This is a genomic window from Alphaproteobacteria bacterium (assembly GCA_033762625.1).
In the GTDB taxonomy this organism is placed as follows: domain Bacteria; phylum Pseudomonadota; class Alphaproteobacteria; order UBA9219; family RGZA01; genus RGZA01.
Genome location: JANRLI010000007.1, coordinates 1 through 56,344 on the forward strand (window position 1 = coordinate 1; position 56,344 = coordinate 56,344).

Consider the following 56,344-nt stretch of genomic DNA (forward strand, 5'->3'; position numbering starts at 1 on the left):
TTTATTGATGGGTGGCTTGCCACGCTGCACAACCCATGTGGCCAGAAACAGAATGATGCTGCCTGCAATGCCAATTGCGCCCCAGCTTCCGCCCGTAAATGTGCCAAGCGTAACCGCCAGGATGAACATCAATAAGGCAAAGGCGCCAATCATATTCGTTGTGCTCATGCGGCGCTGGTTTTTGATTGTTTGAATTTATTGAGTAGGTGCTGGTAATGGGCAAGCCAGCGCTGGGTCACGGCTTCCTTGGTGAAGTTTGCCACATATTCCGCATAGCCATTGGCGACCGTTTTTTCTTGCAAGGCTTTATCATCCAGCATGCGGCGGATGGCAGCGCCCAGCGAAGGCGCATCATTAATCGGCACCATCAGGCCGTTATGTTCATTTACAATATGTGCGGCGGGGCCTGCGCTTTCACACGCAACAAACGGAACCTTTGCGCTCCAAGCTTCCAGAATAACGGTACCAAATGGTTCGTAATTCGATGGCATGGCGCATATATCTGCCGCCTTTAGCAACGCGCCGCGATCGGTGCGCCAGCCCAAAAACCGTACGCGGTTTTCAATGCCAAGTTTTGCTGCCAAGGCTTCCAGTTCCTTTTGCATCGGGCCATCGCCTGCAAGCCACAGATAGCAGTCTGCAAAATCCTTTGTCGCATGCATAAGTGTATCTAGACCCTTTTTAGGGTGAAGACGCGATAGGGTAAGAATAACTTTTGCATCTGCGGGTGTATTTAATGTGGCGCGGTCAAGCGCAGGCGCATCAATAATTGAAGGGAAGGTGGGGATATAGGTTGCATCTTGTGCTGCAACGCCTTCACGGATGGTATGGGCAATAATATCCTTGGTCACGCCGACATAATCGGTGCAATGCGCGTAATGCTTGATGACTTCGTAATTGCCAAACCAGCCAATCAGCGGGCCAGTTTTTGCGGCGGAGGCTGGAACCAGACTTGCCGCGCGGCGCATCCAGCAATGGATGATGTCCGGCTTTTCACGGGCAATCACCTGTTTCATTTTGTGGCGTTGCCACGGGCGAAAAGGGTTATGGAGAACTTCCGGTGCCATGCGAATGCCGGCGGCTTTCAATTCATTATAGCGCGGCGCGGTTTCGCGCATGACTACGCATTGATTAATTCCCTTTTCATGTAAGGCGAGCATCACGTCGGTTGAATAAACCTCCGCCCCGCCATTGCCGTTACCCGCCATGATGTGAAGAATGCGCATGAATAATCCTGCTCGCTAACTGGCGGCAGATTGGCATGGCGCGACCCGAAATCTCTAATCCTTTTTTTGGAGAATTATTTTGGTCTTGTTTTGACTAAAACGGCTGGATCATGGTAGGAACATAACATGAACAACGCGCCATTGCAAGATAACCAAGTTGGCTGGCTTTTGCTGGATTTAAACTCGTTTTTTGCATCCTGCGAACAGCAGGAGCAACCGCATCTGCGCGGTAAGCCGATTATCATCGTGCCGATGATGAGCGATGGCACCTGCGCGATTGCCGCAAGTTATGAAGCCAAAAAATTCGGCATCAAAACCGGCACCAAAGTATATGACGCCAAACAACGCTGCCCCGATTTAATTCTGGTGCAGGCGCGGCACAAAATTTATACGCAGTACCATCATAAAATTATCGCGGCGGTCGAGTGCTGTATTCCGGTTGAAAAAGTTTTGTCGGTGGATGAAATGGCGTGCCGTTTGGAACCGCAAGAACGCCATGTGGAAGTCGCTAAGGATCTCGCCCATAAAATCAAACGCGTGATAAGCGAACAGGTGGGGGAATGCCTGACCTGTTCTATCGGCCTTGCGCCCAACATGTTTTTGGCAAAGGTTGCCAGCGATATGCAAAAGCCCAATGGCCTGACGGTCATCACCAAAAACGATTTGCCGCATGCCCTTTACAAACTGAAATTGATTGAAATATGCGGCATTGGGAGGCAGATGGAAAAACGCCCTAACCATGCGGGCATCTGGACGGTGCCGGATTTAATGGCAACCCCGCGCGGGCAAATGCGCCTGATATGGGGCGGGGCGCATGGCGTGTTGTTCCATGAATTGCTGCACGGCGCGGATTTGCAATTGCCATCATCCGGCCTTACCAAAAGCATGAGCCATCAACATGTGCTGGAACCCAAATTGCGTACCATGGCAGGGGCGATGGATTTTTCGCATCATTTATTGGCAAAAGCGGCAGAGCGCCTGCGCAAAGGTGAATATTATTGCAGCCGTTTAGTGTTGCATGTTTCATTTAAAAATAACGAGCAGAATTCCGAAATCAATCAGTGGGGCAATTGGGCAGGGTGGGGCAATGAAACATCGTTCCCTGAAACGCAGGAAACGAATTACCTGATGCACCGCCTGCGGGAGTTGTGGCAAGACGCAATGCGCCCGCCCTATATCCAAATGAAACCGCTGAAAGTTGGCGTGGTGCTGTGCGGATTAGTGCCAAAGGAAGCGCACCAGCCGGATTTATTTGCACCGCCCGAAAAGGTATTTGAACGGCCATTGCCCAGGCCAACCGCGCCGCTTAATCATCTGGTGGATGAAATCAACGCACGTTATGGCCGCCATACCATTAGCTTTGGCATGCGCGGCAGTGAAGCCAAAAAGTTTACCGGCCATGCCGCATTCCAGCGCGTGCCGGACGAGTGGGAGTATTGAGTTACCCGGCGACTAGCCCGTCTTGTGCAAGTTTGCGCATAATCTCCGGCAGTGCGGTGGTATCGCCTTCGGGGATATAGGATTTTACGGCTTCGATAATCTGCGGAATGTCGTGATAGCCATCCATGTTACAAAGGGCTACGCGCTCCATCATATTCAGCGGGCGAACGTCCATGCGCTGCGTCATCGCCCATTCCTGCTGTGACGCCTGATACCGCGCGAGCGGAAATGCAATCGGGCGCGGCGAAATGCTGGCGCAATGCTGCATGGGCTCCTGCAACAAGGTAAAGCCACCCGCGAATACCAGCATCAGAATTTTTTCCATGAACGCCTGTTGACCAGCACTGGGCAGCGCATCAATAAACGGCGCCAGCGGCATGGATTGCCCGGCTTGTTTATCCAATTGTTCAATCAACCGCGCCACATCACCATCGCTGCCATTCATATCCAGCTTTCCCGCTACGCGGTAGGCTTTGGCGCCGTCTGCTGCGGTTTCAACCGTGAAATGCGACAGCACATGCATGGCGCGCAGGATGCTTGGCGGAACATCGGCGCGCAGCGGCGCGTCTTTGCGGCAGAGCAGCGCGCTGCGAAAGCGGCGGCTGGTGATGAAATCGATATATTGTTCTTGGCGAACGCGGTCAGTTGTTGCGGACAGCAACGGCAGTAGTTCAGGCGGCGGGTTAACCTTGCCCTGCGTCGTCAAATCCGTATCCGCGATATAAGAAAGCCCATGCGCGTTTGCCATTTTCACGAAGTCTTGCAGATAGAACGCATGATTATTTTCTTCCAAATGATCGTGCAGCAAATACGCATCCGGCTTGTTCTTGATGGTGTCTTGCTCGCTTTGCAAAAAGGCTGAATAGGCAGAACCGCGCGGCGCGGTAATGGCGGTGACGGTGCGCAGCATATCGCGCGCGCTAACTGCTTTGGCTTGCGGTGATGGGGCGTTCTCGCTGTGAAACAGCATCATATCGCGCACCATGCGCACCATGTGCCAGCCCGGCAATGCATTAAAGCTGATATAGGCAACGCCGTGGGGCGACAGCCGGTTGCCGCACATTTCCATTAGCTTTGCTTGAATTGGCGGCGCCACCCACGACAACATGCCATGCGCAATGATGTAATCGAACTGGCCCCACGATGCCGGAATATCGGAAAGCGAAATCGCCTCCAGCTTGACGTTGGGCAGCGCAAGCGTCGCCGCATGGCGCTTTGCCGTTTCAATCTGGCGGGCGGACATATCAATGCCCACGCATTCGGCATGTGGGAACAGCGCCGCGATGCCGATGATGTTCACGCCTTCGGCGCAGCCAATTTCAAGAATACGTGCTTTGGTAGGTGAAGCGGGCTTCAACCCATAAAGAGCAGCCAGACCCTGTAACAATAACGGATTGGTTTCAGGGTATGGATAGCTGGCATACGGCATTGCATCGTATGCGTCGCCTGTATTGTTGTTGTTTTGTAAGGGGTTTAGTGCCAAGTATTAATCTCTCAAGAAGCCCAATTCATAGACCATGGGAACTAGTTTTTCAGTCAATACTCTATAAGCCAATTCAAAGTTTGCAAATGATGTTTCCTTGCCGTCACCGCTATCATTACGTTTTTTTAAGGCATTGCGAATTTGATACCACCCCACATCAGGACGATTGAGCTTGAGTTCATCGCGCACATTATGGGTATCGGTTTCAGCAAAATACGCACGCCATAAATCACGCCCTGTTGCTAATACAGCTTTTGCTTCGGGCGAAAGCTTTTTATCAGATAAGTAGCGCACCATAAAATCGGACTCAAATCGACTAGGCGCGTTCACTTCAGTTTCGGTATAAGGGATAAAGTGGTTTACGATTGACCATGTTTTTCCATTCCATTCCAAGCCATCAGCGCTAGCAGTTCTATTGCATCTATTGAATAGCATCCATATCAGGCAATCGTTCTTAAATTCATCGGAAAGGGGTGCGGTTGGCTGCAAAAACTGGTCACGGTCGTTTTGCCAAGTTGGGACAACTAAACGGCGAACAGAAAAAATGATCGTAGCCTGCCAAAGATTTTCAGCATTTACATAAAAACCATCACCTTGTCCATAAGGTGATGAGAATAGAACTGTCTGTTGCTCTGCATGTTGTAAATCATTTTTTCCACAGTACATATAGGCAATCGCACCATCAGACCAAGTGCTTACTCTTGGCTTTGAAGTCGCAGCTGTTATTCCATTTTTAAGCGGGATCGCAAATATCCCGTTTGTTTTAGGTCGAGCCAACCAGACATTTAAATAGGATTTGTTAGGCAAATTAAAAAATGCCTTTTCACCAATTGGATTTGCCTGTTTATCCAAGACTTCCACAGAAATATCAGTAATAGGGCTTCTTATAGTGGCAGCTTGACTTGTTTTCCAAATCAAAAATCCAATAGGAAATTTTCCTGATAATCCTTCAAATGCCTTGTTATGCACTATGAACCCGCCTAAATATTTTGCGTTCCAAGCATGTCTAAATTTTTCAAAGTTTGGAGCATTTACATATTTTAATGTACTAAACATAGCCAAGGTCGCATTAGGAATTTCTTGAGCTATGCGGGCAACAAACTGTGTAAACAGTTCATTGCTAGCCTTGCCATATTTTTCCATTGCGGTTGCTGCGAATTTTGTTTTAGCAACCCCACTTTTATTTTCTGTATCTAATTCCGCAGATGTATTACCCCTAGTTCCAACCTCCGCATAAGGCGGGTTAATTAGAACCAGAATTTTTTTGCCTTCTGCGATAGCCTTGCGCAGACCATCAGGAATTTTGTTGGTCAGGCTGTAATCAATCTGTCCGAAATCATCAATATCATCATTCAGATAATCATATTGAAACCGTGTTGCAGCAACGCACGTTTTTGTTGCCTTCATTACATTCACATCTGCTTCATCCAGCGTGCTCATGTAAATATTGCGTGGATTAGAATGTTTAACTTCCAGATTGCCGACGCCGCAACACATATCCCAAACAATATATTGGCTCTGCCAGTTTTTTCCCAAAGTTTCCGTCAATTTATCATACGCTTTATCGACCACATGCAGTGGGGTGTAATACGCGCCTTTGAATGCCCGTTCGTCTAAAGGAATTAAACTATCTCGCCGTTCAAGTAGGTAATTGCGATATTCTTCAGCGGGCGGGCGGTGATAAATTGCCCAGAAGCGACGATAGCCTTCTTTGCTGCCCAGCTCGTAATTTTTTCCGTTCAGTTCAAAAACGGGCTGATTATTCGCATGCAGCAGACGTGCGGGAAGATTGTCATGTGTGGAAACATTTCCATCACTCATAATATCTGCAAAGAATAAAAGATTATAATTTTCTTCTTCTACTCCTTTTATTTCGCGCCCGATCATTCCTACCCATTTATCAAACACCTGCTTTAGATTGTCGGGTGTGATTTGTGTGCGAATAATATCGCCTTTTTGGATGGCGGCCTTTACGGTTGAAACGAATTCCTCGCCATGTTCGGCAATTTTGAAGGATACAAAATAGGTTCCGATAAAAGCTGAAACCTGCTCTAGTGCTTCCTTTGGATATTGGCTGGCTGATCTTCCCCACTTGATTGTTTTTTTATCTAGAAACGGCAGCACGTTAGCCGTTTTCATAATTGCAGCTTTTTCTGTATCAATCACAGCAAGAAATGGCGGTACTTCTTCGCCTTTATTCCGAGCGACCTGAACATAGTGCAGTAATTGCGTAAACATTGCGTAGGTGGAGGTGGGCTTGTCTTTCGCTTCAAACCATATTTCTTTGGTTTGAATATCAATCAGGTTTTTACTGACGTTCTTTAGCCCAAGAGCCTTGATGTAAATATCCTTCACATCTTCTTCGGTTTTGGCTTCTTTGAGTATTTGATAAAGGGTCATAATCTTCCAGTAAAGGTGATGCTTTTAAAGCTGTTCAGGATATATTATGACAATTTAGATGCTTGCGGGATTGTAAAAACATGCTAAGGCATGTTTTTATCCTCGGCAAGCCTCGGACTTGCTTCGCTGCGCATAAAACAGCTTCGCTGTTTTTACGAACCCGCGGGTTCGAATTCACGTGTATGAGCGCTAAAACTAAAAAAGAGCCCAGCGGGCTCTTTTTTAGTTTAATGGCGACCCCTACGGGATTCGAACCCGTGTTACTACCGTGAAAGGGTAATGTCCTAGGCCTCTAGACGAAGGGGTCGTGATGAGGCTTTGCTTTAAAGAGTGCATTGAATAATCGCTTCGGCTGCATAAATCAAGCGCTTTAGCGATGTCGCCTCAAGTCTTTTAAAACAGGCCTAAACCCCAATAATCGGGCGGGGTTTGGCGCTGTAAAAACCCGCCCCAAATCACCCCAATTGCCTTAAACGATTAATAAACCTTCTATCGGCAAAGCTGGAGGCATGAGTGATGCCGATTTTCAGGAACAGCAAGACCATTACGCCAAGGTCTTCACCCAAGTGGGGGATTTGGTAACGCCGCCGCGTTATTACGTGATGGGCGACAGCCACAGTCTGTTTTTTGCGGGCGCGGAGCAGGTGCTGGATACCCATACTGTCTTTGGCCCCATTCATCAGGGGGTGCGCGTTATTCACATGGGCTCTGGCCTTGCGACTTCGCTGGCCAAGGCTGGCGGGCGGAATTTATCGCGCGAGAAAATTGCCAAGGCGTTGCCCGAAGTTACGGCGAATGGCAATCCGCCCATCGTATTGGTGTTTGGTGAAATGGATTGCCGTTTCCATATTCGCCAACGTGCGCAAGCCGCGAATAACGACACGGTTGATGGCTGGGCTATGTCGGCGCAGGTGACGGCACTGCGTTACATTTCATTTGTGATGGAATTAAAACTGAACGGGTTTAAACCGTTCGTGTATGCGCCCGTTGCCAGCACGCCGCGCCCTGCGGATGCGCATCGCTACCTTACCATCGGCACGACGATGGAGCGCAACTGGCTAACCATTCAGTTCACCGGCATGCTGCGTGAATTATGCCGTGCGCGTGGGATTGAGGTTATTTCACTTATCGACAAACTGGTGGATGAAAAGCTGAATACCGTGCCGGATTTTTCCAGCGATGATGTGCATTTAAGCCAGCGTTATTGGCCATTGTGGGAATCGCGCACTAAAGGCCTTCTATAAACCCTGTTTTCGTAAGCGCAAACAGCGGTTATGCTGGCTGGCATGTCCTTTGTTCCCAATCCTACGCAAAACACAACCACAGCGCCTAATCTTGTTGAGGCGCGCCGGCTGACCAAACGCTTTGGCGGGTTGCTGGCGGTTGATAATGTAAGTTTTGTAATTAAACCGAAAGCCATCACCGCCATTATTGGCCCCAACGGTGCGGGTAAGACAACCGTGTTCAATTGCCTGACCGGATTTTATCGCCCCACATCCGGCACGCTTACGGCATATACGGGCGTTGGCGGTGCTGCGTTTGACCTTGCGAAATTGCCAACCCACCAAATTGGTGTAAAGGCAGGCTTGGCGCGCACATTCCAGAACATCCGGTTGTTCAAGCGCCTGTCGGTTCTGGAAAACGCATTGGCAGGCCAGCATGGTGCGCTGATGAAGGCATCAGGCTTTAGCGTGGCGGGTTTGTTGAATTTGCCATCCTACCGCGCGGCTGAACGTATGGCGGTTGAAAAAGCACGTTTTTGGCTTGAAAAGCTGGGCCTGATTGATTTAGCCGATGCGGAGGCAGGCAGTTTGCCCTATGGCGCGCAGCGGCGGTTGGAAATTGCGCGCGCATTATGTATGGACCCAAAATTATTATGCCTTGATGAACCAGCGGCGGGGTTGAACCCGCAGGAATCCGGTGCGCTGGCTGAATTTTTAAAAAGCCTGCGCGATACGTTTGATGTATCGGTGCTGCTGATTGAACATGATATGAGCGTGGTCATGGGCATTTCCGACCATGTGATTGTACTGGATCATGGCGCAAAGATTGCCCAAGGAACAGCAGCGCAGGTGCGTGAAAACCCCGAAGTCATCAAAGCGTATTTAGGGGTGGATGATGAGGCCCAATAACATGTTGTGCTTTAAAGATGTATCATCATCATATGGCCCGGTTGATGTGCTGCATCATGTCAGTTTGGATGTGCAGCAGGGCGAAATTGTCACGCTGATTGGCGCAAATGGTGCAGGTAAAACCACATTGTTGATGACACTGTGCGGTAATCCGCGCGCAAAAACCGGCACCATTACGTTTAATGGCCGCGATATTACCTATTTGCCAACCGATGAGATTATGCGCGGGCGCATCGCGCATGTGCCAGAAGGCCGCCATATCTTTCCGCGCATGACGGTTTTGGAAAATCTGCAACTGGGCGGCTATTTTGAAAGCGCCGCACATAACGCGCAGGATCTGGAAAAAGTTTTTACCTTATTCCCGCGTTTACAAGAACGCATGAAACAAATTGCTGGAACATTATCCGGCGGGGAACAGCAAATGCTGGCACTGGGCCGCGCCATGATGTCGCGCCCCGCGCTGCTGTTATTGGATGAGCCATCACTGGGTTTAGCGCCGCTGATTGTAAAGGATATTTTTGCCAGCCTTAAACGCCTGAATGAAACCGAAAAACTGACCATCTTTTTGGTGGAACAAAATGCCAATGCCGCGCTGAAATTGGCGCATAAAGGCCATGTTTTGGTGGGAGGGTGTATTACGCTTTCCGGCACGGGCCAAGAATTACTCAACCATCCCGCAGTGAGAGCTGCGTATCTCGAAGGTCATCACGAAAGGAAGTCTGCATGAAGAAGTTTTTACTCGCGCTGGGTTTGGTATGTGTTGCGTCTGCCGCGCATGCAGATATTTCAATTGGTTTAATCGCGCCACTTACGGGGCAATATGCCGTGTTCGGCGAACAAATTAAAAAGGGTGCGGAGCAAGCGGTGAAGAATATCAATGCCGCTGGCGGCGTACTGGGCCAGCAATTGAAACTGGAAACCGCGGATGATGCGTGCGACCCCAAACAAGCCGTCGCCGCCGCCAACCAGATGGCAAGCAAGGGCGTTAAATATGTTGTCGGCCATTATTGTTCGGGTTCGGCCATTCCATCATCCAAAGTGTTGATGGAGGAAAAGGTGCTGCTCATTTCGCCGGGTGCAACCAACCCCAAATATACCGATGAAGGTAGTGACACGGTGTTCCGTGTATGCGGGCGCGATGACAAGCAGGGCGGGGTAATCGCGAATGAAATCGTTACAAAATATAAAGGCAAGAATGTTGCGTTGCTCAATGATAAATCAGCCTATGGGCGTGGCTTGGCCGATGAAGTGAAGCGCGAATTGAACAAGGCGGGGATTACCGAAGCCAAATTTGAATCCTTCGCCGCAGGGGAAAAGGATTATTCGGCAATTGTCGCCAGTCTGAAGCAAGCGAATATCGATGTGGTGTTCATCGGCGGTTATCACACCGAAAGCGGGTTGATTACACGCCAATTGCGCGAAGCAGGTTCCAAGGCGCAGGTCATTGGCGGCGATGCATTGGTGACCAATGAATTCTGGTCCATCACCGGCAATGCTGGCGAAGGCGTGTTGATGACCTTTGGCCCAGACCCACGCAAGAATGCCGATGCGAAAACCGTGGTGGCAGAATTCCATAAGCAAAACTATGAGCCGGAAGGTTACACGCTCTATTCCTATGCATCGGTTCAGATATTTGCCGATGCCATTAAAAACGCAGGCGCGAATGATGTAACCAAAGTGACCAAAGCCATGCATGGCGATAAATTCAAAACCGTATTGGGTGAATTAGGCTTTGATGCCAAGGGCGATGTGCTGGCACCCGCCTATGTGTTGTATATCTGGAAAGATGGGAAGTATGCGGAGCGGTAATCACTCGGCAGTTTACTGGCTGGCCTTCATATCCGCCAATTCGTCATTGTATTCCTGCGCGTAATCGCAGTTCTTCATGTGATCGAACCACGGGCCGCCGCGTGTGTAATGCACGATGGAGGGCGGGGTGGCTTCTTTCTTGTTATGGCCTTCCAGCCAGTTCCAGCGCGTGGGCAGGCTGCCAATCTCCTCATCCTTCAGCCAGCAAAAACGGTGCAGATCACGCCCCGGCACGGTGTTGATGAGTTCCACGGTCAACGCGTTGTTCGATGGATGGTCAGTATTGAACATCATCAGCGATGACCAGTTCTTGCGCGCATAGCGTACCTGCATCTGCGCATCCATCTTCACGGTTTCGGTCGGTTCATGCACGTGTTGCACGCACATCACGGCGTATTTGGGGTCCGCTAATTTCAACAAATTGGCAATATCATCGAGCCACAAAAAATCGCAGTCACAAAAGATCGCCCACTGCGTTGCCGGAAAATGCGATTTGCTGAGAATGGGCGTGAGAAAGCGGGAGATAGCGAATTCGGTGCTCATCGGCGCATCGGAGATCAGATCGAACATTTGCCCGTTGCGTTTAGAATAAAGCCGCGTGTAGCGTTTTTGCGCGCGCATTTCTGGCAACTTAATCGGCGCGATGTCCACAGGGATGCTGGCCCGCTTTTTTACCGAATGAACACATACATTATATGCTTCGTCTTCGCGGGGATCATATCCGACAAATAAAGAAACAGGCATGGCGCACCAAAAGGGCAAGAGGGACTGGTAAATTATTACAGTCCATTTATATTAGTATTGAGTTAACACCCGCCGCAACCCTTCGTGCCCAGTTGAACATTATGTCGCCTATTATCCTTCCCTATAAGGGTGTTATGCCCACCATTGATCCCACAGCCTATATTGCGCCTGGCGCCGTTGTGGTGGGCGATGTGCATATTGGTGCACATAGTTCCGTGTGGTTTGGCTGCGTTCTGCGCGGTGATGTGAATGTTATCCGCGTGGGTGCGCGCACCAATATTCAGGATGGGACGATTGTGCATGTGACCTATGGCGGTCAAGGCACGCATATTGGTGATGATGTGACGATTGGCCACATGGCCCTTTTGCATGATTGCACGCTGGACGATCACTCCTTCATTGGTATGAAAGCCGCGATTATCGATAAGGCGCGGGTAGAGAGTTTCGCGATGGTGGGGGCAGGCGCGTTGGTAACCCAGAATAAGGTCGTGCCATCCAAACAATTATGGGTTGGTTCGCCTGCCAAATACGCGCGTGATTTAAAGGACGAAGAAATCGCTGAAATCAAGCATCGCGCGGAGCACTACGTGAATATCGCCGCGAATTACATGGCGCATATTGCGTGTGTCAGTTAGCCTTTACACGCACATAACTGCCGGGTGCATCTTCAATCGCATTTTTGGCTGGATGGCGTGCCGGAACTTGTTCACCCGCATAATGGGTAAGCCATGATACCCATTCCGGCCACCATGAGCCGTCATGTTTTACCGTTGCGCCCATCCAGGTGTCCGGGCTTTTGGGAAGGCGCGGATTGGTCCAATAATTATATTTATTTCCCGTCGCCGGATTAACTACGCCTGCAATATGGCCTGAAGCCGAAAGTGTGAAGCGTACAGGGCCTTTCATCAGCAATGAACCCGCATAGGTTGATTTCCACGGCGAGATATGATCATCGCGCGTGGAAAGGAAAAAAGCTGGCGTGTCGATAAGGGTAAGGTCAATTACGGTGTTTTTCAGCTTCATCTGACCTTTGGCCAGTTTGTTTTGCTGATACATCTCGCGCAGATAAAAACTGTGCATGGCAGCGGGCATGCGGGTGGAATCCGAATTCCAATATAACAAATCAAACGGGAAGGGTTCTTTGCCCATCAAATAATTATTTACAACAAACGACCATATAAGGTCATTGGCGCGCAGCATATTGAAGGTTGTGGCCATGGCATTGGCATCAAGATAGCCTTGCGCGCTCATGCGTTCTTCCATGGCCTGCAATTGTTCATCATCAATAAATACCGATAACTCTCCGGCTTCCGCAAAATCGAGCATGGTGACCAGATAGGTTGCACAGGCAACCGTTGGCAGTTTCGCTTTTTCATCCGGATGTTTGGCAAGATAGGCCAGCATGCAAGCAAGCAATGTGCCACCAAGGCAGTAGCCGACAATATTGATATTGGCTTCCCCCGTTATGCGTGCGATTTCTGTCATCGCCGCCATGGGACCTTCGGTCATATAGTCTTCGAACGATTTATTCGATAGGGATTCATCCGGGTTTACCCAAGAAATAATAAATACGGTGTGGCCTTGTTCCAGTAAATATTTGACGTAGGATTTCTTTTCTCCCAGATCAAGGATGTAATACTTGTTAATCCAGGGCGGGATAATGAGCAGTGGTGTAGCAAACACATTTTCCGTGAGCGGTGAGTACTGGATAAGCTGCATCAAATCGTTTTGATAAATAACCTTCCCCTTGGTGGTGGCAAGATTGCGCCCGACTTCAAAGGCTTTTTCATCCGTCATGGCGATTTTCAATTCGCCGTTGCCGCGTTCCAGATCATTGAGAAGATTTTCAAGCCCCTTGATAAGATTTTCGCCACCGGTTTCAACGGTGCGTTGCAAAACATCAGGATTGGTCATTAAAAAATTGCTGGGCGAAATCGCATCAACAAACTGGCGCGTGTAAAAATCGACCTTGCGCGCGGTTTTATCATCGAGGCCCTTGGTTTCACGTACTGTATTTTGCAGCCAACGTGCCGAAAGCAGATAGGATTGCTTGATGTAATCAAACACCGTTCCTTCGTTCCAACCCGGGCTTTGGAAGCGGCGGTCGTTTTGCGCAGGAGAAATAACAGGCTGCACATGTTGCTCGCCCATGAACCGCATAGCGGTTGCGTTCCATAATTTCAGATAATCTTGCCAAAGATTGATGCTCGCTGTTATCAGCTTGTCGGGGTTTTGCATCATCGCCTGCGTCAAATCGAGGAAGGCGGCAGAGATATTTGCAATCTCCATCTGGCTCGCATGGGTCTTGTTTTCCTGCTGGCGTTCCAAGAACTCACGCATCAATTTCTGGCTTTGCTCGCCAATGCGCACCATGGCTTTGGCCAGTTCCACGGGGTCTGGGACCTTAACTTCTTCCTTGTTTTCGGATGAGGGTGGCTTGGTTTTCTTGGTGCTCATGACATATTAATAAATAGACTTGCAACGCGGGCCCAGCGTAGGCATTTTACAAAGGGCACTTTATAGGTCTTCTTTAGGAAAAACAACGAGATGCGACTTTTCTTTCAACTATTTTGTGGGGGCATGCTTTTATGCCTCGCCGCATGTGCGGATACGGAATGGCCGCAATGGATCAGCGGTGAGCCGACCAAGGAACAGCTAGATGCCTATAAAGGCCCAATTCCGATGCCAGATAACAAAACGGAAGGGAAGTCTTGGCCCAATTTGGCCGATGTGCCTGCGCGCCCGAAAGTGATTTTAGCTGAAACACAAAAGGACGCTCTCGTTGCCGAAATGAACGAAGAAAATGCTGCGGGCTTAGCGGAAATTGAGGCATATAATGCCGCCAACCCTCCGCAGGTAAAACAAAGTGTAAAATCAGCACCCAAAGTATCGGTAAAAAAAGCAGTAAAAAAGAAAAAGCCAAAAGTAAAAAAGCCAAAAGTTAAAAAGAAAGCAGCCCATCATGAGTAAATCACCACTACGCCTTGGAATTGCGGGTCTTGGACATGTAGGCAGCGAAGTTGCGCGTATTATTGAAACGCAAGGCGCGCATCTTGCCCGTCGGGGTGGCCGCGATATTGTGGTGACGGCAGTGTCTGCGCGCGATAAAAACAAACAGCGCAGCTGCAAGTTAACGGGCGTTGCATGGGTGAATAACCCCGTTGAACTTGCTGCGCATAAAGATGTGGATGTGGTGGTGGAATTAATCGGCGGCAGCGAAGGCGTCGCGCGTGAACTTGCCACGGCTGCCCTTAAAGCAAGCAAGCCCTTCATTACCGCCAATAAAGCATTGCTGGCGCATCATGGTGTTGAATTGGCCAGTCTTTCCGAAAAGCATAATGTGCCGTTGTATTGCGAAGCAGCGGTGGCGGGCGGTATTCCGGTAATTAAAACCCTGCGTGAATCCTTGGCGGGTAATGCGGTTAAAGAAATTTATGGAATTCTGAACGGCACGTGCAATTACATCCTTACCACCATGCGTGAAACGGGCAGGGCATTTGCCGATGTTCTAGCGGATGCGCAGAAATTAGGTTACGCCGAAGCCGACCCGACGTTTGATATTGATGGAATGGATGCCGCGCATAAACTAGCCATTCTTTCATCATTGGCATTCAGCTCGCCCGTTGATTTATCAGCGCTGTCGGTGAGCGGTATTCGTAATATCAGCTTGGCCGATATTCATTTTGCCGAGGAACTGGGGTTCCGCATTAAATTGTTGGGCGTTTCGCGCCTGACCGAAAAGGGGCTGATGCAGCGCGTATCGCCATATATGGTGCCGCTCACCGAACAACTTGCGCATGTGGAAGGCGCGCTCAACGCTGTCTTTATCGAAGGTAGCGCAGTTGGCCCATTGACGCTGATTGGCCGCGGGGCAGGTGCGGCGGCAACAGCATCCTCCGTGTTGGGTGACGTTATTGATGCAGCCAATGGCGGCGCACCGCCAGCCTTTGGCGTTTCGGTTGCCAATATGAAGGCGATTAAATCATTGCCGGATGCTGACAGTGTCGGCGCATTCTATGTGCGTTTGATGGTGGCAGATGAACCGGGTGTGCTGGCCGATATGGCGGCGATTCTGCGCGATGCACGCATCTCCATCCAGTCGCTTTTGCAAAAGGGCCGTAATGAAGCAGGCCCTGTTGCGGTAGTGTTCATCACCCATGACAGCAATGAAAAAGCAATGGCCGAAGCGTTGAACAAGCTTGGTAAAATGCCGTCTGTGCTGGAAGCGCCATGCGTTATTCGCATCTTGCCTCATTAAAGGAAGCTAATCAGCAAATTTTGTTGGCCGGTTTTGCTGGATTTCGAACTAATGATTTGGGATTACGCAATGGCACACCGTACTTTTCATGTGCATCCATTTGCATGGCGATTAAATCTTTCATTTGTTCAGGTCCGGTCGTAAAGGTGAGGCCGCCCGCATAAAATTTATTGTCATTTGCCGGTACGCCGCCGTTGACCAGCGGTTCTGAATAGAGTGCATAAAAATCTTGGGCAAAAAGAGATACGGTAGTTGCCTTGTCTTCGTCGCTTTGGCCTGCACCCCATTTTACGATAAGCCTTAAATCCTGACGTTGATAAACACCATCTTGGTCTGGAATAAGCAACGGTGATCGCCAATCATTCAATGCCAGCGCGTTAGCTGGTACAGCGCCAGGAACTTTATTCGCACGTTCAACAAACACGCCCGAAGCTGCATCATGACCGTGTTCCTGTGCTAACGCATTGATGGCTTTCAAGGCTTGGCCATTAAGTTGCGTCAGTATATTTTTATTGCGGAATTCTTCGTCAATCCCTGCATAGGTAATATTCGCGCTGTTGCTATTTTCGTGATAAATGCCAAATGCGAAACCGATAACCTTGCCAGCTTCGTTGCGGGCAATTGTAACAGTTGCGTTGTGCTGTCCTGTACGCGATTGCACCCCTTTTATTAAGCGTTCCCACGCATCTTTTGTTTCTATTGAGGCATAAATCGTCTCGCCAGTGGCTGGGTTTATCGTTGGATCATCAAAAATGGCAGGAGCGTGTTTAAGAAATGATGCGTAAGCATCATTTAGGATTTTGGCGTCGAAATTACGTCGATCAGTAGTTTCATACGTGATTGTTGACATGAGCCTATTCTATCACACACGTTTGAAAGTATTGGCTTGCTCTAAAGGCGCCGTATTCTGCCATGACTCGGCTTTTTTAAGCATTTGCCAGCAGAACAATAAAACCAATAGGAAACGCACCTTTATTATTTTGCAGTTTCATTTTTTTCTAAAAGCCTTAAAAGAGTTAACCATATTTCAAAGCAAAGGCAGCCATGCAAACACTTCGTAAATCGGATAGCCCAATGACCATCGAAACATCCCCCAAAGTTATGGACCGCAACCTCGCCATTGAACTGGTGCGTGTGACGGAAGCGGCTGCGCTTTCGGCATCGCTGCTGGTTGGGCATGGTGATGAAAAGAAGGCCGATCAGGCGGCAGTGGATGCGATGCGCAAGGCGCTGAACGTATTACCGATTGATGGAACCGTTGTAATTGGTGAAGGCGAACGCGATGAAGCGCCGATGCTTTATATTGGTGAGAAAGTAGGTAAGGGCGGTGCGCAGCTTGATATCGCGCTTGACCCGTTGGAAGGCACAACGATCACTGCAACCGGTGGCCCCAACGCGCTCGCCGTTATTGCCATGGCCGAAAGCGGTGGGTTCCTGAACGCGCCAGACGTCTATATGGACAAGATTGCGATTGGCCCGAATTATCCCGAAGGCATTATTGATTTGGATAATTCCGTCCAGCAAAACATTAAAAACATTGCACAGGCACGCAAGGCTGAACCATCGGAATTGCTGGTGTGTATTCTTGACCGTCCGCGGCATCAGGAACTGATTGCAAAAGTCCGTGAAACAGGTGCGCGCATCATGTTGATTGGTGATGGCGATGTTAGCGCCGTGATTGCAACCACCTCGCCTGAAACGGGCGTTGATGTGTATATGGGTACAGGCGGAGCGCCGGAAGGCGTGCTGGCTGCTGCTGCGCTGCGCTCCATTGGCGGGCAGATGCAAGGCCGTTTGCTGTTCCGCAATGATGAAGAAAAAGCCCGCGCTGCACGTTGGGGCGTGAAGGATTTGAACCGCAAATATAACCTGATGGATTTGGCAAAGGGCGATGTGATGTTTGCTGCAACCGGCGTCACCACTGGCCCTATGTTACGCGGCGTTCGCCGTTTCCCCGGCGGCGCATATACGCATTCAGTGGTCATGCGTTCCAAAACCGGAACCGTGCGCTACATGGAAGCGCATCATAATTTCAGAACCAAACCGTGGTCGTAAGCAAATCGCTCACTAACCGTGAATGGATAGTGCAGCCAAGCGATGACCGTTTGGCGCTGACCATACAGCAGCGCCATGCTGTGCCGGATATTGTGGCGCGTGTGATGACCATTCGCGGCGTTTCACTTGATGATGCGGCTGATTTTCTAAATCCCACGCTTCGTGCCTTGCTGCCAGATCCATTCCATTTAAAGGATATGGATAAGGCTGTATCGCGCATGATTGCTGCAATAACCAATAAGGAAAAAATTTGCGTCTTTGGGGATTACGATGTGGATGGCGCAACATCATCCGCACTGCTCATCCGTTTTTGTCGCGCAATTGGCGTTGAACTTTCCTATTATATTCCTGACCGCATGACGGAAGGGTATGGCCCCAATACGGCTGCTTTGCAAAAGCTTGCCAGTGATGGCGTAAAGTTGGTGATTACGGTTGATTGCGGGCAAACCGCGCATGAACCATTGGCGGCTGCGAAAGAAGCAGGTGTTGATGTGATTGTGCTCGACCATCATGCGGGTGAACCCAAATTGCCGCCAGCCATTGCCGTTGTGAATCCCAACCGGATTGATGAAACATCATCGCACCGCCACATCGCGGCGGTAGGCGTGACGTTTTTATTTCTTGTGGGATTAAATAATAAATTGCGCGAACAGGGCATGGCGACTGCCGCAAACTTGATGGATGAGCTGGATATTGTTGCGCTGGGCACTGTGTGTGATGTGGTTTCGCTAACGGGTATCAACCGGGCTTTTGTGCGCCAAGGCCTACGCGTCATGGGGCGCAGCAATAATATCGGTATCAAGGCATTGCTGAATGTTGCACGTAACAAAGGCATGGCAGATACCTATACGGCGGGGTTTGTACTTGGCCCACGTGTTAATGCCGGTGGGCGCGTTGGCAAATCCGATTTGGGGACGCGTTTGCTGAGTACGACCGATGAAAATGAAGCGCACCAACTTGCTGTGCAGCTTGAACAATTGAACGAAGAACGCCGCGCGATAGAAGCGGATACGCTTGAGCAAGCATTAAACATGATACCTACCACCAAAACCCATGCAGCGTTTGTGGATGGTGATGGCTGGCATCCCGGTGTAATCGGCCTTGTCGCATCGCGGGTGAAGGACCGTTTTAATTTACCCGCCTTCGCTACCGCTTTTGATGGTGATGTGGGGAAAGGCAGTTGCCGTTCGATTAAAGGTATTGATATTGGAGCGTTGATTATCGCCGCGCGGCAGGAAGGGCTGTTGGTCAATGGCGGCGGCCATGCGATGGCGGCCGGCTATACCATTGCCAAAACTGCATATCCTGCATTCAAACAATTCATCGAAACGCGCCTTGCAAAAGTTTTGGCCGAAACGCCACTGGAACCGACCTTGATGCTTGATGGATTGTTATCACTTGGCGGTGTGACGGTAGAATTGGCAGAAAAATTACAGCAGCTTGCGCCATTTGGCGCAGGAAATCCTGAGCCGCGCTTTGCGATGATGGATGTAAAATTACTCCGCGCTGATTTGGTGGGTGCAAACCATTTGCGCCTTGTGTTCAGCAGTGAAATGGGCGGCACATTAAGTGCAATTGCTTTCCGAGCGATGGATCATGAAATGGGCAAAGCCCTGATTGATTTAAAAAAGGGTAGCCGTGTCAATGTGGCGGGGACTATCCGCCTGAACACCTATGCCATGCGAACCGATGTGCAGTTGGTCGTGGAAGACGTATCAATAGTCTAGATTTATTGTCAAAAAAGGCCAATAAAACAGCCGCTTACGCTTCGTAAACGATTTTATGTTAGAATCGCACTATGGACAAACATACGCAAATCACGCTGCGCGAAGCGAAACAGAAAATGACCAAAAACGGCACTTTCGCCGCGAAGGTTCCGTTTATTGTTTGGCTTATGGAAAATCCCCAATCCCCTTTTTGCCTGCCAGGTTCCATCAGTCTTGCTCAGCATGATTATGTGCATTGCATGTTAAAAGCGAATATGCGTTTGCCCGGCGAAGCCTTTGTTATTGGGTTTACCATGGGCTGTGACAGCCGCATGAACGCATTTCATTTGTGGCTATTTAAAATAATCAGCTGCAATTTTTATCCGCGCCAATATCGTTTCCGTGGACGCCGCCATTGGCTGGTGTTCAAACGTGGCTATGATTTGGCCAAGAAAACTCAAGTGCGTGATCTGGATAAATTCGATTTCGAAAGCTGGCTGGATAAACCCATTGAACAGCTGCGCATGTTTTTCTTTGGATCGCGCAGTATTCCGGCGTAATGCCCCTTAAACGTCCAATTCCTTGGCAAAATGCGCGTTTTCCTGAATAAACTTGAAACGGCTTTCGGGTTTTTTGCCCATTAATGCTTCCACCAGATCCTCGGTGATCTTGACATCATCGCGTTGATCAGGGTCGTGGGCATTGGGTAATACCACGCGTAATAATGTGCGTTTCTTCGGGTCCATGGTGGTATCGCGCAATTGCGCAGGCTGCATTTCACCAAGACCTTTAAAACGGCTAACCTCAACCTTTGCATTCTTGCCGAATTCTTTTGCCAGCAATTCATCCTTATGCGCGTCATTGCGCGCATAGAACATCTTCGTGCCGTGCATCAGGCGGTAAAGTGGTGGTTGTGCCAGAAATAAATGGCCGCCCGCAATCAATTGCGGTATTTCGCGGTAAAAGAAGGTCATCAACAATGCAGCAATATGCGCGCCGTCCACGTCAGCGTCGGTCATGATAATGATGCGTTCATAGCGCATTTTATCGGATGCGAATTCCTTACCCATCGGGCAACCCATCGCCAAAATCAAATCACTGAGTTCCTGATTGGCGCGCATTTTTTCGGATGTCGCACTGGCGACGTTCAAGATTTTGCCGCGTAAAGGCAAAATCGCCTGTGTTTCACGGTTGCGCGCTTGCTTGGCTGAGCCGCCGGCGCTATCGCCTTCCACGAGGAATAATTCGGTTCCTTCAGGTTCGGTTCTGCTGCAATCTGCAAGTTTACCGGGCAAGCGCAACTTGCGTGTTGGGGTTTTGCGTGATTGTTCCTTGGCGAGCGCACGTTTCAAACGCTCATCCGATTTATAAATCATCGCATCAATCAGCTTCGCGCTTTCCGCCGGATTTGCGGTAAGCCAGTGATCGAAATGGTCTTTCACAACCTGATCAACCCAGCGTGCGGCTTCAGCCGTTGCCAGCTTTTCCTTGGTCTGGCCTTGGAATTGCGGGTCTGGGATGAAGGCAGAAAGCAGCATAACTGCGCCATCGAGCAAATCATCGCTGGTGACTTGGGAGATTTTTTTCTTGCCAGTTAAATCGCCATAAGCGCGAAGGCCGCGCAGCAATGCGCTGCGCAAACCGCTTTCATGCGTACCGCCTTGCGGTGTTGGAATGGTATTGCAATAGGAATGCGAAAAACCATCTTCGCCATCATCGGGCCAAGCTACGGCCCATTCGACCTTACCGCCTTTGACAGGTAAATCGGCCATGCCACCAAACGCGTTTTGCGTAACGGTGCTGCGGCCTTCAATCGATGTTTTTAAATAATCTTCCAACCCGCCGGGGAAGTGGAATATGGCGGTTGCTGGAATATCCTTTTGGCCTTCCAGCAGGCTTTCATCACAGCTCCAGCGGATTTCAACGCCGCGGAACAGATAGGCTTTTGAGCGTGCAAGACGGTAGAGCAGGGCAGGTTTAAACTTTGCCTTTGCGCCGAAGATTTCCAAATCGGGGCGGAAACGTACGGTGGTCCCGCGTTTATTGGGCGCTGCGCCAACTTTTTCGAGTTTGGATTTTGGATTGCCGCGGCTGTATTTCTGGCGCCAAAGCACTTTGTCACGCGCAACTTCCACTTCCAGATGTTCGGAGAGTGCGTTTACAACTGAAATGCCCACACCGTGCAACCCGCCGGAGGTTTGATAGGCTTTTTGGGTGAACTTTCCGCCCGAATGCAGCATCGTCAAAATAACTTCCAAGGCTGATTTGGTCGGGTATTTGGGGTGCTTATCAATTGGAATACCGCGGCCGTTATCGCTAATGCTTAAGGTGCCATCGGCGGCCAAATCCATTTCGATGCGGTTGGCAAAGCCGGCCACGGCTTCGTCCATCGCGTTATCCAGTACTTCGGCCACGAGATGGTGCAGGGCTTTCTCATCCGTGCCGCCAATATACATGCCGGGGCGGCGGCGTACGGGTTCAAGCCCTTCTAAAACCTCAATATCATCTGCCGTATATTGTGCAGCCTTTGCCGCGTTCCCGAATAAATCAGCCATGAAATAACCCAGATTTCCCCAAATAATGAAACTATAATAAGCGTGTATCGCCCGCCAGTATTAGGCTAAAGATATAGCATTGAAACAACTTATTTACGTAATGTGATGAAGCTGAGCTCTGAGTCTGTCAAACTGAAATTTTTAGCCTTATTATTCATGTGCTGCCTTATCGGGCAGGCGCACGCTGAAGCGCTGCCAAATGTTAAAAACCTGAAGCTTAGCTATAGCGTTTATTTGGGCGGGATTCATGCCATGGATGGGGTGGTGGGCTTTACCAAAGCGGCAGGTACTTACAAAATCAACCTGACGACTGGAACGCAAGGGTTCTTGCGCCATTTAGCGCCATGGGATGCGGAGATTTCATCCAAGGGACGTTTTGTAAAGGCGGCGGTGCTGCGTCCCAGTGGTAGCAATGTTATGACGAAGTGGAATAACAAGCCGTATAATGTGGGCTTTGCATATAACCGGAATAAGATAAAGGCATTGTTCAATCCCCCTGAAGGCGATGGCAATAACGAACATGTGCCGGAAGAAATGAAGCTTGGCGCATTGGACCCGTTAAGCGGGGTGCTGCAAGTGATTTCAAATACGACCTATAACGGTGAATGCAATCAAAATGTGCCGATTTACGATGGGCACCGCCGGTTTGATCTAACCTTAAGCAATAGCGGCGAAGAGGATTTGGACGGCGAAGATTATTCGGTGTTCACCGGCACAGCGCAGCGCTGCATTGTTGATTTCAAAATGCTGGCTGGTTCGCGCAAAGACCGCGAAGGTAGCCATTTCTGGCAAGACGGAACAGATAACAACAATAACGGCAAAGTAAATGGCCGTTTCGGTAATTCAAGCCGCCCGCCTGTCTATATCTTCCTTGGCAAGGTGCGCGATGATTTGCCGGAAATTCCAGTACGCGCTGAAACCAGCACGGTGTTTGGCGGTATTGTCGTGCACCTTACCAAGGTTGAAGGCGGCGGCGGAAAAACGCTGACCATCCCCGATTAATTGATAATCGCAGGCTGGCCTATGCGTGCGACCGCGCTTAAGGCAACTTTCATGGCATAGGATGGAATGTATTGCGGGGGCATTCCGTTAACAAGATTGCTTGTTACACGGTAGATTTCATAGGTGCCCACCTTGTCAAAGCGCTCACCAATCGGTTCAGCCCAGAACCGCGCAGCAGCATAGCCCTTTTCATGCCAGTAAACTTCCAGCCGCTTTGCCAAAGCCATGGCACCTTTTTGCGTAAGGTATTCGCCAAGATTGGTTTTTTGTTCGCGCTCCCCGGTATCTAGGGGGCTATCATTTTGGTCCAATGAAATAAGGATATTCTTGACTTTCTGACCACATTTCTTAATACGAATTGCCATATACTATCTCCTTATTATTGTTACATTTTAAATAAGTATCCCACTTGGTTCCTTGGGTAAGTGAGACAGCGAAGGGCTGGCATCCAAACACAATCGGACCAAAATTATTGATATCTGTGTACTAGGGGCGCGGGGGCGAGTGCAACAAGATAATTTGTTTCAATTAACAAAAAATTAGTAAAAATTTGTTGAATAATACAAATCTGCTTGTATAGTCAAATTCAGGTTCTGCTGGGTTTTCAGTTTAATTCCACAAAATGGTAATACATCATGCCGCATAGGAAATCAGGGTTGGGTCAGCGCGTTCGCCAGCTACGCGAGGAGCGCGGGTGGAGCCAGAATGATCTGGCGGCGCAATTACCCGGTGTCAAACAGCAATCGGTTGATCAGTTGGAAAACGGCAAAGTGGCACGGCCACGTTTTTTACCGGAACTGGCCACCGTGCTGCGTACATCGGTGCAATGGCTGTTGACCGGCGATGGCCAGCCAACGGTTAAAAGGGGGCATGCCGGTGATACGACAATTGATGCAGAATTACTGCGCGATGTAATGATTGCTGTTGAAAAGGTGTTGGCACACAATTCAACCAAGATAGATGAAAAACACCGCGCGGAAATGATTGCAGTCCTTTATGACATGATGCGCAACGAAGAAAAAGCGACGGCTGAAAAGATGCAACAGGCCGCCAGCAACATTATCAGCTATAGTAAATTCCTCAAGCGCGGTGGACACTAGAACATAAGATTATCGTATTGCCGTTAGTGCTTTTGTTGCTGGGCAATAAATTTAAGTGCTTGGGTCAGTTGTCGCCCTTTTAAATCCTGTAATTGTTCAATATTGAAATGAGTGAGCAATCGCTGCGTGATTTGCTGTTCTGTTTCATGAGTTTCATGGATGCTAAGCAATATCACATTACGAATAGCTGTGTACTCGTTGATATCAATCGGTCGATTGAATTCGCGCAACCCATAACCCCAAATGATGATGCTTGAAATCAAGCTGATAAAAATGGTCAGGTTGGCGATGCGCTTTTTACGTTCACATTGTTTGATGCATGGTAAAAGACTTTTTACCATATCGGCGATGCGTTCCTGTCGCGCTTCCATAAAAGCCCCTAGTTATGTGCATATGCTAGCAGAATCATCTGTGGTGCATGAATTTCTGAATGCGATGGTAGTAGGGTATGATAAACAAAATTTTAATATGTGATGTCGTGATTAATGTGCATTAGCCAAAGTAAATATGGCCAGCATGCAAGTTGTAAAATGCAATATGAGATAAACATTTTTTATTTTTTATTCGCGGTTTTATTTTTATAAAGTGCGGTGCAGCATTCAAATTAGTTGTAACGCCAGTCTGCAATCATGCACATGGATGGCATAAGCAGCCGGTTTTAAATCTGCCGGCCAATCGTGATTATAGCCATAGGTCAGGATGATGGATGGAATGCCGGCGTCGCGCGCGGATAGGGCGTCATTCGGGCTATCGCCAATCATCACGGCATCGTCATTTGCAATTTTGAATTCATGCAGCACATGTAAAATTGGCATCGGATGTGGCTTGCGTTCACGCAACGTATCGCCGCCAATAACGATATGAAAATAGTCCGCCAGCTTCAGTTGCGCCAGAATGCGCCGTGCGGCGGCTTCGTGTTTGTTGGTCACCACGGCCAGCTTTGTGCCGTTTTCAAATTCGGTTTGCAGAAACTCCAGCATGCCAGGATAAATACACTCAGGTTTGGCGATAATCCCTTCGTAAATCTTCAAGAATCGCTGCATCAACGCAGGCACACGGTCAGGGGTGAGTGGTTCGACCCCATTGTCTGTCGTGAGTCGCCATGCTTTCTCCAGCATGACCTTTAAGCCATCCCCCGTGCAGGATTTCATTTCATCCAGCTTGATTTGGCGGCGGTTTTCTTCAGCTAGCAGGATATTCATTGTCGCGCATAAATCGGGCGCACTGTCGATAATGGTTCCATCAAGGTCAAAAAGAATGGCTTTAAAGCGGTGGGGCATGTGATAAAACAGTTCTCCTAACCATAAACTTGCCACAGACCATCTGCATATAAAACCCTTATGTCAAAAGCTGCTTCACTTGCCTGTATTATTCTCGCCGCTGGTCAAGGTACGCGTATGCGTTCCACAAAAGCCAAGGTACTGCATGAAGTTGCGGGCTTCCCGATGATTACGCATGTGCGCCGCGCGTGCGAAGCATTAATTCCATATAAGATTGTCGGCGTGATTGGTCCTGATGCGCCCGAAGTTGGCGAAGCAATTGCGCCGCATGCTTCCGTTATTCAAAAAGAGCGCAAAGGCACAGCGCATGCCGTGCTTGCTGCCAAAGATGAATTGCGTGGCTTCCAAGGCCGCGTCTTGGTGGTCTATGGCGATACGCCGTTGCTGCGCCCTGAAACTTTAAGCGCATTGGTTGGGCAGGCTGCGCCCGTTAGCGTCTTGACCTTTGAACCCGAAGATGCCGCGCAATATGGCCGCGTTTTTTTAAGCAGTGAAGGGTTGGTTGAACAGATTGTGGAATATGCTGATGCCAGCGCCGCGCAGCGCGCTAACAAACTGTGTAATGCAGGGGTGATGGCGTTTGATAGCAATGTGCTGTGGGAAATTCTTTCCGAAATCAAACCGCAAAACGCCAAAGGCGAATTTTATCTGACCGATGCAGTGGCGATTGCGCGGGCAAAGGGGTTGGCATGCGGTTACGTAAAAGGCGAAGCTGAAGAAGTGCTTGGTATTAATAGCCGTGTTGAACTTGCCAGCGCTGAGCAGATTATGCAAAAGCGTCTGCGCAACGCACTGATGGTACAGGGCGTGACGCTTATCAATCCTGATACCGTTCATCTATGCGCCGATACGCGCATCGCTGCGGATGTGACCATTCATCCCTATGTTGTATTCGGCGCATCTGTTGTGGTCGATGAAGGTGTTGACATTCTTTCCTTTAGTCATCTGGAAGGTGTGCGCGTTAAAAAGGGCGCGCGCATCGGGCCTTATGCGCGTTTGCGCCCCGGCACAGTGATAGGGGAAACCGCGCATATCGGCAATTTTGTTGAAATCAAGAAAGCCAATATCGAAACGGGCGCGAAAATTAATCACCTGACCTATGTGGGTGATGCGCGGGTGGGCGCGCGCACCAATATTGGCGCGGGTACAATTACTTGTAATTATGACGGGTTTCACAAACATCACACCGATATTGGCGCTGATGTATTTGTGGGCTCCGATACAGCACTTGTCGCGCCAATCAAAATCGGTGACCGCGCAACCATTGCCGCAGGCAGCACGATTACTGAAAATGTACCCGAAGATTCACTTGCGATTGCCCGCACCAAGCAAACCGTCAAGGACGGCTGGGCCAAACGCTTCCGCGATAAAAAAGGCGGCAAATAACTAAGTGCGTGTCGGTTCTGGTCGTGCGGCCGGGGCAAGACGCGCAGCAGGTACTTTGCACATAATGGTGTGCCCTGAGAAACGTGCAGTCATTTCATCTGCATAAGCGGCAAGGGCAGGGTCGCTCGCAAGGCCGTTATACAAAATCGCTGCGCCTTCACGGGCGAGTTTTTCACGCCATGCGTGCTGCGCTATATTTTCGAATGGCATCACCCGCAGTACTGTTAGGTAACTGTCTGCGCGGTTGTAGCCAGACCATAATGCCTTGGCAAAAGACGGATTTGGAACTTCCGGTGTTTCACGCAGGGCAGAGGAAGCGTGCACAACGCCGCCAACACACATAATTCGCGATACGCCTGCCCACTGCGCTTCGGCAAGCAGTAAGGGCCCAGGGCTATGAATAGCGGTATAAAGTACTGCTTCCTTTTGTGGCGCGTCGTCACGGTTGCCAAGCATCCACGGGGTTGGCAGCTTTTGATTGTTTTGCCTATCACAGGCAGTACGAATGGCGGTTACTTCGGCGCTGGCAAATAAATCATGATTACGGTGGTCGCGGCCTTCAATCTGCACATTGGCGCCATGCAGGAATGCAATGGGACGGCTATCGGCCTGCGCAATCATCAACCGTCTTTTAATGTCTTCGGGCAAATCGGTTATATGTCTGTGCTCAACCTTTACCATACACGCTTGGCTGGACGTTTGCAGGCGGCGAATGTTGTCCAGCACATATGGCGCATCATTAAACCCTGCGATTTGTGCAGTGTCTTCAAAAGTTGCGCCATAGGTCACAACGAACTTTCCTTTTTCCAGAAGACCCTTGCTGACCAAATCACGGGCAACGATTTCCTGCTTGGCATGGCATGCAGGGCAGCTTTGACCGCTGGATGTGCACAGCACCGCTACGTTGGTTTTTCCCTGTTTCTTGAATTCGCCCAGCGTATAGCGAAGGGCGCGCTGGTTATCGGGGGATAATGCTTCGGCTTCGGCATGCTGGCTTGCGATACCGGTTTTTAACACCGCGTTTGCAGCTAATGTTCCAACCTGAACGCGTTCACCGGTATCTAAATCGATGACGTGCAGCGATGCGCCAAACGGGCCGCCGCGGCTTGCTTCTACATTCGCTTTCGCAAACTGGTCGGTAGCATGAAGCTGCTCGAGTAAAAAATCAGGGTCAAGCTGGCTGGTAATATCGCTGATACGATGCATATCGTTTCTCAAAATAAATTAGGGTAAATATCCCCGCAGTTTAGTTTGAGATTCCATCCACCGCAACGGGTGGATCAGTCAGCTATACTTTCGTTCTCGCGTTAACAATAATTAAACCGGTATCCTGAAAATCGGAATAATCGTGCTGCTTCGCGGCGCATAACTGTAAGGTGCGTTATAAGGCGCTGAATAACCCGCCATGCGTGGTGGCTCGCGGTAATATTGCTGCTGCGCCTGATATTCGCGTGATTTCATATATTCATTTGCGAATGAAGCGCGAAGGAAATCTTCATTTGCCCGTACATCGATTGCGAATGGGCTTTCAACACGTTGTCCTGAGGCATCTACCGCTGGCGCGAAGCTATCGTTGAAATGACGCAGGTCACTGCCAAGTGCTTGCGGGTTCATGCGACCCATGCGCACGGCTTCTAATGCTTCCTGCGTAAACACACCGGTAGGATCCATCTGTCTTCCACCGTCCTGCATCAGTGCATAGGTGATTTGCTTGAATAATCTGCGTTCATCCGGCGATGTTGGCAGGGTGATGTTGGTGCGCAAGGTTACGCGGTCTTCTTCACGGCCTTCCATGGCTGCATTCATAAAGCTTCTGAATTGTGCAGGGGTGAAAGGGTCGGGCATTGCGCCATTATTATATGGCGCGCCATTTGGACCATATGCAGGACTATACGATTGAGGACGACGCATTCCAAGCAAACCACCAATCGCAGTGCCTGCCAAAAAGCCAGGCAAAAAGCCTCTATTGTTTGGTTGCGAATGATGATGGCGCGATTGAGGATAACCGGTCCGGTAATGTTGGTGTGCATAGGGTGGGCGGTGTTGCGTATGCACTGGTTGATAGCCTGTGCGATACACAGGCGCAGAGCTTGGCGATGCATAAACGTGTTGATGTTGTCTTGGCGCTGCGCTTGGCGTTGCATAAACGTGTTGATGTGGTCTTGGCGCTGCGCTTGGCGTTGCGCGATGGACAATCGGGGTGGCTCTGATTACCGGGGGCGCACTTGGCGTGCTTCTTACAATAACAGGGGCCGCGCTGGGCGAGGCCTTTATAACCGCAGGACCAGCACTTGGGGTTGCATATCTGTGAACCACTGGCATTGGTCTGGCGGTTGGTGTTGGCATTCATAAACTCCCGTCTAGCTGTTGGAGAATCTCTGCTCTCTTGAAACTAATGTAACATTCGTTTTTACGGACATTACTTTCGTCATTAGTTAATTGGTTAATTGATGCGTTTCCTAAAGAAAAAGCATGAAATGTTTTGTCAGGGATTGTTGTTCTTTGATTTGGGAGCTTTGCGTTTATACCTTAACTCCTTCGTCTAACTCCTTACGCGCCTTTAAGAAAACTCATGTGTGGAATTGTTGGTGTTATTGCAAACCGTCCTGTGGCCAGTCTTGTTCTGGAAGGGCTAAAGCGTCTTGAATATCGCGGCTATGACAGCGCAGGCATTGCGACCTTATCGGGCGCAACAATCGAACGCCGCCGCGCGCAGGGAAAAATCAGCAATCTTGATGCCAAGCTACAGCAGGAACCCTTGCCCGGAAATATCGGCATTGGCCATACGCGCTGGGCAACGCACGGTAAGCCAAACGAAACCAATGCACATCCGCATGCGACTAAACGCGTAGCGGTGGTGCATAACGGTATTATCGAAAATTACAAGGAACTGCGCGCCGAACTGGAAAGCAAAGGCTGCACGTTTCAAAGCGATACAGATACCGAAACTATCGCGCATCTTTTAACATTATATATTGAAGAAGGTATGACGCCCGCAGATGCAACCGCCAAAGCACTTAAACGGCTGGAAGGCGCATTTGCATTGGCATTGTTGTTTTCAGGCGATGAGCATTTATTGATTGGTGCACGCCGTGGCAGCCCGCTGGCAATTGGTTATGGTGATGGGGAAATGTATTTGGGTTCTGACGCGCTTGCGCTTGCGCCGCTTACCAACCGCATTACCTATCTGGAAGAAGGCGATTGGGCCGAGATTAAGCGCGATAGCGTTGTGGTGCATGATGCGAGTGATGCGGTGGTAAAACGCCCTATCCAGCAAACATCACTTTCCGGTGCGATGATTGGTAAGGCGGGCTATCGCCATTTCATGCTGAAAGAAATTTTTGAACAGGCGGGTGTGATAGGCGATACGCTGAATTCATTGGTTGACCCTGCAACGGGCGAATTGCAATTGCCTGATTTGCCATTTGATTGGAAAGATTTAAGCCGCATCACCCTTATTGGTTGCGGCACGGCGCATTATGCGGGCGTGGTTGCCAAATACTGGTTTGAACAAGTCGCTAAGCTGTCGGTTGAAACCGACATTGCATCCGAATTCCGTTACCGCGAAGGGCCGATGCCAAAGGGCGGCGTGATGATTGTAGTGTCGCAAAGCGGTGAAACAGCAGATACGCTTGCGGCTATTCATTATGCCAAATCACAAGGCCAGAAGATTTTAGCAATTGTGAATGTGCTTGGTTCATCCATGACGCGGCTTGCCGATGTGGTTGTTCCAACGCTGGCGGGCCCGGAAATTGGGGTTGCATCAACTAAAGCGTTTACAACGCAGCTTGTTGTATTGGCTATTCTGGCATTGGATTGCGCGATGAAACGCGGCGCCCTTACCAAAGATGAAATGGCAAAACATATAAAAGCGCTGCGTGAAGTACCAAGTGATATTAACGCGGTGGTGCAGCAGCACGAACAAATCCGTGAGCTGTCGCAGTCATTGGCCGAAGCGCGGGATTGCATTTATCTTGGGCGTGGCCTGAATTATCCCATCGCACTCGAAGGCGCATTAAAGCTTAAAGAAATTTCATATATTCACGCCGAAGCTTATGCAGCCGGTGAATTAAAGCATGGCCCCATTGCATTGATTGATGAAGATATGCCGGTGGTGGTGCTTGCGCCGCGCGATGCATTGTTCGAAAAGACCGCATCGAATATTCAGGAAGTCATGGCACGGGGCGGGAAGGTGATTGTGTTCTCACACGAAGAAGGCGTGAAATCAATTAATCCAAAGCCGTTCTGGAGCATGGCCTTGCCCGATGTCGATAGTTTTGTATCGCCATTACTCTATGCCGTACCGATGCAATTACTGGCGTATTATACTGCCATGGCAAAGGGAACGGATATTGACCAACCGCGTAATTTAGCGAAAAGCGTGACCGTTGAATAAGCGCTAGCTCGCGCGTTCTTCAAATTGCGGCGCGTTATCGCAGATGTCATACCATTCGGCTTTCGAACCGACATAAATATGCATAGAAACTTTGGCGCTAATGGGCGTATCGAGCGATCCAATTCTGATGCGCACCATATCCGGTATTGCTTTGCGTTTGCTGAATAGTGCCGAGCCGCACTGCGTACAAAAATACCGGTCTGCGCCGCCTTCATATTCAAAGGCTTTCAATTTATCTTCACCCTTCACAATCTTGAATTGGTTAAGCGGCAAGGGTGCTACTGCATTAAATGCCGCGCCGTTTGATTTGCGGCAACGCTTGCAATGACAGTAATAAAATTGTTCGATATCGCCGCTCAGTTCATAGGCGACAGCGCCGCACAGGCAACTTCCCTTATGCATAATCAGTTCTCCTACAAAAGATTAATTCCAAATTGTTTGAGGATGATGCTGAACAGGCCAAAGCAAATCATGGTCAGCACAACGCATAACCCAAGGGTGGGCCAAAATCCGAAGCGTTCAAGCAGCAACGGGAACGCCAAAAACATGGGAAGGGTGGGGATCACATACCAAAACGTATAATAGGCGTGGTTGGCGATTTTTTCCTGCGGCTGCTTTTCGATATATAACCAGATCAAGGTCAGTATGGTGATGAGTGGCAAGGCGGCAATAAACCCGCCAAGCTTATCGCTGCGTTTAGCGGCTTCCGAGATGAGTACCACAACGCCAGCCGTTAAAAAATATTTTGTAACTATCCAGAACATGTGCCCTCAAATTGTTGACATATATAAGCATATAATAGGATTTTTCCTCTTATCTTTTCGATTTTGGTACCCTATATTCTAGAGATGACCCAAAATTCGAAATGGACCCCAGATAGCTGGAAATCAAAGCCCGACCCGCAACGCACGGTATATCCAAGTGAAACAGCGCTGGATAGCACGGTTGAACGCTTGCGTAATTATCCCCCGCTGGTCTTTGCAGGTGAAGCGCGCCGTTTAAAGGCAAGCCTTGCCAAGGTTGCGGCAGGTGAAGCGTTTTTATTGCAAGGCGGCGATTGCGCCGAAAGCTTTGCTGAGTTCCATCCCAATAATATCCGCGATACCTTCCGCGTGATGTTACAGATGGCGGTCATTCTAACATTTGGTGGCGTTACGCCGGTGGTGAAGGTTGGCCGCATGGCCGGCCAGTTTGCCAAGCCGCGTTCTGAAGCCACTGAAAAGCAGGGCGATGTGTCCTTGCCAAGCTATAAGGGCGATATCATCAATAATATCGATTTCGATGCCAAAGGCCGTGCGCCGGACCCCGAACGTATGGTTCAGGCCTACAACCAATCAGCCGCCACGCTGAACCTGCTGCGTGCATTTGCGCAAGGGGGATATGCCGACCTGCACAAGGTTCACCAATGGACACTTAATTTTGTCGATAAAAGTCCGGTGGGTGAGCGTTACCGCGATTTGGCAAGCCGCCTTGATGAAGCGCTGGCATTCATGGGCGCATGTGGCCTGACATCTGAATCTGTGCCGCAGTTACGCGAAACAGAATTTTTTACATCGCATGAAGCATTGCTGTTGCCATATGAGCAAGCATTGACGCGCGTCGATAGTACCAGCGGCGATTGGTATGATGTTTCCGCGCATATGCTGTGGATTGGTGACCGCACACGTGCACCGGATGGCGCGCATGTGGAGTTTCTGCGCGGCGTTAAAAATCCGCTTGGCCTCAAATGCGGTCCATCCATGCAGATTGATGATCTGCTAAAACTCATTGATATCCTCAACCCCACCAATGAAGCAGGCCGCCTCACGCTGATTGTGCGCATGGGTTCGGACAAGGTTTCTGAAAAGCTTCCTGCATTATTGCGCGCAGTGAAGAAGGAAGGCCGCACGGTGGTGTGGGCCAGTGACCCCATGCATGGCAATACGGTCAAAACCGCGTCAGGTATCAAGACACGCCCGTTTGACCGCATTATGTCAGAAGCAAAAAGCTTCTTTACCGTCTGCCAAGCCGAAGGCGTACACCCCGGCGGCGTACATTTGGAATTAACGGGCCGTGATGTGACCGAATGTCTTGGCGGTTCGGTTGCCATTAGCGAAAGCAATCTGGGCGACCGGTACGATACCCATTGTGACCCGCGTTTGAATGCCAGCCAGGGAATTGAGTTGGCATTCCTTTTTGCCGAATTCCTGAAGGCGCAGCGCAACAACGCCAAAATCAAAAACGTAACCGAACGGTCAGCATGAAACAGACTATGAAAAATTTGGCTGCAAAGGCATTTGCAGAAAGCGCTGCCAACTTTTTAAAGCTTCAGGATTTGGCTGGATTGATTGCCGATGTGGGAATGGATTGCTCGGATGTATTGAAAAAGGGCGGCCATCTGTTTTTTTGTGGTAATGGCGGTTCTGCTGCTGATGCACAACACATTGCTGCTGAACTCGTTGGGCGTTTTTTAAAGGAACGCAAACCTCTGGCAGCCACTGCCTTATCCTGCAACACATCGACCTTAACGGCAGTCGGCAATGACTATGGGTATGATGTTATCTTCTCCCGCCAAATTGAAGGGCTTGCAAAAAAAGGTGACGTGTTGTTTGCCATTTCAACCAGCGGCAACAGCAAAAACGTGGTGTTGGCGGTGATGTCCGCCAAATCCATGGGTGTAAAAACGATTGGTCTTACTGGCAGCAAAGGCGGCAAGCTGGCTGAGCTATGCGATGTATGCATCAAAGTGCCATCCGACCACACGCCGCGCATTCAGGAAATGCACATTGCCGTTGGGCATATGGTATGTGAAATCATTGACGAAGTGTATCTTGCCGAATGAAGTCACAGCCTGCCATCTTTTTTGATAGAGACGGCGTAATTAATACCGATATCGGCTACGCCTATTTGCCCGAGCATATTAAGTGGGTGGATGGCGCCATGGATGCAATCAAGCTTGCCAATCAACGCGGCTATCTGGTGTTTGTGGCAACCAACCAATCCGGTGTTGCGCGTGGCATGTACACGGAAAGTGATGTTCATCACCTTCATGCATGGATGCAAAAAGAATGCCTTGAACATGGTGCGGTTATTCATAGTTTTGCGTTTTGCCCGCATCATGCAACCGAAGGGCAGGGCGCATACAGGCAAGCGTGCAGTTGCCGCAAGCCAAGCCCCGGTATGCTGCTTAGCCTTGCCAAGGCGAATGAAATTGATATGTCGCGCAGCATGATGATCGGTGATAAAGACAGCGATATGCAGGCGGCCAAGGCAGCAGGTATCGCCGGTCACCTCTATAAAGGTGGTAACCTCAAGCAATTCCTAGCGCCGCTTATTACATAATTTTCCGGCATTCCTAAAATTTGAAATAAATTCATTTTGAACTCTGCGCATCGTTAAGTGCCGTTTAAGCACGATGCGGTATGGTTAAGTATCAAAATTTTATTTTAGAGATTTACTCGTTATTTTTTTGGGGAAGCATTATGAAAAAGATTATAGCACTTGCAGTGGTGGCTTTGCTGGTTTCAGGTACTAGCGCAATGGCACAACCACAAGCAAAAGAAATTGCATATGTCACCAGCTGCGCTAAAGGCGTGCATGTGTATGATAAAGTAACCGACAGTGTGACCTGCGGCAAACCAGCCATGTCAGGCACCGGATATGTGATTGAAATGGCAACCGATGCTAAAGGTAATGCGCAATGCCCGAAGGGTTATAATTATATCGGTCATGTGCAAGGCAGCCAGATGGGTTCAGGCTTGCAACATTATGCCTGCGTAAAAGGGTAATATAATCTCTACTGCGGCGTTAGCTTTTTGGCGCTTTCTGCGCTTCCGGTGCTCACGTACTTAGATGTACGCTGCGCGCCGGTTCTCGAAACCATCCAAAAATCCTTAGCCGCAGCGAGATTCTAAATAGAAATCGGGTTACTAAAAACCGCCGGGCGGCTTGAAGTTCATGACTTGCCCGGCTTTTTCGCTCTTCGTGACATTCATAAACTGCTGATTAGCGGCCGATTGCATAAATTGGCCGAATTGCGTTGGTGCGCGGTTACTGGATGATTTTTCAGCCATCATCAGATTGAACAGAATGCCCGGCAAGCCGCCATCTGCTACTTTGCCGCTCCGAATACCTTCATCTTGACGTGCCTTTGGCCCCCAGAACAGCTCCAGAATACGGCTATCGCCGCTGCCGCGCTTTTTCTTCTTCACGGGATTGCCAAATTCATCAAGCTCTGCGGTCGCTTCATCCCAGCTTAACTCATCCCATGCAATGCCAAGGAAATTCTGGATGGTGGACGACATAAACGGAAAGTTGTGCAGGATATCGCGGAACATTTCCGCGCAGATATAAATCGCATCTTCTTCCAGCTTCTTGATGTTGGTTTTTTCTTCATCGGTCTTATGACCCTTGCGGATAGCTTCCACTGGAACCATGCAGGTGTCTTTGAGTTTTTTGGCGAGTTCGCCAATTTGTCCGGCGCGATCATACTCGCCATTTTCGCGGTAGATTTCTTCGATCGTGCGAAAGCGCTTTACAAGACATTCCGACCAATACCACCAGTCGTTAAATGGTGCGCGTTCATTATACTTTTCTGGCATACGGTAAACCTAAGGTTAGCTGATGCCGGTTAGCGTTTCTTTTTTGCGCGGCTTATAGGAGCTGTCGGCGCGTTCCAATGGCTGTGGTCCGCCGCCGGTTCCCGTTGCACTGCTGCCTGCAGCAGCCTTGCCGAGACCTTTTTGCAAGTATTCATCGCCGCCGACATTTGCTTCATCAAGCAAATTGGCAAGCACCCATGGCAGGGTACCGTATTCATCCGAAACGCCCGCGGCAATGCCTTCATTCGTGGTCCGGTGCGGGCCCTTGAAAATATCCATCGCGGCGCGGCCCGAGCAATTGCCATAGCATGAGGAATTGAGCAAACGCTGCATATCTTGGGAAATGGCGGGCAGTACGTTCAGCGTATCGCGGAAGATTTTTTGTAACACGGTCAATGACAGTAGATACAGTTTTTCGACGCCGCCTTTTACATCGTAATTGCGCTGCGCAAGTTCCTGCGCATGCGATACGGGATCAATAAACAACTCAAGGCGTTCCAGAAGGGCGGTGGCTTTGCCAGCATCCTCTCCGTTTTCCTTATATACATCGGCGCAACGCTTCAGCTGGCGTTCAAGGGCCTTGGCCCAGATCTGCCATACTTCATAGGTTGATTTTTGGTGCATACCTTCCATGGCTGCCCTTAAGCGTTAACATTTAAACCAAGCTTTATTTTAGCATTTTGAACTGCGCGCACGCAATAGATGATCAGCTAGAACGCAGGCAACCATTGCTTCCCCGATAGGGACAGCGCGGATGCCCACGCAGGGATCATGGCGTCCTTTTGTAAGTATTTCAGTATTTTTGCCAGCTTGGTTAATGGTGTTTCGCGGCGTTAATATTGAGCTAGTAGGTTTGACCGCAAAACGCAGCACAATGTCCTGTCCGGACGAAATGCCACCCAATATCCCGCCTGCATGGTTGGATGCGAAACTAATTTTGCCTTTTTGGCTCCGCATATCATCGCTGTTTTCTTCACCTGTTAATGCGGCTGCGGCAAAGCCATCGCCGATTTCAACGGCCTTAACCGCGTTGATGGACATGATGGCGCGTGCCAGATCGCTATCCAGTTTGTCGTAAATGGGTTCGCCCAACCCAACAGGAACACCGCTTGCTACAACTTCGATAATCGCGCCGACGGAGGATCCTTTTTTCCGGACGTTATCCAGATAATCTTCCCACTTCGCTGCTGCTTTTTTATCGGGGCAGAAGAACGGGTTTTTATCAACCTGTTTCCAATCCCAATTCTCGCGATCAATTTTATGCGGCCCAATTTGCACCAATGCACCACGCACTGAAATTTTCTTGCCAAGAATTTTACGCGCAATTGCGCCAGCTGCGACGCGGCACGCGGTTTCGCGCGCTGATTGCCTGCCACCGCCACGATAATCACGAATACCGTATTTCATTTGATATGTATAATCGGCATGGCCTGGGCGGTATTTTTCCTTGATGTCGCCATAATCTTTTGAGCGCTGATCAACATTCTCAATCATCAGGCTGATGGGGGTGCCTGTGGTTTTTCCTTCAAATACACCGGACAAAATTTTCACCGCATCGGGTTCTTGGCGCTGTGTGGTGTAGCGCGATTGTCCCGGGCGGCGTTTATCAAGGAAGCCTTGAATATCGGCTTCGCTTAACGGGATAAGGGATGGGCAGCCATCAATTACAACGCCAATTGCCGGGCCGTGGCTTTCGCCCCATGTCGTAAAACGGAATAAAGTGCCAAAACTATTTCCTGCGGTCATTCTTAATGCCCCATTACTGGCGCGGGAGCAGGAAGCGGTGCAGGCGCCGTTGGTGTTGATGAAGGAGTGGATGTGGTCGTTGATGATGGGGTTGAGGGAGCAGCCATTGCAGCTGCACCAGATGCTGATGGTGCCTTTGTGGTTTTCTTTACCGCTTTCTTTTTTGGTTTCTTGTTAGTTGCGGGTTTTTTTGCTGTTGATTTCTTTGGTTTCGATTTATGCGTTTCGGTCACGACGGTATGCTGGGTTGTAATTGTCAGCTCTTCGGTTTGCGCAACAGGGAATGAAAAACCGCAATGCTTTGCATCGGTCAAGCATACGCATGGACGATCTGCGGTTGGTGCTGCATCTGGGTCAACGCAGGCATTGCTTGCTTCCTGCAAGGCTAGGCATTTGATGGTATCGGTATCATTCGCAGTGCAGCCCACAATGCAATCACGGTCAGTTAAGCATGTTTCACCGGTTACTTTGCCAAGACGTGACACAGGCCACACAGTTGGGTAGGCTTTAATCGCAGGAACACCAAAGCCTTGCTGATTGGCGAACGCATCACCCGCAATGAACAGCGTGAACAAAAGTAGCGTGATGAGTTTAACCAATAAATGCCGCATTTATTTTTTCCTAACTAATGATTGGATGGAAATGCATAACCGCAATGTTTTGAGTCTTGCAAGCATTCGCAAGCAAGGCCGCCCGGCGGTGGGCTCTCTGCATCGCTGCAATTACTGCTACCTTCACCGGTGCTCAGGCACGTAACGGCAAGCTTATCACCCTTGTTTGTGCAGGCCTGCCAGCAATCCTCATTTGTTTTGCAATCGCCGCCTGTAACATTGCCAAGACGTGAACCTGTTTTTGGTGTGGGGTAGGGAACAGGCGCAGCCTTGCCATAGCCATAAGCCAACGCAGAGCCACTAAGCACACATGTAACCAGTACCAACGCGATTAGTTTTAACATGGTTCACCTCTATCTTCCTAGATACTCGGGCTCGATATAGCCGCAATGATGGACATCCGGCAAGCAACCGCATGTCAACCCGTAATTAGGAACGTGGCTATCGTCAACCACGCGCTTTCCTGCCTGTTTACGCGTGAGGCATAGCATCGTGAACTTTTTTTGGTCCTTTGATGTATAGCCGTTAACGCATTCTTTGTTCTGGTTGCATTTTCCGCCAGTAACTTTTCCAACAGAAGAAAGCGGACGCATCACGTATTTGTATTGTTGCGCGTTTGCAAGCTGAGCACTGCCAAGGAACAGACAAACACACATCAAGACAAATACGAATTTAGCCATTCGCCGCCTTTATCGCGTTCATGTTATTCAGCATTTCGCCAAGCGCTACGGTCTCGTCCACCGCCACCATGCCGACGGCGTGATAGCCGGCATCCACATGCACAACTTCGCCTGTGACGCCCGTGCCCATGTCCGATAACAAGAACAAGCCCATATTGCCCACTTCAACCTGCGTTACATTTTTCTTTAATGGCGCGTTGATTTCGTTCCAGCGCAGGATGTGGCGGAAATCGCCGATACCGCTTGCGGCAAGGGTTTTAATCGGGCCAGCAGAAATTGCATTCACGCGAATGCCTTGGCCGCCCAAATCAACCGCAAGATAGCGGACGCTTGCTTCCAGTGCGGCTTTGGCAACGCCCATCACATTATAATGCGGCATCACACGTTCCGCGCCGAGATAGGAAAGGGTTAGCATAGACCCTCCGTTTTTCATCAGCGGCGCTGCTTTCTTGCACACATTGGTGAAGGAGAAGCATGAAATATCCATGGTGTTGAGGAAGTTTGCGCGCGTTGTATCGACATATTTGCCGTCCAATTCGTTTTTGTCGGAGAAGGCAACGCAGTGAACCACAAAATCAAGCCCGCCCCATTTTTGTTCAATCGTTTTGAACAAACGGTCCATGCTTTCATCATCCTGCACATCCGCCTTTTCAATAATCTTTGCACCAAGCTGTTCAGCCAGCGGCACAACGCGCTTTGCCAACGCATCAATTTGATAGTTCAGGGCAAGTTCCGCGCCTTGGGCCGCAGCAACTTGGGCGATACCGTATGCAATTGATCGGTCATTGGCTACACCCAGAATAAGGCCGCGCTTACCCTTCATCAGCGTACCTTTTACGGGTTCATTAACGTCGTTCATTGAAAAACCTCAAGGGGATAAAAAGATTCGAAAGAATGAACCGCAAAAGCTAGAGCAAATGCGGTCTTTTGGCAAATTGCATCTTCTAAAGCTTAATTAATACCTGCTTTTTTGCGCGGGTCATAGGGGTGGTTGTGTGACCATTTTTCCATAAACTTGACCAATTGTTCATCATGAACGTCGGGCAGCATGACGCGCATTTTTACATATTGATCGCCGCGCACACCTTGCGGGTCAGAAATGCCTTTGCCGCGAAGGCGCAAATTGGTTCCAGTGTTGGCGCCTTTTGGAATTTTGATTTCCGCACTGCCTTCCAAAGTGGGAACAGAAACGGTTGCCCCCAAAATGGCTTCGTAAATGGTGATTGGAATTTCGCACAACACATCCATTCCCTTGCGTGAGAAAAACGGATGGGCATCAACCTGAATTTCGATAATCGCATCACCCGCACGGCCTTCTTGAAAGCCCGCATAACCTTGTTGTTTCAAACGCAACTTTGTGCCGCTTTCGGTGGCTGCGGGCACGTTGATTTCGATGGTTTTGCCTGTGCCCAGTGTGATGCGTTTTTTGGTGCCTAGCGCTGCTTCGGTAAAACTTACACGTAAGGTTTCAGTAAGGTCGGAGCCTTTTGCCTTTTCGCGTGCATTAGCGAATGGGTCAGCGCCTGCGCCCCAATTTCCATGGAAGCGGGTGGATTTGGCCTTCATTCCGCCAAACAGATCGGCAAAAATATCTTCCGATGAAAAATCACCCATCGGATCGTTAAACGGGTTTTGCGCGCGCGCATTGCGTGCGGCGTTATAATTTTGCTGCGCGGTGCGGGCATTGCCCATGGCATCGGTTTCGCCGCGGTCATATTTGGCGCGTTTGGCTGTGTCTCCCAGAATATCGTAAGCGCCGTTTACTTCCTTGAATTTGGCTTCAACATCTTTTTTGCCGGGATTTAAATCCGGATGGTATTTTTTAGCGAGCGCACGATAGGCGTTTTTAATCTCGTCATCGCTTGCGCTGCGACTAACTCCAAGAATTTCATAGGGATCACGCATTAATCAAGAACCACCAAAAGAAAAAGACCGTCGCCATTATACTAAACAAACGGCAACGGTCTTTCAATGATTGCTACAGCGTCAGATTATTGCTGAATCTGCCATGAACCATCGGGTTGGCGGCAAGCGGTGCCATAAGCATTTTGCTGTCTGCCCCCGATATTGACGGTTTGGTTGAATTCACGGCAATAGCTGCCATCGCTGGCTTGGCCATCACGAACAGGTGTGAAGCTACCGGAATTGCCGTTTTGCGGGTTGTTCCACGTAATGGTTTTGCCAACCGGAGCATCGTAGGCACGGTATTGGGCTTTTTGAAGCGCGGCTCTGTCGGCGTTATCAAGGGATGAACCGATTTCATTGCCAAGCCATGCGCCAGCAACTGCGCCAAGCGCCGTCATGACCACATTGCCGGTTCCTTTGCCGAATTGGTTGCCCAGCAATGCACCACCACCAGCACCAAGCAATGTGCCGCCAGTTTGTTTGCTGCCCCAGTTGTCTGTTTGGCATGCGCCCAGTGAAAGCGATGCAAGCAATAATAATGCAATGGAGGTAGTGGAGAGGGTGCGTTTCATTTCGTGACCTTTTTTAAAAGTTTAATGGGCAGGGTTGTGTCAATTTGCGCATCATGTTCTAAGTTATTAAGTATATAGTCAATAAGGCGAGACTTTGACGAAAACAAGTAGAAGGTATGATATGGAACACGATAATCCGGCGCGCCCACCCATTTCTGGCGATAACCCCTTTGATTTATTTGCGCTTTGGTTTGCCGAAGCAGAAAAAAACGAAATAAACGACCCTAATGCAATGGCTCTTGCCACGCTTGGGGATGAAGGCTTCCCGAGCTTACGAATCGTACTGCTTAAAGGCTATGACGCAAACGGATTTTGTTTTTTTACCAACACCTTATCGCGCAAAGGTAAACAGCTGTTGGGTTCGCCCAAAGCTGCACTAACCTTCCACTGGAAATCCATTCGCCGTCAGGTGCGCATTGAAGGAAGCGTGGAGCGCGTGAGTGAAAAGGAGGCGGATGATTATTTCAATTCGCGGCCCCGTGGCAGCCAGATTGGTGCATGGGCTTCGCTTCAATCATCGCATCTTGATGCACGCAGTGTTTTGGAAAATCGCGTGAAGGAATTTGAAGAAAAATATAAAGGCGTTCCGGTACCTCGCCCACCGCATTGGTCGGGTTACCGTGTTGTGCCACGTTTCATCGAGTTCTGGCAAGATATGCCGTTTCGCTTGCATGACCGTGTTGTTTTTACAAAAAATTCAAACGGTAATTGGGCGCAAGAACGCCAGTATCCCTAATTTGGTTCCATTTTTGGACCCAGCTGGTCGTAATGGTGCGTGTGGCGTTTATGTTCCGCTTCGACCTTCTCTTTAATTATCGGATTGTTTTGTAGCACGACAGAATTGGGTGTGTTTGCGAGATTGTTCATCGCTTGCGCGTTATTCAACAATTCATTCAATGCACCAGGCGTGTTTTGCAGGCTATCCACTGCGCTATGGTTGTTTTCCAATAAATCAGGAATTTCAGGACGGTTTTGCAACTGGTTGTCCGGTCTGCGGGCTTCGGGCTGTTTGTTCTGCAACTCGGGTTGTTTGTTTTCTAATTCGGGTTGTTTGTTCTGTAATTCATTCGCGGCTTTGACGTATGGATCGTAGTTTAAATCGGCGCCTTTAAAGATCTCTGGTAATTCTTTGAAGTTATTGATGATGATACTCAAACGCTCTTTGAGATAATCTGCCTGGGTGAATTCATACGCTAAGATTAGGGATGACAACGCCATGAAAGCAGCGCTTGATGTGCGTTCACTTTGGGCTATTGCTTCTTCTGATTTATCGTGTTGGTAAATGCTGCGGATATGGCTTAATGCACGCTGTAATGCTCCCGTAAAGCCTTCTTCATTGGCGCCGCCTTCAACATCTTCATTCCGCTCGAGCAGCATGTCCAATGTTGTACCCATATAATGCATACGGCGCATCAGCAATTTGCGTTCCATGGGCGGGTCGATGCCATCAATCCCGTAAAGGATAACCATAATGTCGCCTGTTTCATCGTTCAGGCGTAAAATGCGTTCCTTGCGTGCGAGCAACAGCGCTTCATTATAGACCACTTCATGTTCAGGCGTACTGGCGGTTGCATCAACGATCAACGGGCCTTCATGTTCCGGCATATGGTTCAAAATGATATCCAGCTCTTGCCGCGCCATACCCTTGCTAAGGCTAAGTACAATGACATCCCATTTATGCTGGATTGCATGCAGGCGAATGGTGGTTTTCAGTGTGGGGATGAAGGATAAATCTTCTCCCTTGAAGATAATAGGGACCATCCGGTCGATAGATTCCAACACATGGTTCAGGCTACCGAACGTATCGAAATGCAGCGGATTGGTTTTGACTGGAGTGCGTTTCAATTCTACTTCTCCAACGGGGTTTTTGCCTCATCCTTCAATTTGGCGATCGCATCGCTCAAGCTTAGCAATTCCTGATTTTCACCGCCAAGGCGACGAAGTGCCACAGTGCGATTTTCGGCTTCCTTTTTACCAACAACCAACATCAGCGGCACCTTTTTCAAGGAATGCTCGCGGATCTTGTAATTGATTTTTTCATTGCGGATATCAATATCGGCGCGCAGACCTGCGGCTTTACATGCGGCTAATACTTCGCGCGTATAATCATCCATATCATTGGTGATGCCAGCAACCACCACTTGCAATGGTGCAAGCCAAAGCGGGAATTTACCGGAGAAATGCTCGATCATAATCCCGATGAAGCGTTCCATGGAACCAAGCATCGCGCGGTGAAGCATGACGGGGCGGTGTTTGTTACCGTCTTCGCCGATGTAATGCGCATCAAGCCGTTCGGGCAGAACGAAATCAAGCTGCAACGTACCGCATTGCCATACGCGGCCAATCGCATCGGTCAAATGGAATTCAATCTTGGGTCCATAAAACGCGCCTTCATTCGGAATTTCTTCGAATGTCATGCCTGCGGCGGTTAATGCTTTGCGCAACCCATCTTCAGCTTTATCCCAGATTTCATCCGTGCCGCCGCGCACATCAGGGCGCAGCGCAAGCTTAATGGTGACGTTTTCAGTTGGAAAACCCAAATCTTCATACACCTTCATTTGCATGGCGCAGTATTTCAAGCTTTCGGCCATGACTTGATCTTCACGGCAGAAGATATGCGCATCATCCTGCACAAAGCCACGCACACGCATAATGCCGTGCAAACTGCCCGATGGTTCATTGCGGTGGCATGAACCGAATTCCGCCATGCGGATGGGTAAATCGCGGTAGCTCTTCATGCCCTGATTGTACACCTGAACATGGCAAGGGCAGTTCATGGGCTTGATGCCGAACATGGTTTCTTCATCCAGAACCACGCGGAACATTTTATCGCCATACATATCCCAGTGACCGGACTTAATGAACATGCTGCTGTTCACCAGTTGCGGAGTTTTCACTTCCACATAGCCATCTTGCTGAATGCGGGCGCGGATGTAGTTTTCAAGTGTGCGATACAACGTCCAACCATGAGGATGCCAGAAGATGGAGCCCGCCGCATCGTCTTGCAGATGGAAAAGTTCCATTTCTTTGCCAAGGCGGCGATGGTCGCGCTTTTCGGCTTCTTCGAGTTGTGTTAGGTGAGCCTTCAATTCAACTTCATTACGCCACGCGGTGCCGTAAATCCGTTGCAATTGCGCATTCTTTGCATCGCCGCGCCAATAGGCGCCCGCAACCCGCATCAGTTTAAAACCATTACCGATTTTTCCCGTACTGGGCAAATGCGGCCCGCGGCATAAATCATACCAATCGCCTTGACGGTAGATGGTGATGGTTTCCGTTGATGGCAAATCCTGAATGATGATGGCTTTATATTTTTCGCCTAGCCCCTCGAAATGCTGGATAGCTTTGTTTCTATCCCACACTTCTCTGGTGAAGGGGCGGTCGGCCGCAATAATCTGCCGCATCTTCGCTTCAATTTTTTCCAGATCTTCTGGCGTAAAGGGTGTGTCGCGCGCGAAGTCGTAATAGAAACCGTTTTCAATTGCGGGACCAATCGTAACCTGCGTGCCGGGATAAAGCGCCTGTACAGCTTCGGCCATGACGTGTGCAGCATCGTGGCGGATGATTTCGAGTGCTTCCGGCATATCGCGTGTAATTATCGCAACCTTTGCGCCATCATGCAGTGGCAGTGTTAAATCGCGCAATTCGCCATCAATTCGCGCGGCAATTGAAACCTTGGCAAGGCTTTTGGAAATGTTGTTGGCAAGATCAAACGCAGTTGCGCCTTGCGGCAATTGACGCACATTGCCATCGGGTAGGGTGATGCTGATCATTTTTTCGGCTGGCTGGTTCATATGTCTATCTTATCAAGTGAATTTAATTTTGTATCTCACGAAGTTCGCGGTACGTATCAATAACATCTTCAATCATTTGCTTGCGGTCAAAGTTGTTTTCAACAAATGAACGGGCGCGAAAGGCAAAGGATTGTCGTTGTTCGGTGGAAAGTTTGAGGCTGCGTGCGAGCGCCGCAGTAAGGCGGTTAACCTGATCTGCCGGCAACAGCACGGTTGCGTTGTCACGCAGCATAATTTCGCCAAGGCCGTTGCGGTCAAATGCTACAATCGGCCGGCCCATTGCCTGCGCTTCAATAAGTGCACGTAAAGACTCTTGGCCCTGAAAGCCGGTTACCAAAACAGTGTGCGCAAGCCACAATGCCGGAATGCGGTCTTGCACATCGCTGGTTACAATCACATGGGTTAGCAAACCAAATGCCGCAACCCGTTTGATGATAAATGCGCGTTCTTCTTCCGGCACAAATAATATGGTGGTGATGTTGCGTTCCTTCAATTCCTTGAAGGCGGTCGCCATGGTATCGAAAATAACCGGATCCAGCGGGCAGTCAGGCACAACGACAATCGGGTGGTCATCCGGTAATTGCCAGTTCTTTTCCAATGTCATGATTTTTTGGGGGGATATGCGGTCATAATGTACAACCCCCAGATTGATGCCGGGAATAATGGTGCGCACAACGCTTTCCGGCAGGCCAAGTTGCTGCAACAATTGTTCACGTGCATAGCTGGATGGGACAATGATCCGCGCAAAGCTGCGCAGAATTTCCGCGTTACGTCCCGCCAGCACCGAGATGATCGGCTGGTTAAGTGAAATGGCGGTGTGCATGCCCGTTTTCAGCATGACTTCATATGCAAAACGCGACAGCGAGAAATCAAGCGCATGGATAAAATGAATATGTTGTTCACGTGCCCAGCGCACCAGTTGAAATACCGCGACCATATGACCAAGCGCGGATGCGCGCATATCCGGCAGCATTTTGTGTGGAATTTTCTGGCGTTGCAGTTCCAACTTCAACAAGCCACCGGGGGAGGCAATAAAGGGATGACCGCCTTCGGCTCTTACGCGGATTGCCAAATCAACGGCCTGACGGCCCAGCATCGCATTGTTCAAATCGGGGCTGAGAATAAGAATGCGGGCATTGAGCGATTTATTGACTTCCGCATTCGCGCCAACAGGCGGCGCAGCCTTTCCGCCAGCCTTTTTCGCTGGGGCTTCCTTTTTAATCTTCGTCTGGACAGCCTTAGGATTTGCCACCATAGTTTACCAACAACCTGTACGAACAAAATGCCAATAGAAAAAACCGAAGAACAATTCCAATATAAAACCTTAAAGGCAAATAACCAAACCATCGCTTATCGCGTTGATGGACGCATAAGTGACGGGCCGAATCCCGTTAAGCCTAACCTGTTATTTTTGCCCGGTTTCTTTTCCGATATGATGGGCTCAAAAGCAAGCTTTTTAGCGGCGCGTTGCATTGCCAATAATCGCCAGCTTACACGGTTTGACTATTCGGGGCATGGCAAATCATCTGGCCAATTTATAGATGGCTGTATCGGTGACTGGTTTAAGGATGCGCTGGCCGTGCTGGATGAGGTCACGACGGGTAAGCTCATTCTAGTTGGCTCCAGTATGGGTGGGTGGATTATGTTGATGCTGGCATTGGCGCGCCCCGAACGGGTTCAGGGGTTGGTAGGCATAGCGGCTGCGCCCGATTTTACTGAAGATTTGATGTGGGATTTATTTACGCCCGAACAGAAAACCGAAATACAGGAGAAGGGCGTGATTTGGGAACCATCGGAATATGGTGCGCCAGTTCCCTATACGCTCAAATTGGTACAAGATGGGCGGGAACATTTAGTGCTGCGCGCGCCAATTGCGATCACCGCGCCTGTCCGCCTTATTCAGGGCAAGCAGGATAAAGATGTGCCATGGGAAACCGCCGAGAAATTAAGGAAGCGATTGCAAAGCAAAGATGTGCGGATCCTTTACGTAGAAGATGGCGAGCATCGTTTATCGCGTGATGAAGATCTAGAACTTTTATGGAAGGCAGTGGAAAGCCTATGACGGAATATAACATTTATCAGGTAGATGCGTTTGCAAATGCTGTATTTAAGGGAAATCCCGCAGCAGTTGTGCCGTTAACGGAATGGCTGCCGGATGAAACGCTCTTGAAAATCGCGCAGGAAAATAATCTTTCTGAAACCGCTTATTTTGTTGCAAAGGGTGATGGATATGAATTGCGCTGGTTTACAGTATTGGGCGAGATTGACTTATGCGGGCATGCAACGCTTGCATCATCTTATGTTATTTTCACGTATCTGAGGCATCCATCCGATACCATTCATTTTTATACACGGCAGGTGGGGGATTTATATGTCCGCAAAGCGGGTGATTTTTTAACGCTGGATTTTCCTGCGCGTCCTGCGCCGCCTGTAGATACCGTGCCGCCGCAATTGATTACCGCGCTGAATGGCAACGTGCCACAGGAGGTATATATGGGGCGCGACTATTATGTGGTTTATAAGGATGAAGACATTATCAGGGCAATTAATCCGGATTTTGAAATTATCGCCACAAAATTGGGACGGCGCGTGTGTATCACTGCGCCCGGCACAACAACAGATTTTGTCAGCCGCTTCTTTTGTGCACGGGATTCTATGCCTGATGACCCTGTCACCGGTTCATCGCATTGCACGTTGGTTCCATATTGGGCGAAACGGCTAAATAAATCGGAGTTTATGGCAGCGCAGTTATCTGCACGTGGTGGCATTTTAAAATGCAGACTTGAAGGGCAGCGTGTGCTGATAGCAGGGCAGTGTGCGCCGTATTTAGTGGGTAAGATTTTTATTTAGGCTTCAGCAGCGTAAAATAAAAAATACTGCCTTCATTGGGCTTGGAGGTTAGCCATAACTTCCCACCCATGCGTTCCACGGTTTTTTTGCACATGGCAAGCCCGATCCCCGTGCCTTCGAATTGTTGCTGGGTGTGCAGGCGTTTAAAGGGCTCAAAGATTTTGTTGAAGTAAGCAGGGTCAACGCCAATACCGTTATCCTGCACGCTGAACTGCCATGCATATCCCACGTCTTCACATCCGATATGGATACGCGATGCGATATCTTCACGCCGATATTTAATTGCATTGCTAATCAGATTTTGCATAAGCCGCGCGAATTGCCCTGCATGATGCGTGATGCTGGGTAAGTTATCGGCAGTAATAGTAACTGCCGATTGTTCGATGGGTTGCTGTAAATTTTCCAGCACACGTTTAAGTTCTGTAGTGCAATCAAACACTTCCGGCTTGGAAGCTTCGTAATCAATACGTGCATAGTCCAGCAAGGCAGAAATCATCTGCTGCATGCGTGTGGATGCCGCCATAAGGATATTCAGATATTCCTTTCCGGTTTCATCAAAAACCAACCCGTATTTTTGCTGCAATAATTTGGCAAAGCTGGCGATGGTGCGCAGCGGTTCCTTCAAATCGTGTGAAGCGACATAGGCAAAATGTTCCAATTCATTATTGGTTTTTTCCAGTTTTTCTAGAATATGGGCGGTTTCGCGTGCGGCCAGTACTTCCTGCTTTTGTACATAATTATTCAATGCCATATAGCCGATAGATACAACAAAGCAATAAATGAAGAATAAATAGAAAATGGTGAAGACGCGGCCATCCTTATTTTCCTTGATACGCTTTTTAAGATGCAGCGCGAGCAGGTCGGTTGATGAATCAAACGCGGCCGCATAGGCGTTTATGACCTGCGTACTGCGTTCAAAAAATTCTTGCCCTGTAAACCGCATGGGGTCACGAATGACGGCCTGCATCAGCTCTCGGTAAAAGGCGTTGGCGGCTTCAAAATCCGCATTGTTGGGGCCATAGATTGCATCGAGCGTTTTGGTGTTCTGCACGATGTTGCTGGCGCGGCTTAAATTGTCATGCATGGTTGCCAGTTGCATTAACCGGCTTTGAATAACATCCAATTCAATGCTGTTTCGGTTGATGAGTGCTTTGGTGATGCTTCCACGTGTGATGGCGATTTCTTCGGTAATCTCCGGAATCAGGTTTACGGTAATATCGCCCAGATAATAGCTGGCCATCTCAGGATCGAGAATAAGGGTGGAGTTATCCCCCACATCGCGCATGATGGTTTTTAAATCCTTTATCTGCTGCGTGCGTTCTTCAAAAGTCTGTGGTTCACTTTTTTGAAAGCTGCTCCAGCGAAGCGGCGGCAACAAACTGCTGCCTTCCATAGTATTGATGGCTTGTCGGGTTTCATTGATGATGGCCATATTCTTTTCAAGCAGCTCAATAAAATAGCCATTGCCCTTGGCGGCTGGGGCGGAGCTGCCGCGCACATTTTCTAACGCCAGCATCAGATTATAAAGTTCACGCTGGACAGCAACGCCCTTTAATTCTTTTTGGGTAGCTTCGATGAGGCGGTTTTTATCCTCCAATAAAAAATATCCGCCCAGCACAAAGACTGCGGCGAGGGCAGAGATCAGGATAAAAGTGGCGTCACGAATGCGATTCATTCGGCATGAGACCTGTTGAATGTGCTTTATTGCGTTTTTTGGAACTTGACCATAAACTATTCGTATGACGCAACAACCTTCTATTGAACAATTTGTCGGCAATAAAATACGCGAACGACGCAAGCTCTTAAAGCTCAATCAAACCGAGCTTGCGACCATGTTAGGCATTTCCTATCAGCAAGTGCAGAAATACGAAAGCGGGGCAACAACCCTGACGCTTGGGCGGCTCATGCATATCGCGCAGATCCTGAATGTCCAGCCGAATTTCTTTTACGATGGCGCGCCAACCCCTGATGTGGCGGGGCAGCTGCCAGCGAGCGAAGTTATTACTAAAACACGCAAGCGGCCGTTGCAGGTATTGCTGATCGAAGATAATTCCAGCGATGAAATTCTTTTCAAAAACGCAGTCGAGCAATGCGGTATTGCCGCTGATATCCATTGCATGCAGCAACCCGACCGGGTGATGGATTTTTTGCAAAACCATGACACAAAATATGGTCGCGCGCGCCCGGATGTGATTGTGCTTGATCTAAATCTACCTAAAATAAGCGGCATGGAACTGTTGCGTCTTATTAAAAAGAACCAGCAGCTTGCTGATATTCCGGTGATCATTTTGACCAACAGTATCCGCGTGCAAGAAATGCAGGAATGCTATCGTTTGCATGCAGCAGGCTTTATCCAGAAATCCATCGACTTTGACGAGTTCTGCGAAGACATCGCAACAGCCATGAAATACTGGGCAAAAACCGTTATCCTGCCAGCGGCCTGATGATGATACATATTGGTTTGGATCTGGGTGGAACAAAAATTGCGGGTATCGCGCTTTCACAGAATGGTGCGGTGCTGGGGCATCACCGCATTGCAACGCCGCAAACTTATCCTGATATTTTAAAAGCGTGTACAGATTTAGTGGCTAAGCTGAATATAGCTAACGACACCGTGCAGCGCGTGGGGATTTGTACGCCGGGCGTGATTGATACCGATAAAGGCGTAATTACGTTTTCGCCAAACGTCACGGCGCTAAAAGACAAGCCATTCCGTGATGATTTATCCAATGCCCTGAATGTTCCCGTTTATATTGCAAATGATGCGGCGTGTTTTACGTTATCGGAAAGCAGGGATGGCGCCGGCGCAGGCGCACGCATTGTCTACGGCGTAATCCTTGGCACCGGCGTTGGCGGTGCATTGGTGGTCGATCAAAAAATGCCATCGGGGCCTCACCGTGCAAATGAATGGGGGCATGTGGCGTTTCCCTTTCCCGATAAGGATGACGTGCCCGCAATGTGTGGCTGCGGGCGGGTAGGGGATATTGAAAGCTACCTATCCGGTCCGGCACTGCACCGTCAGCTTGCTGAAAAGCTGGGGCGTGCGATTGGCAATGATGAATTGCTCGCAGGTATTAATGCAAATGACGCCGCGATTATGAGCGTGATGGAGCGTTATGCAACGCGCCTTGCCAAGGCGCTGGCAATGCTAATCACGATTGTTGACCCGGATGTGATAGTTCTGGGTGGCGGCGTAAGCAATTTGGATATTATTTATAAACTTGTCCCGCCGCTGATTGGGAAATACACGCTATCACCTGTTGTAAAGACAAAGATTATAAAGGCCAAACATGGTGATGATAGTGGCCTTCGTGGTGCGGCGTGGTTGTAACTAGGCTGCGTTTCCGCCAATAAAGACATGCTTTAAATTCATGCCGTCATCAAAGGCAATAATATCTGCGCGCGCGCCAACGACAAAACTACCGACTGTTTTTTCAATACCAAGGAATTGTGCAGGGAAATAACTTGCCATGGCGAGTGCATGTTCCAGTTTAAATCCGGCCTGCTGCACGGCGTAACGCACGCATTCGAACAAGGTGAAGGCACTACCTGCCAATGCGCCGCGTTCATCGACGCATTTTCCATTTTCAGCTCTGATGTATTTGCCTTGCAAGGCGAAGGGCTGTTGCGGGTGCTGGCCAGAAGGTGGCATCGCATCACTGACCAAAAACAATTTGCCATTTGGTTTCGCCTTATCTGCTAAACGCAGCATATCTGGCGCAACATGGGCGCCATCAGCGATAATACCGCACCACAATTCATCATCATTGAGTGCTGCGCCACTAAGGCCAGTTTCTCTGGCGCTCATACCGCCCATGGCGTTGAACAGATGGGTAATGCCAGTTAATCCTTCATTTTTGGCCTGCGCCAGCTGGTCTTTATTGGCGGCGCTGTGGCCAGCCGCGAGGATTGCGCCTGCATCGCGTAGTTTTTTCAATTCGCCTTTTTGAAATATTTCCGGCGCAACAGTAATTAAACAAACACCCAAACCAGAAAATTTCTGAGAGTGCAAAAACGAAGTGTTGGCTTTGGCGATAATGTCTTTTTCATGAATACCGCTGCGTTCCGGATTTAAAAACGGCCCTTCGAGATGTATCCCCATCACACCATTTTTTTGCCCATATTCGCGGATAGTGTTTATGGCGATGGTAGTTTTTTCCGGTGTATCGGAAATAAGTGTTGGTAAAAACGAAGTCGTTCCTGCCTCGCGGTGCGCTTTTGCAATCCCATCAATGCCGTTTGCAGAGATGTTATCATTGAACAGAATTCCGCCCCCGCCATTGACCTGCGCATCCACCAGCCCTGCTGCAAGTGTAAGGCCGGCAAGCTTGATGGTTTCAGCGCCAGCAGGAATGGCGCTTGCGTGGCACATGCCTTTGATAAGGCCAGCTTCCACCAGCAAAGCCTGCCCCATGGTCCGGTTGCCTTGCGAAACAATGCTTTCGCCTATAAACGCTTTAAAACTCATCTTTTTTCTTATGTTTGAAACGAAGCCAGAGTCAGGGTATATCTTGCAGCTTAATTAACAGGATAATCATAGGTTAGTACAGTGGCTAAAACGAACACGATCCCCAAAAACATTCCGGAAAAAAACGTCCCAATCGATGTTGACGCGCAGGCGCTGATTGATGAAGTGGATGCTGAGGTAAAAGCCGAACAGGTCAAGAATTTCTTTACCCGTTATGGTAATTTTATTGCTGCCCTGATCATTGCCATTATTGTCGCGGTTGCTGCTGGCAATACTATGATGAATATGCGCATTCAGGAACAGGAAAAGGATTCTGAGCAACTGATTACACTGCTTGATAAAGATCTTGATAAGGTCAGCGGCGATGAAGCCAAAGCCACTATTCTGGATTTGGGTAAAATGGCAACTGCAGGAAGCGGGGAGGGGCACCGTGTTGCCGCAGGACTTGGCGAAGCTGGTAGCTATTTCAAGCAAGGCAATATCGAAGCGGGATTGAAGGCGTTGGCAGCATTAAGCTCCGATGGTTCGATTAAACCGCTTTACCGCGATTATGCAAAGCTGCTTTCTATCCGCGCACGTGCCGATAAGGATGATGCACAAAAGCTGATTGATGAAATGCAGCCGCTGCTGGATGCAAAGAACCCATGGCATATTAGCGCACTGGAATTATCAGCTGTTTTATACGCAAAGCTGGGCCAAAAGGACAAAGCCATTGAACAGTTGAACAAGATGGTGATTGACCCTGAAGCATCAACCGCTGTGGTCGAACGCGCAAAGCTTTTAGGCCGCGTTTATAAAGCCCAATAAACTATTCCCGAGTAACCTCAACATTAAACAACCAGCATGGTTAGACTATTCATCGTATTACTGGCATCGGTTGTTTTGCTCACCGGTTGCGAAGGCCTGTTTGGCAAGGAATCCGGCCAGCGCGGAGCCTTGCCTGGCAAACGTAGCGATGTGTTTTCAACCGAACGTGCATTAAAGGCCGATGCGGATGCCGCCGCTATTCCTGTTGAAATTCCTGCAGCGCAAGATGTGGTCGATTGGCCGCAACCCGGCGGGTCATTGGCGCGTGTGCATGGGAACGCAACGCTGTCAGCTGATCCCCGTGAAGTCTGGTCGGTTTCAATTGGTTCCGGCTCCAATTCCGATGGCGCATTAACGGCTGTGCCGATTGTTGCAGCAGGCAAGATTTTTACGGTGGATGCATCAGCGCGCGTTTCCGCATTTTCTGCGCAAAACGGTGACCGCATATGGGAAACACGTATTCCTGAACAGCGCCCTGATGATGCCACCATCGCAGGCGCTGGCATCGCGTATGATCAAGGTAAATTGGTGGTCACAACCAGCTATGGCTTTGTTGTGGAATTGGATGCCACAACGGGTAAGCAAATATGGCAACGTAATTTGCAAACCCCTGTGCGTAATGCGCCGATTATTGTGGATGGCAAAGTTTACGTCATCAGTTTGAATAACACCCTGCAGGAACTTTCGTTTGCCGATGGTTCATTGGGCTGGAATCATTCGGGCATTCAAGAATCTGCTTCCTTTCTTGGCACGGCAAGCGCAACGGTAACCGATGATTTGGTGATCGTACCCTACAGCAGCGGCGAAATTTTTGGCTTGCGCCGCTTCAACGGTCGCATGGCATGGCAAGAAAATCTTGCCAGTACCAAACGCGTGGGCACATTGCCTGCGATGGCCGATATCGAAGGCCAGCCTGTACTGTATAACGGCCGTGTGCATATCATCAGCCATTCGGGGCGTTTTGTCGCGTTGGATGAACGGAGTGGCAAACGCATATGGGAAGCAGATGCGGGCAGCGTGCAAACCCCGTGGTTTGCAGGGAACAGTATTTTCCTTGTGACCAGCGAAAATCAACTTGCTGCGCTTTCCGTTGATGATGGACATGTGCGCTGGGCAATTGATTTGCCGCGCTATATTGACCCTGAAAATCGCACCGAAACCATTGCATGGGTTGGCCCTGTATTGGCGGGCGGAAAATTATGGCTTGGCAATTCGCTGGGCGAATTCAATAGCTATAATCCTGTGAACGGAAAACTGATTGCCACGCGTACGTTCTCTTCGCCTATTTATCTTCCGCCGATTGTTGCTGCCCGTACGATGTACGTGCTGACCGATGATGGGCGCTTAACGGCTTTGCGGTAATATACCATGCTGAAAGTTTCCGTAATTGGCCGCCCGAATGTCGGTAAATCCACTCTATTTAATCGCTTAGCTGGTAAAAAGCTTGCGCTGGTGCATGATGAACCGGGCGTGACGCGTGATTGGCGCGAAGCATCCGGAAGCTTGTTTGACTTAGATTTTACCGTGCTAGACACCGCGGGTGTTGAAGAAGCTGATAAGGAAAGCTTGGCTGGTCGTATGACCGCAACGACCAAATCCGCGCTCGAACAATCAGACATTGCGTTATTTGTGGTGGATGCACGGGCAGGCCTTACGCCAACCGACCGCGATGTAGCTGGCATTCTGCGTAAAAGCAGTAAGCCGATTATTTTGATTGCCAATAAATGCGATAATAATCTGCCAGAAGGGTTTGATGAGTTGCATGCGTTGGGTCTTGGCGAACCGGTTGCCATTTCCGCCGAGCATAATATGGGTATGCGCGATTTATATGAAGCGCTGAAGCCGTATATTGATCGCGAACAGCTCAAGATTGATGAGGATGTTCGCGCGGATGGCGATGAAGAAGGTGAAGAGGCGGAAGAGCATAAACCCCTGCATCTTGCTATTATCGGGCGTCCGAATGCCGGTAAATCAACATTGGTCAACGCATTGCTGGGATATGACCGCATGCTGACAGGGCCCGAAGCAGGCCTGACGCGCGATGCCGTGCATATTCAATGGGATTATGAAGGTCAGCCCATTCGGCTGGTAGATACCGCAGGGCTGCGCCGCAATACCAAAGTGCATGAAAAAATTGAAGAAATGTCTGTTGCCGAAACCGAACGCGCCGTACGGCTTGCACATGTTGTAGTCTTGGTGGTGGACGCAACGGAGATGTTCGAACATCAAGATTTGCATTTGGCGCAAATGGTGGAACGGGAAGGCCGCGGCCTTGTCATCTGCATCAACAAATGGGATTTGGTTCCGAATAAGGAAGAAGTGACCGCGTTTCTTCGTTCCTTCCTTGATAAAAATATTGCGCAATTGCCTGATATTCCCATTGTGATGACCATGGCAACCAAAGGCCAGAAGCTGGATAAGCTGATGGCAGCAGTATTTGAAATTCATGAAAAATGGAACAAGCGCATTTCCACCAGTGAACTAAACCGCTGGCTGCAACCCTTGCTTGACCATCATCCGCCCCCATTAACGGCAGGTCGCCCGATTAAAATCCGCTATATGACGCAGATTAAAACGCGCCCGCCTACATTCAATATCTGGGTCAACAAACCCACGAATTTGCCGGAAACATATATTCGTTATCTGGCGAACGATTTCCGCCGCACCTTTGATATGGGCGGCGTGGTGCTACGCTTTTACACCAAGAAAAGCGATAACCCGTATGTGGATGATTAATTATATGTGGGCACGTTTTGCGCGGCTGCGGCGTGCCTGTAATTGCGCGTATTGAAACTGCGTTGGCCTTCCACCCGGCTTGATGACGATGTCATCTTTCTTGAATAGCTTATCCAGCCTTTTGCGCGTGCGGCGATAGCCCGTCAATTGCCCTTTGAGACGATTAACGTCGAAAGTTTGTGCTTCACTGAAATGCGCTGCAACTGCCAGACGTTCCATTTGACGCAGACGGCGGATGGTTTGGTAATTAATCGGCTCAAGCGGATTTAAATCATCATCTGCGGTTACATGCGCCAGTTTTTTGGCGTGATTTTCAAATTTATCGGCAATCTGCGTGAAGGATTTAATGCAGCCAGCACGAAACGCATCCAGCACATATTCACGTTTCAGATGTTTCAGAGTTGCCGCAAGCGCTTTGTCATCATTCACCAATGATTCAAACAAACGCAGCGCCACAGAAAAGTGCGCGCCATAGCGGAATTTTTTGCTACCGCGTGGTAACTTTTTGAGAATATCAGTTAGTTCGCGCAGCTTATCGTCAACTGGCTCATGCGCAATTTTTTCACGTATAACTTTGCTAATCATTCGTTTTTTATGAGAAATGCAGTTTAATATGCGCGCAC

Annotated in this window: 57 protein-coding genes and 1 tRNA gene; 28 read left to right on the plus strand and 30 right to left on the minus strand. The window is 49.4% G+C overall.

The genetic code is table 11. From position 1 onward, the window contains the following. Positions 1–164 precede the first annotated feature (164 nt). Positions 165–1,226: a glycosyltransferase gene (locus tag SFW65_03665; protein MDX1922213.1), complete on the minus strand. Its 1,062-nt coding sequence runs from the start codon at positions 1,224–1,226 to the stop codon at positions 165–167. A gap of 126 nt (positions 1,227–1,352) precedes the next feature. On the opposite strand from SFW65_03665, the gene SFW65_03670 reads away from it, so the two are divergent. Continuing rightward, a complete protein-coding gene (locus tag SFW65_03670) occupies positions 1,353–2,666 on the plus strand; it encodes a DNA polymerase (GenBank protein MDX1922214.1) in 1,314 nt (437 codons plus the stop codon). A 1-nt stretch (position 2,667) separates the two neighbouring features. Here SFW65_03670 and SFW65_03675 read toward each other — a convergent pair whose 3' ends face one another. The 3 genes from SFW65_03675 to SFW65_03685 all read right to left on the minus strand — a co-directional run bounded on the left by SFW65_03675 (position 2,668) and on the right by SFW65_03685 (position 6,856). Further along, positions 2,668–4,149, minus strand: a complete 1,482-nt coding sequence (locus SFW65_03675) for a class I SAM-dependent methyltransferase (GenBank protein ID MDX1922215.1) — start codon at positions 4,147–4,149, stop codon at positions 2,668–2,670. Between the two features lie 3 nt (positions 4,150–4,152). Then, the gene (locus tag SFW65_03680) at positions 4,153–6,549 is read right to left on the minus strand and encodes a hypothetical protein (protein MDX1922216.1); all 2,397 of its coding nucleotides are present in this window, start codon (positions 6,547–6,549) and stop codon (positions 4,153–4,155) included. A 231-nt stretch (positions 6,550–6,780) separates the two neighbouring features. Next, positions 6,781–6,856 (minus strand) — tRNA-Glu (locus tag SFW65_03685). Positions 6,857–7,058: 202 nt separating this feature from the next. On the opposite strand from SFW65_03685, the gene SFW65_03690 reads away from it, so the two are divergent. The 4 genes from SFW65_03690 to SFW65_03705 are packed head-to-tail and all read left to right on the plus strand — an operon-like array spanning position 7,059 to position 10,490. Next, on the plus strand, positions 7,059–7,793 hold the full coding sequence (locus tag SFW65_03690; GenBank protein ID MDX1922217.1) for an SGNH/GDSL hydrolase family protein: 735 nt from the start codon (positions 7,059–7,061) through the stop codon (positions 7,791–7,793). A gap of 42 nt (positions 7,794–7,835) precedes the next feature. After that, complete coding sequence (locus tag SFW65_03695; GenBank protein MDX1922218.1) at positions 7,836–8,681, plus strand: ABC transporter ATP-binding protein; 846 nt, start codon at positions 7,836–7,838, stop codon at positions 8,679–8,681. Between the two features lies 1 nt (position 8,682). Then, the gene (locus SFW65_03700; GenBank protein ID MDX1922219.1) at positions 8,683–9,408 is read left to right on the plus strand and encodes an ABC transporter ATP-binding protein; all 726 of its coding nucleotides are present in this window, start codon (positions 8,683–8,685) and stop codon (positions 9,406–9,408) included. Further along, the gene (locus tag SFW65_03705; GenBank protein ID MDX1922220.1) at positions 9,405–10,490 is read left to right on the plus strand and encodes a branched-chain amino acid ABC transporter substrate-binding protein; all 1,086 of its coding nucleotides are present in this window, start codon (positions 9,405–9,407) and stop codon (positions 10,488–10,490) included. The genes SFW65_03700 and SFW65_03705 overlap by 4 nt, the downstream gene beginning before the upstream one ends. 12 nt (positions 10,491–10,502) lie before the next feature. On the opposite strand, the gene SFW65_03710 is transcribed toward SFW65_03705, so the two are convergent. Continuing rightward, complete coding sequence (locus SFW65_03710; GenBank protein ID MDX1922221.1) at positions 10,503–11,234, minus strand: glycosyltransferase; 732 nt, start codon at positions 11,232–11,234, stop codon at positions 10,503–10,505. 101 nt (positions 11,235–11,335) lie between these two features. Here SFW65_03710 and SFW65_03715 point away from each other — a divergent pair, with 101 nt between their 5' ends. Next, positions 11,336–11,869 (plus strand): gamma carbonic anhydrase family protein, encoded by a 534-nt coding sequence (locus SFW65_03715; protein MDX1922222.1) that lies wholly within the window; start codon positions 11,336–11,338, stop codon positions 11,867–11,869. Here SFW65_03715 and phaC read toward each other — a convergent pair. Beyond that, positions 11,862–13,691 (minus strand): class I poly(R)-hydroxyalkanoic acid synthase, encoded by a 1,830-nt coding sequence (gene phaC, locus SFW65_03720; protein MDX1922223.1) that lies wholly within the window; start codon positions 13,689–13,691, stop codon positions 11,862–11,864. The two genes, SFW65_03715 and phaC, sit on opposite strands and share 8 nt — an antisense overlap. A 264-nt stretch (positions 13,692–13,955) precedes the next feature. Here phaC and SFW65_03725 point away from each other — a divergent pair, with 264 nt between their 5' ends. Continuing rightward, the gene (locus tag SFW65_03725) at positions 13,956–14,204 is read left to right on the plus strand and encodes a hypothetical protein (GenBank protein ID MDX1922224.1); all 249 of its coding nucleotides are present in this window, start codon (positions 13,956–13,958) and stop codon (positions 14,202–14,204) included. Then, complete coding sequence (locus tag SFW65_03730; GenBank protein ID MDX1922225.1) at positions 14,197–15,492, plus strand: homoserine dehydrogenase; 1,296 nt, start codon at positions 14,197–14,199, stop codon at positions 15,490–15,492. The genes SFW65_03725 and SFW65_03730 overlap by 8 nt, the downstream gene beginning before the upstream one ends. A gap of 10 nt (positions 15,493–15,502) precedes the next feature. Here SFW65_03730 and SFW65_03735 read toward each other — a convergent pair whose 3' ends face one another. Further along, entirely contained in the window at positions 15,503–16,342 is an 840-nt protein-coding gene (locus tag SFW65_03735) for a hypothetical protein (protein ID MDX1922226.1), read from the minus strand. Between the two features lie 194 nt (positions 16,343–16,536). On the opposite strand from SFW65_03735, the gene glpX reads away from it, so the two are divergent. From glpX to SFW65_03750, 3 genes are all read left to right on the plus strand, one after another. Beyond that, positions 16,537–17,547, plus strand: coding sequence for a class II fructose-bisphosphatase (gene glpX / locus SFW65_03740; protein ID MDX1922227.1), 1,011 nt, complete (start codon positions 16,537–16,539; stop codon positions 17,545–17,547). Next, the gene (gene recJ, locus SFW65_03745; GenBank protein MDX1922228.1) at positions 17,538–19,274 is read left to right on the plus strand and encodes a single-stranded-DNA-specific exonuclease RecJ; all 1,737 of its coding nucleotides are present in this window, start codon (positions 17,538–17,540) and stop codon (positions 19,272–19,274) included. Before glpX ends, recJ begins: the two co-directional genes overlap by 10 nt. 71 nt (positions 19,275–19,345) lie before the next feature. After that, entirely contained in the window at positions 19,346–19,813 is a 468-nt protein-coding gene (locus SFW65_03750) for a hypothetical protein (GenBank protein MDX1922229.1), read from the plus strand. Positions 19,814–19,819: 6 nt separating this feature from the next. Here the strand turns inward: SFW65_03750 and parE are convergent, their stop codons facing one another. Further along, on the minus strand, positions 19,820–21,808 hold the full coding sequence (gene parE, locus SFW65_03755; GenBank protein MDX1922230.1) for a DNA topoisomerase IV subunit B: 1,989 nt from the start codon (positions 21,806–21,808) through the stop codon (positions 19,820–19,822). 105 nt (positions 21,809–21,913) lie between these two features. On the opposite strand from parE, the gene SFW65_03760 reads away from it, so the two are divergent. Beyond that, positions 21,914–22,810, plus strand: a complete 897-nt coding sequence (locus SFW65_03760; GenBank protein MDX1922231.1) for a DUF3108 domain-containing protein — start codon at positions 21,914–21,916, stop codon at positions 22,808–22,810. On the opposite strand, the gene SFW65_03765 is transcribed toward SFW65_03760, so the two are convergent. Then, entirely contained in the window at positions 22,807–23,175 is a 369-nt protein-coding gene (locus SFW65_03765) for a hypothetical protein (protein MDX1922232.1), read from the minus strand. The genes SFW65_03760 and SFW65_03765 overlap by 4 nt on opposite strands. Positions 23,176–23,445: 270 nt before the next feature. On the opposite strand from SFW65_03765, the gene SFW65_03770 reads away from it, so the two are divergent. Next, on the plus strand, positions 23,446–23,910 hold the full coding sequence (locus SFW65_03770; protein MDX1922233.1) for a helix-turn-helix domain-containing protein: 465 nt from the start codon (positions 23,446–23,448) through the stop codon (positions 23,908–23,910). Positions 23,911–23,933: 23 nt separating this feature from the next. Here the strand turns inward: SFW65_03770 and SFW65_03775 are convergent, their stop codons facing one another. Continuing rightward, positions 23,934–24,281, minus strand: coding sequence for a hypothetical protein (locus SFW65_03775; GenBank protein MDX1922234.1), 348 nt, complete (start codon positions 24,279–24,281; stop codon positions 23,934–23,936). A 228-nt stretch (positions 24,282–24,509) separates the two neighbouring features. Continuing rightward, on the minus strand, positions 24,510–25,190 hold the full coding sequence (locus SFW65_03780) for an HAD-IA family hydrolase (GenBank protein MDX1922235.1): 681 nt from the start codon (positions 25,188–25,190) through the stop codon (positions 24,510–24,512). 60 nt (positions 25,191–25,250) lie between these two features. On the opposite strand from SFW65_03780, the gene glmU reads away from it, so the two are divergent. Continuing rightward, complete coding sequence (glmU, locus tag SFW65_03785; GenBank protein MDX1922236.1) at positions 25,251–26,576, plus strand: bifunctional UDP-N-acetylglucosamine diphosphorylase/glucosamine-1-phosphate N-acetyltransferase GlmU; 1,326 nt, start codon at positions 25,251–25,253, stop codon at positions 26,574–26,576. Here glmU and SFW65_03790 read toward each other — a convergent pair whose 3' ends face one another. Together SFW65_03790 and SFW65_03795 are read right to left on the minus strand one after the other, a co-directional pair. Beyond that, positions 26,577–27,782: a hypothetical protein gene (locus SFW65_03790; GenBank protein ID MDX1922237.1), complete on the minus strand. Its 1,206-nt coding sequence runs from the start codon at positions 27,780–27,782 to the stop codon at positions 26,577–26,579. A gap of 111 nt (positions 27,783–27,893) precedes the next feature. Continuing rightward, positions 27,894–28,421: a hypothetical protein gene (locus SFW65_03795; GenBank protein ID MDX1922238.1), complete on the minus strand. Its 528-nt coding sequence runs from the start codon at positions 28,419–28,421 to the stop codon at positions 27,894–27,896. Between SFW65_03795 and SFW65_03800 the strand changes: the two genes are divergently transcribed. Then, positions 28,421–28,786, plus strand: a complete 366-nt coding sequence (locus SFW65_03800; protein ID MDX1922239.1) for a hypothetical protein — start codon at positions 28,421–28,423, stop codon at positions 28,784–28,786. The genes SFW65_03795 and SFW65_03800 overlap by 1 nt on opposite strands. 362 nt (positions 28,787–29,148) lie before the next feature. After that, positions 29,149–30,972, plus strand: coding sequence for a glutamine--fructose-6-phosphate transaminase (isomerizing) (gene glmS, locus SFW65_03805; protein ID MDX1922240.1), 1,824 nt, complete (start codon positions 29,149–29,151; stop codon positions 30,970–30,972). Positions 30,973–30,975: 3 nt separating this feature from the next. Here glmS and SFW65_03810 read toward each other — a convergent pair whose 3' ends face one another. Together SFW65_03810 and SFW65_03815 are read right to left on the minus strand one after the other, a co-directional pair. After that, positions 30,976–31,374 (minus strand): GFA family protein, encoded by a 399-nt coding sequence (locus tag SFW65_03810; protein MDX1922241.1) that lies wholly within the window; start codon positions 31,372–31,374, stop codon positions 30,976–30,978. A gap of 11 nt (positions 31,375–31,385) precedes the next feature. Then, positions 31,386–31,736, minus strand: a complete 351-nt coding sequence (locus SFW65_03815; GenBank protein MDX1922242.1) for a DUF3147 family protein — start codon at positions 31,734–31,736, stop codon at positions 31,386–31,388. Between the two features lie 84 nt (positions 31,737–31,820). Between SFW65_03815 and SFW65_03820 the strand changes: the two genes are divergently transcribed. From SFW65_03820 to SFW65_03835, 4 genes are all read left to right on the plus strand, one after another. Then, positions 31,821–33,215, plus strand: a complete 1,395-nt coding sequence (locus SFW65_03820) for a 3-deoxy-7-phosphoheptulonate synthase class II (protein MDX1922243.1) — start codon at positions 31,821–31,823, stop codon at positions 33,213–33,215. Positions 33,216–33,223: 8 nt separating this feature from the next. Further along, entirely contained in the window at positions 33,224–33,793 is a 570-nt protein-coding gene (locus tag SFW65_03825; protein MDX1922244.1) for a D-sedoheptulose 7-phosphate isomerase, read from the plus strand. Continuing rightward, on the plus strand, positions 33,790–34,293 hold the full coding sequence (locus SFW65_03830) for an HAD family hydrolase (GenBank protein ID MDX1922245.1): 504 nt from the start codon (positions 33,790–33,792) through the stop codon (positions 34,291–34,293). Before SFW65_03825 ends, SFW65_03830 begins: the two co-directional genes overlap by 4 nt. A gap of 140 nt (positions 34,294–34,433) precedes the next feature. Next, positions 34,434–34,739 carry a hypothetical protein gene (locus SFW65_03835; protein MDX1922246.1) on the plus strand — a complete coding sequence of 102 codons (306 nt, stop codon included), beginning with the start codon at positions 34,434–34,436 and terminating at the stop codon, positions 34,737–34,739. A 141-nt stretch (positions 34,740–34,880) separates the two neighbouring features. Here SFW65_03835 and SFW65_03840 read toward each other — a convergent pair whose 3' ends face one another. The 9 genes from SFW65_03840 to SFW65_03880 form a co-directional block, all read right to left on the minus strand. Beyond that, entirely contained in the window at positions 34,881–35,552 is a 672-nt protein-coding gene (locus SFW65_03840; GenBank protein MDX1922247.1) for a hypothetical protein, read from the minus strand. A gap of 15 nt (positions 35,553–35,567) precedes the next feature. Then, positions 35,568–36,185 (minus strand): hypothetical protein, encoded by a 618-nt coding sequence (locus SFW65_03845; GenBank protein MDX1922248.1) that lies wholly within the window; start codon positions 36,183–36,185, stop codon positions 35,568–35,570. Positions 36,186–36,224: 39 nt separating this feature from the next. Continuing rightward, positions 36,225–37,298, minus strand: coding sequence for a chorismate synthase (gene aroC / locus SFW65_03850; GenBank protein MDX1922249.1), 1,074 nt, complete (start codon positions 37,296–37,298; stop codon positions 36,225–36,227). A gap of 2 nt (positions 37,299–37,300) precedes the next feature. Beyond that, positions 37,301–37,909, minus strand: coding sequence for a hypothetical protein (locus SFW65_03855; protein MDX1922250.1), 609 nt, complete (start codon positions 37,907–37,909; stop codon positions 37,301–37,303). Between the two features lie 14 nt (positions 37,910–37,923). Beyond that, positions 37,924–38,253 carry a hypothetical protein gene (locus SFW65_03860; protein ID MDX1922251.1) on the minus strand — a complete coding sequence of 110 codons (330 nt, stop codon included), beginning with the start codon at positions 38,251–38,253 and terminating at the stop codon, positions 37,924–37,926. Between the two features lie 9 nt (positions 38,254–38,262). Next, a complete protein-coding gene (locus SFW65_03865; GenBank protein ID MDX1922252.1) occupies positions 38,263–38,589 on the minus strand; it encodes a hypothetical protein in 327 nt (108 codons plus the stop codon). Beyond that, positions 38,582–39,448, minus strand: a complete 867-nt coding sequence (locus tag SFW65_03870; GenBank protein MDX1922253.1) for an SDR family oxidoreductase — start codon at positions 39,446–39,448, stop codon at positions 38,582–38,584. The genes SFW65_03865 and SFW65_03870 overlap by 8 nt, the downstream gene beginning before the upstream one ends. A gap of 92 nt (positions 39,449–39,540) precedes the next feature. Continuing rightward, positions 39,541–40,494, minus strand: a complete 954-nt coding sequence (locus SFW65_03875; protein ID MDX1922254.1) for a DnaJ C-terminal domain-containing protein — start codon at positions 40,492–40,494, stop codon at positions 39,541–39,543. 86 nt (positions 40,495–40,580) lie between these two features. Then, positions 40,581–41,066 carry an RT0821/Lpp0805 family surface protein gene (locus SFW65_03880; GenBank protein MDX1922255.1) on the minus strand — a complete coding sequence of 162 codons (486 nt, stop codon included), beginning with the start codon at positions 41,064–41,066 and terminating at the stop codon, positions 40,581–40,583. A 121-nt stretch (positions 41,067–41,187) separates the two neighbouring features. On the opposite strand from SFW65_03880, the gene pdxH reads away from it, so the two are divergent. Continuing rightward, complete coding sequence (pdxH, locus tag SFW65_03885; GenBank protein ID MDX1922256.1) at positions 41,188–41,802, plus strand: pyridoxamine 5'-phosphate oxidase; 615 nt, start codon at positions 41,188–41,190, stop codon at positions 41,800–41,802. On the opposite strand, the gene SFW65_03890 is transcribed toward pdxH, so the two are convergent. From SFW65_03890 to SFW65_03900, 3 genes are read right to left on the minus strand one after another with little or no spacing between them, the layout of a single operon-like run. Beyond that, entirely contained in the window at positions 41,799–42,911 is a 1,113-nt protein-coding gene (locus SFW65_03890) for a hypothetical protein (GenBank protein MDX1922257.1), read from the minus strand. The genes pdxH and SFW65_03890 overlap by 4 nt on opposite strands. Positions 42,912–42,913: 2 nt before the next feature. Next, positions 42,914–44,839, minus strand: coding sequence for a threonine--tRNA ligase (thrS, locus tag SFW65_03895; GenBank protein ID MDX1922258.1), 1,926 nt, complete (start codon positions 44,837–44,839; stop codon positions 42,914–42,916). Between the two features lie 43 nt (positions 44,840–44,882). Further along, positions 44,883–46,115: a glycosyltransferase family 4 protein gene (locus tag SFW65_03900; protein ID MDX1922259.1), complete on the minus strand. Its 1,233-nt coding sequence runs from the start codon at positions 46,113–46,115 to the stop codon at positions 44,883–44,885. 27 nt (positions 46,116–46,142) lie between these two features. Between SFW65_03900 and SFW65_03905 the strand changes: the two genes are divergently transcribed. Then, complete coding sequence (locus SFW65_03905) at positions 46,143–46,922, plus strand: alpha/beta hydrolase (protein ID MDX1922260.1); 780 nt, start codon at positions 46,143–46,145, stop codon at positions 46,920–46,922. Next, the gene (locus SFW65_03910; protein ID MDX1922261.1) at positions 46,919–47,710 is read left to right on the plus strand and encodes a PhzF family phenazine biosynthesis protein; all 792 of its coding nucleotides are present in this window, start codon (positions 46,919–46,921) and stop codon (positions 47,708–47,710) included. Before SFW65_03905 ends, SFW65_03910 begins: the two co-directional genes overlap by 4 nt. Here SFW65_03910 and SFW65_03915 read toward each other — a convergent pair. After that, positions 47,703–49,385: an ATP-binding protein gene (locus SFW65_03915; GenBank protein MDX1922262.1), complete on the minus strand. Its 1,683-nt coding sequence runs from the start codon at positions 49,383–49,385 to the stop codon at positions 47,703–47,705. The genes SFW65_03910 and SFW65_03915 overlap by 8 nt on opposite strands. Positions 49,386–49,449: 64 nt before the next feature. On the opposite strand from SFW65_03915, the gene SFW65_03920 reads away from it, so the two are divergent. Beyond that, a complete protein-coding gene (locus SFW65_03920) occupies positions 49,450–50,154 on the plus strand; it encodes a response regulator (GenBank protein MDX1922263.1) in 705 nt (234 codons plus the stop codon). Then, the gene (locus tag SFW65_03925) at positions 50,154–51,041 is read left to right on the plus strand and encodes an ROK family protein (GenBank protein MDX1922264.1); all 888 of its coding nucleotides are present in this window, start codon (positions 50,154–50,156) and stop codon (positions 51,039–51,041) included. The genes SFW65_03920 and SFW65_03925 overlap by 1 nt, the downstream gene beginning before the upstream one ends. Here SFW65_03925 and nagA read toward each other — a convergent pair whose 3' ends face one another. Beyond that, on the minus strand, positions 51,042–52,178 hold the full coding sequence (gene nagA, locus SFW65_03930) for an N-acetylglucosamine-6-phosphate deacetylase (protein MDX1922265.1): 1,137 nt from the start codon (positions 52,176–52,178) through the stop codon (positions 51,042–51,044). An 81-nt stretch (positions 52,179–52,259) separates the two neighbouring features. On the opposite strand from nagA, the gene SFW65_03935 reads away from it, so the two are divergent. The 3 genes from SFW65_03935 to der are packed head-to-tail and all read left to right on the plus strand — an operon-like array spanning position 52,260 to position 55,721. Continuing rightward, the gene (locus SFW65_03935; protein ID MDX1922266.1) at positions 52,260–52,985 is read left to right on the plus strand and encodes a hypothetical protein; all 726 of its coding nucleotides are present in this window, start codon (positions 52,260–52,262) and stop codon (positions 52,983–52,985) included. A gap of 36 nt (positions 52,986–53,021) precedes the next feature. Then, the gene (locus tag SFW65_03940; GenBank protein ID MDX1922267.1) at positions 53,022–54,347 is read left to right on the plus strand and encodes a PQQ-binding-like beta-propeller repeat protein; all 1,326 of its coding nucleotides are present in this window, start codon (positions 53,022–53,024) and stop codon (positions 54,345–54,347) included. Positions 54,348–54,353: 6 nt separating this feature from the next. Further along, complete coding sequence (der, locus tag SFW65_03945; protein MDX1922268.1) at positions 54,354–55,721, plus strand: ribosome biogenesis GTPase Der; 1,368 nt, start codon at positions 54,354–54,356, stop codon at positions 55,719–55,721. On the opposite strand, the gene SFW65_03950 is transcribed toward der, so the two are convergent. After that, complete coding sequence (locus SFW65_03950; GenBank protein MDX1922269.1) at positions 55,722–56,306, minus strand: hypothetical protein; 585 nt, start codon at positions 56,304–56,306, stop codon at positions 55,722–55,724. Positions 56,307–56,344 lie beyond the last annotated feature (38 nt).

What these genes read in the sequence shown, in the direction of transcription:
- SFW65_03795 (MDX1922238.1), bottom strand. Translation starts at nt 28,421, where the DNA reads ATGCCCGACCCTTTCACCCCTGCACAATTCAGAAGCTTTATGAATGCA.
- SFW65_03735 (MDX1922226.1), bottom strand. Translation starts at nt 16,342, where the DNA reads ATGTCAACAATCACGTATGAAACTACTGATCGACGTAATTTCGACGCC.
- SFW65_03875 (MDX1922254.1), bottom strand. Translation starts at nt 40,494, where the DNA reads ATGCGTGATCCCTATGAAATTCTTGGAGTTAGTCGCAGCGCAAGCGAT.
- SFW65_03760 (MDX1922231.1), top strand. Translation starts at nt 21,914, where the DNA reads ATGAAGCTGAGCTCTGAGTCTGTCAAACTGAAATTTTTAGCCTTATTA.
- SFW65_03705 (MDX1922220.1), top strand. Translation starts at nt 9,405, where the DNA reads ATGAAGAAGTTTTTACTCGCGCTGGGTTTGGTATGTGTTGCGTCTGCC.
- SFW65_03790 (MDX1922237.1), bottom strand. Translation starts at nt 27,782, where the DNA reads ATGCATCGTATCAGCGATATTACCAGCCAGCTTGACCCTGATTTTTTA.
- SFW65_03915 (MDX1922262.1), bottom strand. Translation starts at nt 49,385, where the DNA reads ATGAATCGCATTCGTGACGCCACTTTTATCCTGATCTCTGCCCTCGCC.
- SFW65_03905 (MDX1922260.1), top strand. Translation starts at nt 46,143, where the DNA reads ATGCCAATAGAAAAAACCGAAGAACAATTCCAATATAAAACCTTAAAG.
- SFW65_03825 (MDX1922244.1), top strand. Translation starts at nt 33,224, where the DNA reads ATGAAAAATTTGGCTGCAAAGGCATTTGCAGAAAGCGCTGCCAACTTT.
- pdxH (MDX1922256.1), top strand. Translation starts at nt 41,188, where the DNA reads ATGGAACACGATAATCCGGCGCGCCCACCCATTTCTGGCGATAACCCC.
- SFW65_03820 (MDX1922243.1), top strand. Translation starts at nt 31,821, where the DNA reads ATGACCCAAAATTCGAAATGGACCCCAGATAGCTGGAAATCAAAGCCC.
- SFW65_03950 (MDX1922269.1), bottom strand. Translation starts at nt 56,306, where the DNA reads ATGATTAGCAAAGTTATACGTGAAAAAATTGCGCATGAGCCAGTTGAC.
- glmU (MDX1922236.1), top strand. Translation starts at nt 25,251, where the DNA reads ATGTCAAAAGCTGCTTCACTTGCCTGTATTATTCTCGCCGCTGGTCAA.
- SFW65_03670 (MDX1922214.1), top strand. Translation starts at nt 1,353, where the DNA reads ATGAACAACGCGCCATTGCAAGATAACCAAGTTGGCTGGCTTTTGCTG.
- SFW65_03665 (MDX1922213.1), bottom strand. Translation starts at nt 1,226, where the DNA reads ATGCGCATTCTTCACATCATGGCGGGTAACGGCAATGGCGGGGCGGAG.
- SFW65_03690 (MDX1922217.1), top strand. Translation starts at nt 7,059, where the DNA reads ATGAGTGATGCCGATTTTCAGGAACAGCAAGACCATTACGCCAAGGTC.
- SFW65_03780 (MDX1922235.1), bottom strand. Translation starts at nt 25,190, where the DNA reads ATGCCCCACCGCTTTAAAGCCATTCTTTTTGACCTTGATGGAACCATT.
- SFW65_03870 (MDX1922253.1), bottom strand. Translation starts at nt 39,448, where the DNA reads ATGAACGACGTTAATGAACCCGTAAAAGGTACGCTGATGAAGGGTAAG.
- SFW65_03845 (MDX1922248.1), bottom strand. Translation starts at nt 36,185, where the DNA reads ATGGAAGGTATGCACCAAAAATCAACCTATGAAGTATGGCAGATCTGG.
- SFW65_03815 (MDX1922242.1), bottom strand. Translation starts at nt 31,736, where the DNA reads ATGTTCTGGATAGTTACAAAATATTTTTTAACGGCTGGCGTTGTGGTA.
- SFW65_03855 (MDX1922250.1), bottom strand. Translation starts at nt 37,909, where the DNA reads ATGCGGCATTTATTGGTTAAACTCATCACGCTACTTTTGTTCACGCTG.
- glpX (MDX1922227.1), top strand. Translation starts at nt 16,537, where the DNA reads ATGCAAACACTTCGTAAATCGGATAGCCCAATGACCATCGAAACATCC.
- SFW65_03920 (MDX1922263.1), top strand. Translation starts at nt 49,450, where the DNA reads ATGACGCAACAACCTTCTATTGAACAATTTGTCGGCAATAAAATACGC.
- aroC (MDX1922249.1), bottom strand. Translation starts at nt 37,298, where the DNA reads ATGACCGCAGGAAATAGTTTTGGCACTTTATTCCGTTTTACGACATGG.
- SFW65_03925 (MDX1922264.1), top strand. Translation starts at nt 50,154, where the DNA reads ATGATGATACATATTGGTTTGGATCTGGGTGGAACAAAAATTGCGGGT.
- SFW65_03835 (MDX1922246.1), top strand. Translation starts at nt 34,434, where the DNA reads ATGAAAAAGATTATAGCACTTGCAGTGGTGGCTTTGCTGGTTTCAGGT.
- SFW65_03680 (MDX1922216.1), bottom strand. Translation starts at nt 6,549, where the DNA reads ATGACCCTTTATCAAATACTCAAAGAAGCCAAAACCGAAGAAGATGTG.
- SFW65_03750 (MDX1922229.1), top strand. Translation starts at nt 19,346, where the DNA reads ATGGACAAACATACGCAAATCACGCTGCGCGAAGCGAAACAGAAAATG.
- SFW65_03765 (MDX1922232.1), bottom strand. Translation starts at nt 23,175, where the DNA reads ATGGCAATTCGTATTAAGAAATGTGGTCAGAAAGTCAAGAATATCCTT.
- der (MDX1922268.1), top strand. Translation starts at nt 54,354, where the DNA reads ATGCTGAAAGTTTCCGTAATTGGCCGCCCGAATGTCGGTAAATCCACT.
- SFW65_03700 (MDX1922219.1), top strand. Translation starts at nt 8,683, where the DNA reads ATGTTGTGCTTTAAAGATGTATCATCATCATATGGCCCGGTTGATGTG.
- SFW65_03695 (MDX1922218.1), top strand. Translation starts at nt 7,836, where the DNA reads ATGTCCTTTGTTCCCAATCCTACGCAAAACACAACCACAGCGCCTAAT.
- thrS (MDX1922258.1), bottom strand. Translation starts at nt 44,839, where the DNA reads ATGATCAGCATCACCCTACCCGATGGCAATGTGCGTCAATTGCCGCAA.
- SFW65_03865 (MDX1922252.1), bottom strand. Translation starts at nt 38,589, where the DNA reads ATGGCTAAATTCGTATTTGTCTTGATGTGTGTTTGTCTGTTCCTTGGC.
- SFW65_03900 (MDX1922259.1), bottom strand. Translation starts at nt 46,115, where the DNA reads ATGGTGGCAAATCCTAAGGCTGTCCAGACGAAGATTAAAAAGGAAGCC.
- SFW65_03910 (MDX1922261.1), top strand. Translation starts at nt 46,919, where the DNA reads ATGACGGAATATAACATTTATCAGGTAGATGCGTTTGCAAATGCTGTA.
- SFW65_03860 (MDX1922251.1), bottom strand. Translation starts at nt 38,253, where the DNA reads ATGTTAAAACTAATCGCGTTGGTACTGGTTACATGTGTGCTTAGTGGC.
- SFW65_03775 (MDX1922234.1), bottom strand. Translation starts at nt 24,281, where the DNA reads ATGGAAGCGCGACAGGAACGCATCGCCGATATGGTAAAAAGTCTTTTA.
- SFW65_03880 (MDX1922255.1), bottom strand. Translation starts at nt 41,066, where the DNA reads ATGAAACGCACCCTCTCCACTACCTCCATTGCATTATTATTGCTTGCA.
- SFW65_03770 (MDX1922233.1), top strand. Translation starts at nt 23,446, where the DNA reads ATGCCGCATAGGAAATCAGGGTTGGGTCAGCGCGTTCGCCAGCTACGC.
- SFW65_03830 (MDX1922245.1), top strand. Translation starts at nt 33,790, where the DNA reads ATGAAGTCACAGCCTGCCATCTTTTTTGATAGAGACGGCGTAATTAAT.
- glmS (MDX1922240.1), top strand. Translation starts at nt 29,149, where the DNA reads ATGTGTGGAATTGTTGGTGTTATTGCAAACCGTCCTGTGGCCAGTCTT.
- SFW65_03840 (MDX1922247.1), bottom strand. Translation starts at nt 35,552, where the DNA reads ATGCCAGAAAAGTATAATGAACGCGCACCATTTAACGACTGGTGGTAT.
- nagA (MDX1922265.1), bottom strand. Translation starts at nt 52,178, where the DNA reads ATGAGTTTTAAAGCGTTTATAGGCGAAAGCATTGTTTCGCAAGGCAAC.
- SFW65_03715 (MDX1922222.1), top strand. Translation starts at nt 11,336, where the DNA reads ATGTCGCCTATTATCCTTCCCTATAAGGGTGTTATGCCCACCATTGAT.
- SFW65_03730 (MDX1922225.1), top strand. Translation starts at nt 14,197, where the DNA reads ATGAGTAAATCACCACTACGCCTTGGAATTGCGGGTCTTGGACATGTA.
- SFW65_03940 (MDX1922267.1), top strand. Translation starts at nt 53,022, where the DNA reads ATGGTTAGACTATTCATCGTATTACTGGCATCGGTTGTTTTGCTCACC.
- SFW65_03710 (MDX1922221.1), bottom strand. Translation starts at nt 11,234, where the DNA reads ATGCCTGTTTCTTTATTTGTCGGATATGATCCCCGCGAAGACGAAGCA.
- SFW65_03810 (MDX1922241.1), bottom strand. Translation starts at nt 31,374, where the DNA reads ATGCATAAGGGAAGTTGCCTGTGCGGCGCTGTCGCCTATGAACTGAGC.
- parE (MDX1922230.1), bottom strand. Translation starts at nt 21,808, where the DNA reads ATGGCTGATTTATTCGGGAACGCGGCAAAGGCTGCACAATATACGGCA.
- phaC (MDX1922223.1), bottom strand. Translation starts at nt 13,691, where the DNA reads ATGAGCACCAAGAAAACCAAGCCACCCTCATCCGAAAACAAGGAAGAA.